The organism is Solidesulfovibrio sp. (genome assembly GCF_029978005.1).
Taxonomy (GTDB): domain Bacteria; phylum Desulfobacterota; class Desulfovibrionia; order Desulfovibrionales; family Desulfovibrionaceae; genus Solidesulfovibrio.
This window is the reverse complement of the sequence record NZ_JARKOZ010000053.1, coordinates 1-46,125: the sequence shown is the minus strand read 5'-3', so window position 1 is coordinate 46,125 and position 46,125 is coordinate 1. Positions and strand designations below refer to the sequence as shown.

At 70.2% G+C, this 46,125-nt stretch carries 37 protein-coding genes; 15 read left to right on the top strand and 22 right to left on the bottom strand.

What is annotated here, in order from left to right:
• The 4 genes from Q1K70_RS06330 to Q1K70_RS06315 all read right to left on the bottom strand — a co-directional run.
• On the bottom strand, window positions 1-988 hold a 988-nt coding region (locus Q1K70_RS06330), incomplete at its 3' end, for a hypothetical protein (RefSeq protein WP_300157007.1).
• Window positions 989-1,262: 274 nt separating this feature from the next.
• Window positions 1,263-2,738: an outer membrane homotrimeric porin gene (locus Q1K70_RS06325; protein WP_300157005.1), complete on the bottom strand. Its 1,476-nt coding sequence runs from the start codon at window positions 2,736-2,738 to the stop codon at window positions 1,263-1,265.
• A 316-nt stretch (window positions 2,739-3,054) separates the two neighbouring features.
• Window positions 3,055-3,813, bottom strand: a complete 759-nt coding sequence (locus Q1K70_RS06320) for an acyl-CoA dehydratase activase (RefSeq protein ID WP_300157003.1) — start codon at window positions 3,811-3,813, stop codon at window positions 3,055-3,057.
• Window positions 3,810-5,087: a double-cubane-cluster-containing anaerobic reductase gene (locus Q1K70_RS06315; RefSeq protein WP_300157001.1), complete on the bottom strand. Its 1,278-nt coding sequence runs from the start codon at window positions 5,085-5,087 to the stop codon at window positions 3,810-3,812. Before Q1K70_RS06315 ends, Q1K70_RS06320 begins: the two co-directional genes overlap by 4 nt.
• 212 nt (window positions 5,088-5,299) lie before the next feature.
• Here Q1K70_RS06315 and Q1K70_RS06310 point away from each other — a divergent pair, with 212 nt between their 5' ends.
• From Q1K70_RS06310 to Q1K70_RS06285, 6 genes are all read left to right on the top strand, one after another.
• On the top strand, window positions 5,300-5,710 hold the full coding sequence (locus tag Q1K70_RS06310; protein WP_300156999.1) for a hypothetical protein: 411 nt from the start codon (window positions 5,300-5,302) through the stop codon (window positions 5,708-5,710).
• A 165-nt stretch (window positions 5,711-5,875) separates the two neighbouring features.
• The gene (locus Q1K70_RS06305; protein ID WP_300156997.1) at window positions 5,876-6,496 is read left to right on the top strand and encodes a hypothetical protein; all 621 of its coding nucleotides are present in this window, start codon (window positions 5,876-5,878) and stop codon (window positions 6,494-6,496) included.
• An 8-nt stretch (window positions 6,497-6,504) separates the two neighbouring features.
• Window positions 6,505-7,536, top strand: a complete 1,032-nt coding sequence (locus Q1K70_RS06300; protein ID WP_300156995.1) for a DUF6599 family protein — start codon at window positions 6,505-6,507, stop codon at window positions 7,534-7,536.
• Window positions 7,533-8,573: a DUF362 domain-containing protein gene (locus Q1K70_RS06295; RefSeq protein WP_300156993.1), complete on the top strand. Its 1,041-nt coding sequence runs from the start codon at window positions 7,533-7,535 to the stop codon at window positions 8,571-8,573. The genes Q1K70_RS06300 and Q1K70_RS06295 overlap by 4 nt, the downstream gene beginning before the upstream one ends.
• A 3-nt stretch (window positions 8,574-8,576) precedes the next feature.
• The gene (locus Q1K70_RS06290; RefSeq protein WP_300156991.1) at window positions 8,577-10,307 is read left to right on the top strand and encodes a 4Fe-4S binding protein; all 1,731 of its coding nucleotides are present in this window, start codon (window positions 8,577-8,579) and stop codon (window positions 10,305-10,307) included.
• A 144-nt stretch (window positions 10,308-10,451) separates the two neighbouring features.
• Window positions 10,452-11,672, top strand: coding sequence for an aldo/keto reductase (locus tag Q1K70_RS06285; RefSeq protein ID WP_300156989.1), 1,221 nt, complete (start codon window positions 10,452-10,454; stop codon window positions 11,670-11,672).
• A gap of 111 nt (window positions 11,673-11,783) precedes the next feature.
• Here Q1K70_RS06285 and Q1K70_RS06280 read toward each other — a convergent pair whose 3' ends face one another.
• The 5 genes from Q1K70_RS06280 to Q1K70_RS06260 all read right to left on the bottom strand — a co-directional run bounded on the left by Q1K70_RS06280 (window position 11,784) and on the right by Q1K70_RS06260 (window position 17,008).
• Entirely contained in the window at window positions 11,784-13,049 is a 1,266-nt protein-coding gene (locus Q1K70_RS06280; RefSeq protein ID WP_300156987.1) for an ABC transporter permease, read from the bottom strand.
• On the bottom strand, window positions 13,024-13,740 hold the full coding sequence (locus tag Q1K70_RS06275) for an ABC transporter ATP-binding protein (RefSeq protein ID WP_300156985.1): 717 nt from the start codon (window positions 13,738-13,740) through the stop codon (window positions 13,024-13,026). The genes Q1K70_RS06280 and Q1K70_RS06275 overlap by 26 nt, the downstream gene beginning before the upstream one ends.
• Window positions 13,737-15,002, bottom strand: a complete 1,266-nt coding sequence (locus tag Q1K70_RS06270; protein WP_300156983.1) for an efflux RND transporter periplasmic adaptor subunit — start codon at window positions 15,000-15,002, stop codon at window positions 13,737-13,739. The genes Q1K70_RS06275 and Q1K70_RS06270 overlap by 4 nt, the downstream gene beginning before the upstream one ends.
• A gap of 100 nt (window positions 15,003-15,102) precedes the next feature.
• Window positions 15,103-15,588 carry a hypothetical protein gene (locus Q1K70_RS06265; protein WP_300156980.1) on the bottom strand — a complete coding sequence of 162 codons (486 nt, stop codon included), beginning with the start codon at window positions 15,586-15,588 and terminating at the stop codon, window positions 15,103-15,105.
• 52 nt (window positions 15,589-15,640) lie between these two features.
• Complete coding sequence (locus Q1K70_RS06260) at window positions 15,641-17,008, bottom strand: phosphomannomutase/phosphoglucomutase (RefSeq protein ID WP_300156979.1); 1,368 nt, start codon at window positions 17,006-17,008, stop codon at window positions 15,641-15,643.
• An 86-nt stretch (window positions 17,009-17,094) separates the two neighbouring features.
• Here Q1K70_RS06260 and hflK point away from each other — a divergent pair, with 86 nt between their 5' ends.
• From hflK to secF, 3 genes are all read left to right on the top strand, one after another.
• Window positions 17,095-18,222, top strand: coding sequence for an FtsH protease activity modulator HflK (gene hflK / locus Q1K70_RS06255; protein WP_300156978.1), 1,128 nt, complete (start codon window positions 17,095-17,097; stop codon window positions 18,220-18,222).
• Window positions 18,219-19,067, top strand: coding sequence for a protease modulator HflC (hflC, locus tag Q1K70_RS06250; RefSeq protein ID WP_300156977.1), 849 nt, complete (start codon window positions 18,219-18,221; stop codon window positions 19,065-19,067). Before hflK ends, hflC begins: the two co-directional genes overlap by 4 nt.
• 155 nt (window positions 19,068-19,222) lie before the next feature.
• Window positions 19,223-20,320, top strand: a complete 1,098-nt coding sequence (secF, locus tag Q1K70_RS06245) for a protein translocase subunit SecF (protein ID WP_300156975.1) — start codon at window positions 19,223-19,225, stop codon at window positions 20,318-20,320.
• A gap of 493 nt (window positions 20,321-20,813) precedes the next feature.
• On the opposite strand, the gene Q1K70_RS06240 is transcribed toward secF, so the two are convergent.
• The 6 genes from Q1K70_RS06240 to Q1K70_RS06215 form a co-directional block, all read right to left on the bottom strand.
• Complete coding sequence (locus Q1K70_RS06240) at window positions 20,814-21,125, bottom strand: hypothetical protein (RefSeq protein WP_300156973.1); 312 nt, start codon at window positions 21,123-21,125, stop codon at window positions 20,814-20,816.
• Between the two features lie 50 nt (window positions 21,126-21,175).
• Complete coding sequence (locus Q1K70_RS06235; protein WP_300156971.1) at window positions 21,176-21,463, bottom strand: hypothetical protein; 288 nt, start codon at window positions 21,461-21,463, stop codon at window positions 21,176-21,178.
• Window positions 21,464-21,670: 207 nt separating this feature from the next.
• Entirely contained in the window at window positions 21,671-22,840 is a 1,170-nt protein-coding gene (locus tag Q1K70_RS06230) for a response regulator (protein ID WP_300156969.1), read from the bottom strand.
• A gap of 173 nt (window positions 22,841-23,013) precedes the next feature.
• Window positions 23,014-23,997: a type I glyceraldehyde-3-phosphate dehydrogenase gene (gap, locus tag Q1K70_RS06225; RefSeq protein WP_300156967.1), complete on the bottom strand. Its 984-nt coding sequence runs from the start codon at window positions 23,995-23,997 to the stop codon at window positions 23,014-23,016.
• Window positions 23,998-24,152: 155 nt separating this feature from the next.
• Entirely contained in the window at window positions 24,153-24,641 is a 489-nt protein-coding gene (locus Q1K70_RS06220) for a hypothetical protein (protein WP_300156965.1), read from the bottom strand.
• A 12-nt stretch (window positions 24,642-24,653) separates the two neighbouring features.
• A complete protein-coding gene (locus Q1K70_RS06215; RefSeq protein WP_300156963.1) occupies window positions 24,654-25,268 on the bottom strand; it encodes a hypothetical protein in 615 nt (204 codons plus the stop codon).
• A 164-nt stretch (window positions 25,269-25,432) separates the two neighbouring features.
• Between Q1K70_RS06215 and Q1K70_RS06210 the strand changes: the two genes are divergently transcribed.
• Window positions 25,433-25,897, top strand: coding sequence for a hypothetical protein (locus Q1K70_RS06210; protein ID WP_300156960.1), 465 nt, complete (start codon window positions 25,433-25,435; stop codon window positions 25,895-25,897).
• A 135-nt stretch (window positions 25,898-26,032) separates the two neighbouring features.
• On the opposite strand, the gene Q1K70_RS06205 is transcribed toward Q1K70_RS06210, so the two are convergent.
• The 3 genes from Q1K70_RS06205 to Q1K70_RS06195 all read right to left on the bottom strand — a co-directional run bounded on the left by Q1K70_RS06205 (window position 26,033) and on the right by Q1K70_RS06195 (window position 35,032).
• A complete protein-coding gene (locus Q1K70_RS06205) occupies window positions 26,033-30,415 on the bottom strand; it encodes a translocation/assembly module TamB domain-containing protein (protein ID WP_300156958.1) in 4,383 nt (1,460 codons plus the stop codon).
• Between the two features lie 46 nt (window positions 30,416-30,461).
• The gene (locus Q1K70_RS06200) at window positions 30,462-32,270 is read right to left on the bottom strand and encodes an autotransporter assembly complex family protein (RefSeq protein ID WP_300156956.1); all 1,809 of its coding nucleotides are present in this window, start codon (window positions 32,268-32,270) and stop codon (window positions 30,462-30,464) included.
• Window positions 32,271-32,365: 95 nt separating this feature from the next.
• Window positions 32,366-35,032 carry an HAD-IC family P-type ATPase gene (locus tag Q1K70_RS06195; RefSeq protein ID WP_300156955.1) on the bottom strand — a complete coding sequence of 889 codons (2,667 nt, stop codon included), beginning with the start codon at window positions 35,030-35,032 and terminating at the stop codon, window positions 32,366-32,368.
• Window positions 35,033-35,236: 204 nt separating this feature from the next.
• On the opposite strand from Q1K70_RS06195, the gene Q1K70_RS06190 reads away from it, so the two are divergent.
• The 3 genes from Q1K70_RS06190 to Q1K70_RS06180 all read left to right on the top strand — a co-directional run bounded on the left by Q1K70_RS06190 (window position 35,237) and on the right by Q1K70_RS06180 (window position 38,607).
• Window positions 35,237-36,340: an HD domain-containing phosphohydrolase gene (locus tag Q1K70_RS06190; protein ID WP_300156953.1), complete on the top strand. Its 1,104-nt coding sequence runs from the start codon at window positions 35,237-35,239 to the stop codon at window positions 36,338-36,340.
• Window positions 36,337-37,467 (top strand): hybrid sensor histidine kinase/response regulator, encoded by a 1,131-nt coding sequence (locus Q1K70_RS06185; protein ID WP_300156951.1) that lies wholly within the window; start codon window positions 36,337-36,339, stop codon window positions 37,465-37,467. The genes Q1K70_RS06190 and Q1K70_RS06185 overlap by 4 nt, the downstream gene beginning before the upstream one ends.
• Window positions 37,468-37,590: 123 nt before the next feature.
• Window positions 37,591-38,607: a methyltransferase gene (locus tag Q1K70_RS06180; RefSeq protein ID WP_300156949.1), complete on the top strand. Its 1,017-nt coding sequence runs from the start codon at window positions 37,591-37,593 to the stop codon at window positions 38,605-38,607.
• Here Q1K70_RS06180 and Q1K70_RS06175 read toward each other — a convergent pair.
• A complete protein-coding gene (locus Q1K70_RS06175; protein WP_300156947.1) occupies window positions 38,604-39,413 on the bottom strand; it encodes a hypothetical protein in 810 nt (269 codons plus the stop codon). The genes Q1K70_RS06180 and Q1K70_RS06175 overlap by 4 nt on opposite strands.
• A 108-nt stretch (window positions 39,414-39,521) precedes the next feature.
• Here Q1K70_RS06175 and Q1K70_RS06170 point away from each other — a divergent pair, with 108 nt between their 5' ends.
• Together Q1K70_RS06170 and Q1K70_RS06165 are read left to right on the top strand one after the other, a co-directional pair.
• On the top strand, window positions 39,522-42,389 hold the full coding sequence (locus Q1K70_RS06170; RefSeq protein ID WP_300156945.1) for an aldehyde ferredoxin oxidoreductase C-terminal domain-containing protein: 2,868 nt from the start codon (window positions 39,522-39,524) through the stop codon (window positions 42,387-42,389).
• Between the two features lie 17 nt (window positions 42,390-42,406).
• A complete protein-coding gene (locus Q1K70_RS06165) occupies window positions 42,407-43,123 on the top strand; it encodes a glycosyltransferase family 2 protein (protein WP_300156943.1) in 717 nt (238 codons plus the stop codon).
• Here the strand turns inward: Q1K70_RS06165 and Q1K70_RS06160 are convergent.
• The 3 genes from Q1K70_RS06160 to alkA form a co-directional block, all read right to left on the bottom strand.
• Window positions 43,111-43,776: a DedA family protein gene (locus tag Q1K70_RS06160; protein ID WP_300156941.1), complete on the bottom strand. Its 666-nt coding sequence runs from the start codon at window positions 43,774-43,776 to the stop codon at window positions 43,111-43,113. The genes Q1K70_RS06165 and Q1K70_RS06160 overlap by 13 nt on opposite strands.
• A 157-nt stretch (window positions 43,777-43,933) precedes the next feature.
• On the bottom strand, window positions 43,934-44,428 hold the full coding sequence (locus Q1K70_RS06155; protein WP_300156939.1) for a methylated-DNA--[protein]-cysteine S-methyltransferase: 495 nt from the start codon (window positions 44,426-44,428) through the stop codon (window positions 43,934-43,936).
• Window positions 44,425-45,882 (bottom strand): DNA-3-methyladenine glycosylase 2, encoded by a 1,458-nt coding sequence (gene alkA / locus Q1K70_RS06150; protein ID WP_300156937.1) that lies wholly within the window; start codon window positions 45,880-45,882, stop codon window positions 44,425-44,427. The genes Q1K70_RS06155 and alkA overlap by 4 nt, the downstream gene beginning before the upstream one ends.
• Window positions 45,883-46,125 lie beyond the last annotated feature (243 nt).

The following is a 46,125-nucleotide window of genomic DNA, read 5'->3' as shown; positions in this document are numbered from 1 at the left end:
TGTCTTCGCCGGTGGACCAGAAGGCGAACACCTGCGGGGTGACGACGTCCAGGCCCGTGTACTCGGCGCCGAAGTCGACCATCCAGCCCTGGCGCTTGGCGGCCTTGTGGTCGTTCATGGCGCCGGCGCCGTAGATCACGTCGGCGTAGAACTTGACCGGATCAAGCGCGGTCACTTCGAACGCGCCGCCGACCCAGTAGTAGGCGTTCTGGTCGTTCTTCCAGTAGCCGATGGTGCCGGGAGTGGTCATGCCCTTGGCGCTGGCGGCGGAGACCAGGGTGTTGGCAAAGTTGTTGCCCCACTCGGCGACGTCGGTGGTGTCCTTGTAGGTGTAGTTGGTGCTGCGGCCGGCCACGGAAACCATGGCCCACGGCGTGGCCTTGAAGCCCTCGAGGGTGACGGGCAGGGCCAGGAAGTAGGCGTCGAGCTCGTCGGCCCGCTGGGTGGTGGTGGTGTCGAAGGTCCGGTTGGTGTCGATCAGACGACCGAAACCGGCCAGGACGCCCAGGGTCGTGTCGATCAGCGGGGCCTTGATGGTCAAGGCCGCCATCTTGTCGCTGAAGACCGGGCTGTTGTAGAACAGGCCGCTCTGGGGCAGGTTGACGTCCTGCAGGCCGGCGGTCACTTCGACGCCGTCGCAGCCGGGAACCATGAACTGCAGGTAGGCCAGATCGACCTGCACGGCGGTGTCAGGGTTGGCGGCGGTGAAGGTGCCGTGGCCCCAGGTGTCTTCCACCTTGATGCCCAGACGGAACTTCACGGCTTCGTTGGCGACGAAGTCGGAACGCAGCCGGAACCGTTCCCAGATCTCGAAGGTGTCTTCGGTCTTGGTGCCGGTCTTGTTCCAGCCGGTGTAGTTGCGGTTTTCAAAGAAGTTGCCGTAAACACGCGCATCACCGGTCATTTTGACCTCGGTGGCGGCATGGGCGGCGCCGAAAAGGCCGAGCACCATGCTGGCCGCCAGGGCCAGAGAACCCAAACGCTTCATAAGTCCTTCCTCCAACTCACGAGCGGCTTGCTAACGGTTGACCATCGACGCACCGCAACCTCCGGTGGCTATCCGGAAGTTATCGTCAATATCCCCTACACCCGGGGATTTTTGGAAACAAGTTACAAAAAAAAAAGAGTGGGTCGCGCGTCGCCACGCACGGCGCGATCTGGGCGGCCTCCCGCCGGGGCGGAGTTGACGGAGAGGCGGGAGAGACACCTCCCAAAAAAAGGGGGCCCGAAGGCCCCCTCGTCGTGGTGTCGCAAATCCGCCTTTAGAACTTGTAGGTCAGGCCGAAGGCGACCTTCCAGGCATTGTTGCCGTTGGAGTCGGCCTGGTGGACCAGGCGGTGACCCCAGACGCTCTCCTGGAATTCGCCGTGCGCCCAGCCGGTCTCCATGACGGCGGCCAGATTCTCGTAGATCATGTACTTCGTGTCAAGGTTGAGGGCCATGACGTACTCGTTGGTGGTCAGGTCCTTGCCCATGGCGAAGTAGGAGCTGTTGTAGTAGGCGCGGGCGTCACGGATGGCGCGGGCGTTGTTGTTGCCGCGCACGTACACGAAGGTCAGGCGGTTGGTCAGCTTCTCGATGAACGAGATGTTGTTCAGCGAGGCGCCGATGCCGTAGTTGCCGACCGGATCGGTGTACATGTTGGAACCCTTGCCCAGCTCCTGGCTGCTGTCGAACAGGAAGCTGTTGCCCGGACCCCACTGGGAACGCATGTAGGGCATGCGCTCGGAGCCGTTGCGGGTGGACTTGTCTTCGCCGGTGGACCAGAAGGCGAACACCTGCGGGGTGAGGACGTCCAGGCCCGTGTACTCGGCGCCGAAGTCGATCATCCAGCCTTCGCGCTTGGCGGCCTTGTGGTCGTTCTGGGCGCCGGCGCCGTAGATCACGTCAGCGTAGAACTTGACCGGATCAAGGGCGGTCACTTCGAACGCGCCGCCGATCCAGTAGTAGGGATTCTGGCTGTTCTTCCAGTACCCTGTGGCGCCGGTGGTCGTCATGTTCCTGGCGCTGGCGGCGGAGACCAGGGTATTGGCGAAGTTGTTGCCCCATTCGGCGACGTCGGTGGTGTCCTTCCAGGTGTAGTCGGCGTTGCGGCCGGCCACGGAGACCATGGCCCACGGGGTGGCCTTGAAGCCTTCGAGGGTGACGGGCAGGGCCAGGAAGTAGGCGTCCAGCTCGTCAGCACGCTGGGTGGTGGTGGTGTCGAAGGTCCGGTTGGTGTCGATCAGACGACCGAAACCGACCAGCACGCCCAGGGTCTTGTCGATAAGCGGAGCCTTGATGGTCAGGGCGGCCATCTTGTCGCTCCAGACCGGGCTGTTGTAGAACAGGCCGCTCTGGGGCAGGTTGACGTCCTGCAGACCGGCGGTCACTTCGACGCCGTCGCAGCCGGGAACCTTGAACTGCAGGTAGGCCAGGTCGACCTGCACGGCAGCGGAGGGGTTGGCGGCGGTGAAGGTGCCGTAGCCCCAGGTATCTTCCACCTTGACGCCGAAACGGAACTTCACGGCCTCGTTGGCCACGAAGTCGGTGCGCAGGCGGAAGCGTTCCCAGATCTCGAAGGTGTCTTCGGTCTTGGTGCCGGTCTTGTTCCAGCCGGTGTAGTTGCGGTTTTCAAAGAAGTTGCCGTAGACACGCGCATCACCGGTCATCTTGACCTCGGTGGCGGCATGGGCGGCGCCGATGAGGCCCACGACCATGCTGGCCGCCAGGGCCAGAGCTCCCAAACGCTTTCTCATCACTTCCTCCAGATCGTTCGGATTCCTTGCGCAATCACCACGACGCGCCGTAGCCCCGGTGGCGAATCCGGGAGGGCGCTGCTTTCTTCTTAATCGGGCCCGGGGCACATTGCAATAAATTAATTGCAGAAAATAAATGTTTTAATTCCGTGACAGTGTTGGGAAATCGTTTCCCGGCAACCATGCAGTTTGAAATGATTTGCTTGTTTGAAGAGCCAGTGGAATCCAAAGGCATTCGTGACATTCGCGCAATGTTTTGGGGGAAAGGGTCTGCGGCGCAGGGCCGAGGCGGGCGGCCTCGGCGGCCCGGCGGACGTCAGGAGGGGGTCTTCGCGAGCCACAGGGCCGCGCCCAAGGCTCCGGTCATGTCCGGCTCGTCGGGAACCAGAGGAGAAAATCCCACGGCCTCGGCCACAAGGCGCACGGCGCAGGGATTTTTCGCCACGCCGCCGACGAAGGCCAGGGGGGCGCGCAGCCCCACCCGGCGCAGCATGGCCACGGTGCGCGCCACGATGGCCTTGTGCAGCCCCAGGGCGATGTCGGCCTGGCCCACGCCCCGGGCCATGAGCGTGGTGGCCTCGGTCTCGGCGAACACCGTGCACATGGAGCTGATCTCCGGCGGGTCGGACCCGCCGAGGGCCAGGGCGGCGAAGTCGGCCACGGACAGGCCGAAGGCCGTGGCCGTGTATTCGAGGAACTTGCCCGTGCCGGCGGCGCAGCGGTCGTTCATTTCGAACCGGCCGACCCGGCCGCCGGGCAGAAGCGCCACCGCCTTGGTGTCCTGGCCGCCGATGTCCAGCAGCGTGGCCGCCTCGGGAAAGAGGCTGGCCGCGCCGATGGCGTGGGCCTTGATCTCGGTGATGGTCCGGGCCTCGGGGAAAAGGGTCAGGGCCAACTGGCGGCCGTAGCCCGTGACGGCCAGCCGGGGCGGCGGGCCGTCCGGGAAGAGCGCGCGGACCTGGGACAGGGGATCGAAGGTCGTGGGCGCGCGGCGGCGGGAGAGAACCTCGCCGCCGCGCACCACGACAACCTCGATGGACCGGGAACCGATGTCCAGGCCGGCGCACTCGGTCACGCCAGGGTCTCCACGAAGGCCTCGATCCGGGTCTTGAGCTGACCCGCGTCCTCCATGCCGTAGTCCGTCTCGATGGCGAGATAGGGCAGGCCGGCGGCCTCCATGGCCTTGCCGACCTTGAGGGCCTCGTGGGCGTAGGGCTGGCAGAAGAGCAGGCCGTAATGGACGACGCCGTCGGCCCCCAGTTCCTTGGCCAGGGCGGCGATGTGCTCCAGGCGCTCGGCATTGGGCGTGAAGCAGGCGCAGTCGATCTTCATGTACCGCTCGGCCAGGGCGTCGAGCATCGCTTCCAGGTCGGCGGGCGTCTCGTCGGTCAGGTCGCGGCTGTTGCGTTCGCCGATGCAGGATTCCTCGCCCACGATGACCGCGCCCGAGCTCTCGATGAGGTAGGGCAGCTTCCAGTTGGGCACGGCCATGGGGCAGCCGGCCAGAAGCAGGCGCGGCGTCCCCTTGGGGGCCACGCCCTCGCCCCTGGCGATGCGCGTCTCCATCTCGTCGCAGAGCTCATTGACCTTGGCCGTGAAGCGGTCCGGGTCGTCGTAGAAGCTGATCTGGTTGACGAGCAGGGCGTCGCGGCCGGAGATGGGGGCCGGGTCGGCGGCGCGCAGCCGGCCCAGACGCTGGAGGGCCCGGCGCTTGGCGTTGACGCGCCTGGTGGCCTCGGCCAGGGCCTCGGCGGTGACGGCCTTGCCCGTGAGTTTTTCCAGCGCCTCCTTGTACCGGCCGATCTCGGACCGGAACAGGGCCAGGTCGCAGGGCCCCTTGCACTGGGGCACTTCCATGACGTGCATGTTGGCCAGTTCGCCGAAGGCCTCGTAGGCCTTCTTCTTGCCGTCGCAGGTGGTCTCGCCGACCACCAGGTCGCAGGACTCGATGTAGGGGCAAAGCCTGGCCAGCTTGAAGCCCACGAAGGACTTGATGAGGTCGCAGGTGTTTCGCGGCACCAGCGTTTCGGCCAGCTCCGTGCCGGCCTTGGCCCCGGCGCAAAGCCCCACCTGCACGCACCCGGCGGCCAGGGTCAGCTCCTCGGGCACGAACACGCAAAACGTCCCCACCACTTTCTTGCCGGCCGCCTTGGCCTCCTGGATTTCCCTGATGCGCAGGCCGTGGACCTCGGAGAGCACGAAGTCCAGGTACTCCGCGCCCTTGAGCCGCCCCTGCTGGGACAGGTAGATGTCGCCGTAAAACTTGCCAAGAACCGCGAGCAGGGCGTCGTGGGCCTCGAGGTCGAGGTCGAGGCGTTCCCACATGGCCGCATGGGCCGCATCCGTCATGGCTTCCTCCGGGCGAAAAAGGGTTTGATGCTTCCTGATAGCCGGCGATCGACCGGGGGTGAAATCGTTAGTTTCAATAATTTCATCATGATAGTATTGTAAGAATCTATAGATGGGAGCGCTAAAGGAATTCCTGGAGCGTCCGAAAAGGCTCGTGAGCAAGGCGCGACCGGCTGGAAGCCGGATCGCAAAGCCGCCAGGGAGGGAGGCGCATGGCCCAGATAGTGCATCTCGACGACCATCGTCGGATGCGGGAGCCGGGGCGGGAGATGGCTACGAACCTGTCGCCGCAGCGGCCGCGTCTGAGCGATCGGGACCTGTGGACCCGTGATTATCGGCAGACGGACAATATTTTATACGCCATCATGAAAATCAAGGAGATCCTCGACTACCATCTCTACTACGACGACGTCTGGCCGTACCTGCTTCTTTCGTTCCTCGAAGCCGTGCACAACACCAGACAGGGGGACGACGAGGCGCTGCCCGGCACCGGCGCTTCGCTCAAGGACTACGTGCTTTCGGCCATCACCCCCGCCAACAAGCGGGACATGTCCATGGTGCTGCTTTTGACCGACCTCATCGAGAAGTCCCCCAACTTCCGGGGCACTTCCTCGTCATCCTGACAGGCCCGGCGGCCGGCCGGACGGTAGGCGTCCGGCCGGCCCGGGGCGGTATGGCCCCGGTGGGCTAGGCACTTTTCCCATACGCCTTGCCAACGGTCTGACAAAATTGTTACTGCGACCGGCATGATCCCCAAAGCCCGGGCAGCGTTCCCGGCGGGAGGCGACATGCCGCGTTTCGTTTCGGTTCTGGCGGGTTCGCTCGTGGCGCTTGTCCTGGCGCTCGGGCTGCATGCGCCGGCGGCGGCGCAGTCGGAAAAGGCGCAGGCCCTGCGCCGGGAAATGGGCTACGCGCCCTACGCGCCGCCCAAGGCCTTCCTCGACGGCTACTTCATCGCCGACGAGACCCGCCCCGCCTTCCTTTTCGGGCCGGTGGCGGATTTCGCCGCCTCGCGCGCCTGCCCCACGGCCTGGCTCATCGAGGAGGACGAGGCGGCGCGCCTCAAGTCCCGCGACCCGGCCAACCCCGTATTCGAGTACTCCCTGGTCCTGGAGCAGGACTGCCCGGACGGCGTGACCCACTTCGTCTTCGTGGACCAGAGCGCCATGAGCCCCAGGCAGTGGATCGAATGGCGGCGGCAGTTCCACAAGAACAAGGCCGAGCCGGAATACGCCGACGCCGTGGCCCGCCTGGAAAAAGCCATAAACGACGGGTTCCCGGTCTCGGGCGAGCTGCGCTTCGTGCTGCGCGGCGGCGTGCTGGACCCGGCCTCGCCCCAGGCCGTCCTGCCCACGGCCCTGTCCTGCCCGCCGCGCTACGATTGCGATGCCGGACAGGCGGTGCGTTAGGAGGGGCCATGGCTTTACGTCGTCTGGGCCCGAGCCGCGCCGAGAGCGCGGCATCCTCCGCGGTGCTGGTCTTGCTTGCCGCCGCCATCGTCTGGCTTGGGGCCGTCCAGTCGCGCCTTTCCCCGGCCGTGGTCGTGGCGACGAGCCCGCCGCCGCCCGCCGCCGCGCCGGTCGCCTCGGCCGACGGGCGCGTCTTCGAGACGGCGGCCTTTCTCGAATCCCTGGCCGGGGCCACGCCGGGCGGACCCGTGGAAAGCTACGACCCCGAGACGCTCTCCGACCGCATCGACGGCAAGGCCGAACTCTACCTGGCGGCCAACTTTCAGGAGATGTCCGTGCGCGGCTTCAGCCTGCCCTCCGGCGCGCACCTGGACGTCTACCTCTACGCCCAGGCCTCGCCCCGGGACGCCTACGCGGTTTTAAGCGCCCAGCGCCGGCCCGGCGCGACGCCAAGCGACGTCTCCCCCGACGCCTACGCCACGCAAAACGCCCTCTATTTCAACAAAGGCAACCATTACGCCGAGCTTTCCGCCGACCGGGCCGACGCGGCCACCCTGGACGCCCTGGCCCAGGCGGCCAGGGACCTGGCGGGGCGGCTGCCGGCGGCGGAGCCGGCCGCGGACGGGGCCGGGGCCGCGCCCGATCCCAAGACCCTGTTTCCGGCCGCCGGCCTGGACGCGGCCAGCCTGCGCCTGGCCGCCTCGGACGCCATGGGCCTGGCCGGGTTCTCCAACGTCTACACGGCCGACTACGCCATGCCCTCGGGCGCGGCCACGGCCTTCCTGGCCCAGCGCGACACGCCCGAGGCGGCCGCGGCCGACGCCAAGGCCTTCGCCGGCTTCCTGGCCGAGAACGGCTACGCCCCCCAGCAGGCCCAGGGCCTGCCCCAGGGCGCGGTCCTGCTCGCCGCGCCGGGCTCGTTCGAAATCATCTGGACAAGCGGCGGCTACGTGGCCGGCGTCCATGACGCCGTCAGCCGCGAGGCTGCCCTGGAGCTGGCCGCCGCACTGGCGGCCGGCCTCAAGGACGCTGTGAAATGAAGGATCATGATCCGGCCCCGGCCGCGCAAAAGGCGCGGCCCGAGGCGCTCTCCCGCCGCGCCTTCCTGTGGCGCCTGGCCGGCGCGGGCGTGGCGGCCGCGGCCGTGGGCGGCATCGGGCTGTCGCTTCGCGACGCCGTCGGCCCGGCCGCCATGGAAAACGCCAGGGCCCTGGCCACGCTCGGCGATTTCGCCGTGCCCGCGCCCATAGCCGGCAAGCCCCGGCTGGCCGAGGTGCACGGCACGGACCGGGCGGCCATGTTTACGGCCGGCGTGGCGGCGCTCGGCGGCATGGCGGCCTTCGTCGCCCGGGGCGACACGGTGCTGCTCAAGGTCAACGCCGCCTTCGCCGCGCCGGCCGTGCTCGGCGCGACCACGAGCCCGGAGCTCCTGGCCGCCGTGGCCACGGCCTGCCGCGAGGCCGGGGCGTCGCGGGTGCTCGTGGCCGACAATCCCATCAACAATCCCGAGAGCTGTTTCGAGGTGGCCGGTCTGGCCGACGCGGCCCGGGCGACCGGGGCGCGGCTCGTGCTGCCGCGCCCGGCCCTTTTTTCCCCGCTGAGCCTGCCGCACGGCCGGCTGCTCAAGGACTGGCCCGTCTTCTCCGGGGCCTTCGCCGGCGTGACCAAGGTCATCACCCTGGCCCCGGTCAAGGACCACCAGCGGGCCGTGGCCTCCATGTCGCTCAAGAACCTCTACGGACTCCTCGGCGGGCGGCGCAACATCTTCCACCAGGACATCAACGGCATCATCGCCGAGCTCGGGGCCATGCTTACGCCCACGTTGTGCGTGCTCGACGGCACGACGGTCATGATGACCAACGGCCCCACGGGCGGGTCGCTCTCCGACCTGCGCCAGGCCGGCGTCATGTACCTTTCGGCCGATCCCGTGGCCACGGACGCGCTGGGCGTCGGCCTCCTCGGCAAGACGCCGGCCGACCTGCCCTACCTGGCCCTGGCCCAGGCCGCCGGCGTCGGCACCACCGACGTGGCGAGCCTCAATCCGGTCACCGTCAACACCGAACCGGCGGCGGGGTAGGTCATGCGCATCGTCGTCGCCAGACGCATCAGCCAGGCGTTCTTCGTCCTGCTCTTTCTGTGGTTTTGCCTCGTGGCCACGGTGGGCGACGCCTTCTGGCAGTTGCGGGGCTGGCCCATCAACTGGATATTGTCCCTTGATCCCCTGACGGCGCTTGGCGTCGTGCTGACCACGCGCACGCTCTACGCGCCGCTTTTGTGGGCGGTGCTCGTGCTGGCCGCGACCTTTTTCCTCGGCCGGTTCTTCTGCGGCTTCGCCTGTCCGCTGGGCGCGCTCAACCAACTGGCCGGCTGGCTGACGCGGCGGCGGCTGCCCACGGCCGCGCGCGTCGCGGACAACGCGCCGGGCAAGGCCCGGGGCGTCAAGTACGTGCTGCTGGCCTTCTTTTTGGGCGCGGCCGCCCTGGGCAGCCTGCAGACCGGGCTCCTCGACCCGCTGCCCCTGGTTTTCCGCAGCGTCAACCTGGCCGTGCTGCCCCTGGTCGACCCCGGCCGGTTCGGCATCCACGGCGAGGGGCGCTTCTACGACGGGGCTTGGGTGTTCGGCCTGATCCTGCTGGCCATCCTGTGCGCCAACGCCTGGCGGCCCCGGTTCTTCTGCCGCTACCTCTGTCCGCTCGGGGCGCTCTTCGGCTTGGCGGTACGTTTCACGCCCTGGCGCATCGGCAAGGCCGACGCGAAGGCCTGCGGCACCTGCCGGCGCTGCGAGGAATACTGCGAGGGCGGCTGCCGGCCCTCGGGCGAGCTTGTCCTTAGCGAATGCGTGCTGTGCATGAACTGCCTGGACGCCTGCCCCACGGGCCGCATCGGCTTTGCCGCCCGGCCCTCGGCCTGCGGCGAGCGGGCTCTGCCCGACCTGTCCCGGCGCGGGGTCCTGGCCGCCCTGGCCGCCGGGGCCCTGGCTGCGCCGCTGTGGCGGGTGGGCGGAGCGAGCGCCCTGGGCCGCGACCCGGCGCTGATTCGCCCGCCGGGCTCCCTGGACGAGGAACGTTTCCTGGCCCGTTGCATCCGCTGCGGCCAGTGCATGCGCGTGTGTCCCTCGGCCGTGATCCAGCCGGCCGTGACCGCGGCCGGCGCGGCCGGGCTGTGGACGCCGACGCTCAATTACCGCCTGGGAAGGGCCGGGTGCCTGCAAAACTGCATCGCCTGCGGGCAGGTCTGCCCCACGGCCGCCATCCGGCCCTTCCCCCTGGACGAAAAGCTCGGGCGCGGGCAGTACGCCGCCGCCGGCCCCCTGCGCCTGGGCACGGCCTTCGTGGACCGCACCCGCTGCCTGCCCTGGGCCATGGGCCGGCCGTGCATCGTCTGCCAGGAGGTCTGCCCGGTGAGCCCCAAGGCCATCACCGTGGGCACCGTGCTCGAGCCCGTGCCGGGCGGGGCCGTGTCCGTGAGCGACGCCAAGGGCGCGGCGCTGACGCTCGCCGGCGCGCCGGTCACGGGCAGAAACCTGGGCAGTGGCGACTATTTCCTGCGCGGGGCGGGCCTGTCCGACGACACGGCCCGGCGCATCGTGTCGCATTCCGGCGCGAACCTCGCCCTGGAAAAGCCCCTGCCGGACCTGGGCCAGGGCAGGCGGGCCGAGATCGTGGTGCGGCTCCAGCAGCCCCACGTGGACCCGACCCGGTGCGTGGGCTGCGGCATGTGCGAGCACGAATGCCCGGTTTCGGGGCTTCGGGCCATACGCGTGACGAGCGAGAACGAATCGCGTTCCGGCCCGGGCCGGATGCTGGCCTGACGAATTTCCGTCGGCCGCCGGCGTCGCGTCCTCGAAAAAGGATGCGCTTTGTCGAGGACGCGACGCCGGCGGCCGACGGGATGTGACGGATACGCACCCTGAAAGGCGCAAGGCCGGCTTGCCGGCGCGCCAAGGAGGACGGCGATGGCGGCGGAAAAAAAGGCCGGGCTCACCCGGCGCGATGTGATGAAGACCCTGGGGCTCGGCGGGCTGGCCGTGGCCGGCATGGGCGTGGCCGGGCAGGCCTATGCCGCCGGTGAGCCGGAAAAGGCCGCCCCGGGCCCCATGCCCCGGCGCAAGCTCGGCAAGACCGGGCTCGAGGTGTCCATCCTCGACCTCGGCGGCATGTTCGACACCATCAACAACCAGCTCCTGCTCAAGCAGGCCCTGGGCTGGGGCGTCAACTTCTGGGACACGGCCGAGGCCTACGGCAACGGCATGTCCGAGGAGGGCTTCGGGCGCTTTTTCTCCCGCAACCCCGAGGCGCGCAAGCAGATCGTCCTGACCACCAAGCTCGTGCCCAAGGGCGGCAAGTTCGACGAGCGCCTGGACGCGGCGCTGTCGCGCCTCAAGACCGACTACGTGGACCTCTTCTACGTCCACGGCATCTCGGGCATCGCCGAGGTGGACGGCCAGATGCGCGACTGGGCGGCGGCCAAGAAGAAGGCCGGCAAGATCAAGTTCTTCGGCTTCAGCACCCACTCGAACATGGAGGACTGCCTGCTCGGCGCGGCCAAGCTCGATTGGATCGACGCCGTGATGATCTCCTACAACTTCCGGCTCATGCACGAGCAGAAGATGCGCGACGCCGTGTCCGCCTGCGTCAAGGCCGGCATCGGTCTGGTGGCCATGAAGACCCAGGGCGGCGGCCCGGTCAAGACCGACTCCCAGGCCGAGCTGGACATGGCCGGCCGCTTCCTGGAGAAGGGCTTCACCGACAAGCAGGCCAAGCTCAAGGCCATCTGGCAGAACCCGGACATCGCCTCGGTCTGCTCCCAGATGCCCAACCTCACCATCCTCTCGGCCAACGTGGCCGCCGCCCGCGACGCCACGAGCCTGGCCCGGGAGGACTTCGAGGCCCTTCGCGTCTTTGCCGACGCCACCCACGGCGACTACTGCGCCGGCTGCGCCGACATCTGCGGCACGGCCATGGGCGGGGCCGTGCCCGTGGCCGACGTGATGCGGGCCATGATGTACCACCGCGACTACGGCGAGACGGCCATCGCCCGGGAGCTTTTCGCCAGCCTCCCCGAGGCCCTGCGCCGTGACCCCGGTTCCCTGGATTTCTCCAAGGCCGAGGCGGCCTGCCCGCGCCGGCTCGCCATCGCCTCCATCGTCGACGACGCCGCCAGGCTGCTGGCCTGACGCTCCCTCCGGGGAGTCGCGTCGCCTTCCCCCGGTTCCCGCCGCGCCCGCTCACGTTCCCCCGAGCGGGCGCGGCCTTTTTTCAGCCGGGGACGGCCCTGTTTCCCGTGGCTAGTCCCCGCCGCCGCGCAGGGCCTCGATGGGGTCCATGGCCGCGGCCTTGCGGGCGGGCTTGAGGCCGAAGACCAGGGCGATGGACAGGGCGGCGACAAGCGAGAGCACGAAGACCTTGGGCGACAGGCGCAACTGCAAAAGCCCCAGGCGCGAAAGCGACTCGCCCAGGGCCACCCCGAGCCCCACCCCGCAAAACGCCCCGGCCACGGTCAGGTACAGGGCCTCGGACAGGAACTGGGCGGCGATGGCCGCGCCGCTCGCGCCCACGGCCTTGCGCAGGCCGATTTCCGTCTTGCGCTCGCTGACGCTCAAAAACATCAGGTTGGCCAGCACGAAGCCGCCGACCACGATGGCCACTCCGGCCGTGACGCCCAGAAACGCCACCAGCCCGCCGGTGAAGGCCGTGAGGAATTTGAGTATCTCGCTGGCCGAGAGGATGGTGAAGTCGTCGGGCTCGGTAGGGCCGAGCTTGTGCAGGTGGCGCAGCAGGGCGCGCAGGTTGTCCTTGTGGACGTCGATGAGGTCCGGGTCGTGGAACTTGACGCGAAGCCCCCGGAAGTACTTGCGGTCCAGGTTGAAGCGCTGGGTCAGGGTGGTGATGGGCATGATGATGCGGTCGTCGATGGTCACGTCCGAGCCGCCGCCGGAAAGCCCGCGGTAGGCCAGCCGGCCGACGATCTGCACGGGCAGGTTCTTGACCAGTATGGTGCGGCCAAGGGGCGAGGCGTCGCCGAAAAGCTGTCTGGCCGGCTCGTCGCCGATAAGCGCCACCTTGGCCCCGTGCGCCACGTCCTCCTCGGACAGGTCGCGGCCCTCGGCCAGGGGCCAGTTCCAGGTACTGGCGTAGTTCTCCGTGGCCCCGACCACCACCGGCGATTCGTGGTTCTGGTTGCCGTACCTGAGGGTGATGTTGCGGATCGAGCGCATGGGCAGCACGGCGTAGGCCCCGGGCAGGGACCGGGCCACGGCCCGGGCGTCGGCCCAGGTCAGGGTGTAGACGCGCTGGCCCACGGGCCTGTTCTCGATGTCGCCGCCAAGGACCATGACCGCGTCCGGGCCGAAGAATTCGACGATCTCCAGGGCCTTGCGCCGGGCTCCGTCCACCGAGGCCACGATGACCGTCAGCGCCGCCACGCCCATGGCCACGGCGGCCACGACGAAAAGGCTCCGGGCCTTGTGGGCGCAAAGGGCCAGCACGGCCATGCGCTGGATGCGCCAGAGGGTGCGCAGGGCGCGGCTAGGATTTCGCCACGCGGCCGTCATGGACGAGGATCTGCCGGCGCGCGTAGGCGGCCGTGGACTGGTCGTGGGTGACGACGATGACCGTTTTGCCGGCCTCGCGGTTGACCGTGGCGAGCAGCCCCATGATCTCGGCGCTGGTGGCCGAGTCGAGCTGGCCCGTGGGCTCGTCGGCCAGGATCAGGTCCGGGTCGTTGATGAGCGCCCGGGCCAGGGCCACGCGCTGCTGCTGGCCGCCCGAAAGCTGGGAGGGCTTGTGCCCGGCCTGGGCGGTCAGACCCACCTGGGCCAGCAGCTCCTCGCCGCGCCGGCGCAGGACCGAGCCCGGCATGTCGCTGTAAAGGCCCGGGAGCAGCACGTTGTCCAGCGCCGTGGCGTAGGGCACCAGGTAGAAGCTCTGGAAGACGAAGCCGATGGCCCGGTTGCGAAGCCGCGACAGGTCGTCGTCGGAAAGCTCCCCCGTATCGCGCCCGGCCAGGCGGTAGCTGCCCGAGGTCGGCCGGTCGAGCAGGCCCAGGATGTGGAGCAGGGTGGATTTGCCCGAGCCAGACGGCCCCATGACGGCGGCGAACTCCCCGGCGGCGATGGAGAGCGTGACCCCGGCGAGCACGGCATGGGTCGTTTCGGCCATGACGTAGGTCCGGCCGACGTCGGCCAGTTCGATCAGCGCCTGCCCCGGGGCGGGGCGACCTGCGGCTTCCTTATGCGCCGTCATCGGCTGGACGGCCTGTTGGGCTTGGGGGCGTTGATGACCGGCGCGGCCAGCCCCGGCAGCACGATCTGCGTGGCCACCGGCTCGCCCGGGGAAAGCCCCTCGATCACTTCGGTCTCGTTGAGCCCCTCCAGGCCGAGCCTGGGCCGCACCTCGCGCACGGTCCCGTCCCCGGCCACGGCGAAGACCACCTGCCGGTCGCCGATCCACTTGAGGGCGGCGTTGGGGATGACGAGCACGTCCTTTTTCTCCTGGACCACGATCTGGCACTGGGTGGTCATCTCCGGCCGCAGCCGGGCGGATTCCCTGGGGTCGAGGCGCACCAGCGCCTGGTAGTAGACGATGTTGTCGCGGATTTCCGGCTGGGGGTAGATCTGGTCCACGCTGCCCTTGAACACGGCCCCGGGCTGGGCGTCCACCCGGAACTCCACGGGCAGACCCGGCCGCACCTGCCCCACGTCCGTCTCGTCCACGTAGATCCACATCTCGAGCCTTGTCGGGTCGAGCACGGTGATGAGGTTGGCCACCTGCAGCCCGGCCACCACGGTCTCGCCGGCCTGGGAGGCGACCAGGGCCACCACGCCGTCAATGGGGCTGACGATGCGGGTGTAGGAGATCTTGGTCTTGGCCGACTCGATGACCGCCTCGGCCTCTTCCTTGGCCTTCTGGGCCTTGAAGCGCTCCTTTTCGAATTCGGTCTGCACCCGCACCAGGGAGGCCTGGCGGGCCAGGACCTCGTTTTGGCCGACCAGGGCGTCACGGCGGGCGGCGTCGAGGACGTCCTTGGCGATGAGCGACTTGCCGTAGAGCTCTTCCTGGCGCTTGAGGTTGCTTGCGGCGTATTCGCTCTTGGCCTTGGACAGGCGTTCCTCGGCCTCGGCCTCGGCGATGCGCTTGGGGTAAACGGCTTCGACCTGCGCCAGTTCGGCCGTGGCCCGGGCGAGCTTGGCCTCGGCCTCGTCGAGCTGGGCCCGCAGTTCCCGGTCGTCGATGACGGCGATGAGCTGGCCCGTGCGGACCTCGTCGCCGACCTTGACGTTCATTTCCTTGATGGTGCCCGTGGCGCGCGCGCCGATCTTGACGATGGCTCCGACCTGGGCCTTGATGATGCCCGTGGCTTCCAGGACCTTGCGGACCTCGCCGATCCTGGCTTCCGCCGTGGCCAGCACGCGGGGCGGTTCGACGGTCTTATGGAATTGCGTCCAGGCGTAAAGCCCGGCCCCGGCGGCGACGGCCAGGAGGAGAAGCCACTTCAGTCTGCGCATGCGGTCGTATCCGGGGGACGGTTTTCCCGTCCTATATCCCGGAACGCGGGAGGGGGCAAATCGGGGCGCGGTCAGGCGGTCCGCCTGGCGCGTCGGCAGGTTAAAACGGCGAAATCTGCTTCCAGAACGGCTTCTTGTCCTTGGGCGGGCCGGGCTTGGCGCGGTTTTTTTCCACCTTGCACTCGACCATGGCGAAGGTCTCGGTCTTGCCGTCGGCGCAGCCCACGAACATCTTCACGTGGTAGCTGTTGTCGTTGAAAAGCAGGAAGTACTCGAGCAGCGTCTTGTCGCCCGGGGCCGGGGCGGTGGCGTCGGGGCGGCCGTACTTGGCCACGAACTCGGCCGTGCCCCGGGCCGCGTCGCACTGCTCGAGGACCGGCTTGGAGGGGCTTAAGGAAAAGCTGTCCTTGTAGATGCAGCTGTTGTCCAGGATGTTCTTGCCGCCGGGGTTGGTCGGCTGGACGATGTAGAGCGTCTTGGAGAGCAACTCGCCCAGGGCCGGGTTGGGATGGTAGGTCTGGGCCAGGGCCGGGCCGGCGCTGCAAAGCACGGCCAGACAGGCGAACGTGGCGGCAAGCGTGTGCATTCTCTTTCTCCTTGCGCGTGCGGTCCAACCGGGCCTGGCGGACGGAAACGGCTTACGCCGAAAGCTCCGCAATCCAGCCGGCCACCGGCTCCTCGATCATGCGGCGGATTTCCGCAAGGCGCTCCGGCGTCTCGGCCTCGAAGCGCAGCACCAGCACGGGCTGGGTGTTGGAGGCGCGCAGCAGCCCCCAGCCGTCGGGGAAGGTCAGCCGCACTCCGTCCACGTCGAGGACGTCATGGCGGCCCTTGAAAAAATTGCGCGCCCGCTCCACCACCGCGAACTTCACGGCGTCCGGGCAGTCCATGCGGATTTCCGGGGTGTTGACCGTGGCCGGCCAGTCGGCCAGCATCTCGCCCAGCGGCGTGCCCGAGGCGGCCACGATCTCGGCCAGCCGGGCGGCGGCGTAGATGCCGTCGTCGAAGCCGAAGTAGCGGTCGGCGAAGAACATGTGGCCGCTCATCTCGCCAGCGAGGATCGCGCCGGTCTCGCGCATGCGGGATTTGATGAGCGAATGCCCCGTGGCCGCCATGACGGGCTCGCCGCCGTGGGCGGCGATGTCCTTGTAGAGCAGGTGGCTGCACTTGACCTCGCCGATGACCGTGGCTCCGGGATGCGTCGCCAGGACCGAGCGGGCGTAGATGGCCAGGACCTGATCGCCGTACATGAGCCGGCCCGAGGCGTCCACGACGCCGATGCGGTCGGCGTCGCCGTCGAGGCCCACGCCGAAGTCCGCGCCCTCGGCCACGACCCGGGCGGCCAGGGCGGCCACGTTCTCCAGCACCACCGGATCGGGATGGTGGTTGGGGAACCGGCCGTCGGGCTCGCAGTAAAGCGGCACGACCTGCGCCCCGCACTGGCGCAGCGCCTCGGCGCAGATGAGCCCGCCGGCCCCGTTGCCGCCGTCCACCACGACCTTGACCGCGCGCGGCACCACCATCTGGTCGGCCAGGTGCTCCACGTAGGAGGGCTTGATGTCGTGCTCGCACACGATGCCCGTGCCCGAGGCGAAATCGCCTGCGGCCATGATGTCGTAGAGTTCGCGGATGGCGCCGGTGTGGATGGTGGTCTCGCCGCACCAGACCTTGAAGCCGTTGAATTCCGGCGGATTGTGGCTGGCCGTGACCATGACCCCGGCCTTTCGGGCCAGGGCCTTGACGCCGTAGTAGAAAACGGGCGTGGGCACCATGCCCAGGCACACCACGTCGATGCCGCAGGAGGCCAGGCCCACAGCCAGGCGCGCCTGGTACTCGGGGGAGCTTAAGCGGCAGTCGTGGCCGACCACGGCCTGGGAATATCCCTGGCGCAGAAAATACGTCCCGGCCGCCCGGCCGAGCCGCTCCACCCAGTCGGGATCGAAGTCGACGTCCACCACGCCCCGGATGTCGTAGGCCCGGAAAACGCCCGGCGATACTGGCTTCATGCATCGTTCTCCAAAGAGGATTTGGTTCCGGCGGCCGGCGGGCGCTTCCCTTGACCTTCCCCCGCATCTCTCCTATGCCGCCTGAAATGAACTGGGATTGGGAAAAGCTCTCGGAGCAAAAACGCCGTCAGGGGTCGCCGCTTCCGGACCCCGGCCGCGTCGGCGAGGACCTGGGCAAGAAACTGACATCCCTCAAGGGCCGGCTGCCGGGCGGGCCGAAAATCGTGCTCCTGGCCGTGGTCCTCGTGTGGCTGGCCAGCGGCATCTACATCGTGGAACCCGACGAGGCCGGCGTGGTCCAACGCTTCGGAGCCTACGCCTATTCCACCGGTCCGGGGCCGCATTACCACTTACCGTTTCCCGTCGAAACCGTAAAGACCCCGAAGGTTTCCCAGGTGCGCCGGGTGGAGATCGGCTTCCGCTCCGTGACCAGCCGCGACGGGGCCTCCATGCAGAACCGACCCGTGCCCGAGGAATCCCTCATGCTTACGGGCGACGAGAACATCGTGGACGCCCAATTCATCGTCCAGTACCAGATCGGCAACCCCGTGGACTACCTCTTTCGCATCGACCACCCCGACGAGACGGTCAAAAGCGCCGCCGAGGCCGCCTTGCGCGAGGTCATGGGCGACGCCAAGATCGATTCCGTGCTGACCTCGGGCAAGCTCAAGGTGCAGACCGACACCAAGGTCCTGCTCCAGGAGATGCTCAACCGCTACGACAGCGGCGTCGACGTGCTGGCCGTGCAGCTCCAGGACGTGCACCCGCCCAAGGAGGTCGTGGACGCCTTCAAGGACGTGGCCAGCGCCCGCGAGGACAAAAGCCGCCTCATCAACGAGGCCGACGCCTACGCCAACGACATCCTGCCCAAGGCCCGGGGCCGGGCCGCGGCCATTTTAAACGAGGCCACGGCCTACCGCGAACAGACCATCCGCCGGGCCAAGGGCGGCGCGGACCGCTTCTCGGCCCTGCGCGCCGAGTACGACAAGGCCAAGGACGTCACCCGGGAGCGGCTCTATATCGAGGCCATGGAGAACCTGTTTTCGAGCCCCGATCTCGAAAAGACCATCCTCGACGACGCGGCGGCGCGCCAGGCCGTGCCCTACCTGCCGCTTTCCCAGCTTCCCCCCGCGCCGGGCGCGGCCGATCCCGCCGCCGCCCGTCCCGAGCCGGCCAAGGCCGAACCGGCCAAGGCCAAGGGAGGCCGGTCATGAAAAGTTCCGTCATCATCGCCGCCGCCGTGGCCTTCCTGGGCCTGGTGACCGCCGCCCAGACCGTGTACGTGGTGGACCAGACCGAAAAGGCCATCGTGCTCCAGCTCGGCAAGCCGACCGGCGACGCCAAGGGCCCGGGCCTGCACGCCAAGATTCCGTTCATCCAGAACGTCGTCTACTTCGACGCCAGGCTGCTCGCCTACGACGCCAAGACGGCCGAGATCCTCACCCTGGACAAGAAGAACCTGGTGGTGGACAACTACGCCCGCTGGCGCATCGTCGACCCACTGCTGTTCTACCGCACCCTGCGCACGGTGGGCCGGGCCCACGCCAGGCTCGACGACATCATCTACGCCGAGTTGCGCGTGGCCCTCGGCCAGTATACCCTCCAGGACGTGGTCTCCCAGAAGCGCGCCGCCATCATGGGCGAGGTGACGCAGAAGTCCACACAGATACTCAAGCCCTACGGCATCGAGGTGGTGGACGTGCGCATCAAGCGCACCGACCTGCCGCCGGAAAACGCCCAGGCCATCTACGGCCGCATGCGGGCCGAACGCGAGCGGCAGGCCAAGCTCTACCGGTCCGAGGGCTGGGAGGAGATGGAGAAGATCAAGTCCGGGGCGGACAAGGATCGGGCCGTGCTCCTGGCCGAGGCCGAAAGGCAGGCCGAGGTGCTGCGCGGCGCGGGCGACGCCGAGGCGGCGGTCGTCTGGGCCGAGGCCGTGTCCAAGGCGCCGGAGTTCTTCTCCTTCACCCGCAGCCTCGAAGCCTACCAGAAGGCCCTCGGACACAAGTCGCGGCTGGTGCTCACGCCCCAGAGCCCGTTTCTCAAGTATTTCCGATAGGCCGCCCCCGTCGCCGCGGACGGGGGCCGGTCCTCCGGCCTTGACAAGGCCCGCGCCTTTGGCGGAAGGTGCGGGGCCATTTCCGCGCGGCGGCGACCTGCCCCGCCAGTCGTACGGCGCGATGCCGCCGCCGCACCAACCCAGAGGGGGAGACGATGGTCCTCGAGCTGATCAAGCCCGGCACCAACATCAATTTTCTCAAGTACCGCAAGCTGGCCTACCTGCTGTCCGGGGCTCTCGTCCTGGCCGGGCTCATTTCCCTGGCCGTCAAGGGCGGGCCGCGCTTCGGCGTGGACTTCTCCGGCGGCCTGTCCATCCAGGTCCGCTTCGCCAAGGTCATCGACGTCAAGACGATCGCCAGCGCCGTGGACGAGGTGGGCCTGCAAAACGTGGTCGTCCAGCGCTACGGCCAGGACGACGCCAACGAGTTCCTCATCCGGGCCTCGGACCACGAGGTCAACCAGGAGACCGTGCGCGCCGGGGTGGAGGCGGCCCTGGCCAAGAACCTGCCGGATTCCGGCTATTCCGTGCAGCGGCTGGAAATGGTCGGCCCCAAGGTCGGGGCGGACCTGCGCGGCAAGGCCCTCGAAGCCATCTTCTATTCGGTGCTGCTTATCGCCATCTACATCTCGGGCCGGTTCGAGCATCGCTGGATGGCGGCGGCCATCATGGCGGCCGGGCTTTCCGGCGGCATCTACCTGCTCAAGCTCGCGGGCGCGTCCACGGTCTGGATGATCGTGGCGGCCATGGTCATCACCCTGGTCCTGTGCTTCGTCATGCGGCTCAAGTACGCTCTCGGCGCGGTGGTGGCAGACCTGCACGACATCCTGGTCACGGTGGCCATCTTTTCCCTGCTCGACAAGGAATTCGACCTGACCATCGTGGCCGCGCTGCTGACCATCCTCGGCTACTCCCTCAATGACACCATCATCATTTATGACCGCATCCGGGAGCACCTGCGCGGGGCGGGCAAGCAGAACATGCCCTTCGCGGACCTCATCAACCAGAGCGTCAACGAAACCCTCTCGCGCACCATCCTGACCGCCGGCACCACGCTCATCACCGTGACCTGCCTGTATTTTCTCGGCGGCCCGGTCATCCACGACTTCGCCCTGGCCATGCTCATCGGCATCCTGGCCGGCACCTATTCCTCGATCTTCGTGGCCAGTCCCATCCTGCTCGACCTGGGCTCGGGCCTGACTCCCCGTCCCAAGGCTCCGGCCGTGCCCGGCCAGGCCGCGGCCAAGGCCTAGCGCCCCGGGGTCCGCTGCAACGACGAAGGCCGTCTCCGCGAGGAGACGGCCTTTTCTTTGGCGCGACCAGGGCGGGCCATGGCCCGGAAGGCAGGCGCAGGCGCGGGGCCGGGGGCGTCGCAGCCTGGGCCGGGAGGGCAAAGGGCGCGGCACTGGTCGCGACGACGTTTTCCAGGGCCGGGGCGGCAAGGAGCGGGAGAAGGCCGGCGGCGAACAGCGCCGGGGTCGGGCGCGGGAGGAAGGCAGGCCGCATCGCGGTGGCGCCGGATTCCGTCAGGGAGGCACGGCGTCATCCGACGGCCGGTTGCAGGGGGCGTGCGGCGGCTTTTTCATTCTATCCGCTGGCCTGGTCGGGCCGGGCGTTTCCCCTCCGAAGGGAGCCGGAGCGGCGAACCCCGTCGCCATGGACCGGCGACCGTCGAAAGACCGGACCGGAGGCCCGTCGGCCGGCGCGGCGGCCGACGGGCAGCGAGAGAGGAGGCGCGCGGCGGGCCTATTGGGACAGGCTCGTATGGTGCGCGGTCTTGTACTGGGCCAGTTCCTGGTCGTAGCGCTGGAAGTCCGCCAGCGCCGCCTCCTTGGCCTGGCGGTAGTGGTCCGCGGCCTCGGCGTTGCCGTCGCGGCGGGCTTCCTCCTCGGCCTGGGAGTAGCGCAGGTAGGCGTTCTGGTTGGTTTTGACCTTGTCGGCCAGCATCTGGCCGGGGTCCTGGGTGATCTTGGCGCTGCATCCGACGATGCCGCCCGCCAGGAGCAGGGCGGCCAGGCAGGCGACGAGGCCTGCGCGTAGGGAAAGGGCGTGTTGCATGGCGTACTTCGGGTAGCCCGGTCGCGCGCCGCCCGATAAGGCCGGCGGCGCTAGAGCCGGATGTTGACGATGCCGCCCTGGGCGACCTCCAAAACGCCGGCCGGGACCGTTTGGATCACGCCGGCCGGCACGGGCTCCACATGGCCGCCGAGGGGCACTTCCACATGCCCGGCCGGGGGCGTCTGCACGGCTCCCGCCGGCGAAGGCGTCACCGAGCCGGGAGGGAGGGCCTCGAAGCGGCCTGGGGGCAGCGCTTCGAAACGCCCGGGGGGCAGGGCCTCAATATGGCCGGAGGGAGACGCTTCGACGTGTCCGGCTGGTGTGACGGCGTCGGACATGGCTCTTCCTCCTCGGACGCGTTGCGTCCTTGTCCGTTCTTATGCCGCATTTCAGGCGGCGAGGCAATCCTTGGCGGCATTACGGAACTGTCGCCAAGGCCTCGCGCCTTGTTCCGGATAACATAGGGCAGGATCGCAGCAAGTAAAGGACAAAGGATTCCGGGGTATTGCTTTTCGGCCAGGACGGCCGGACCGCCACGGAGGGCGTCAGGCAGCGCGGGCGGCCTTGCGCGGCCGCACCAGGGTCTCGGCCGCCAGGCCGGCCAGGTAGAGCATGCCGCGCAGCACCAGGGGATAGCGGGGGGCCTCGGCGTCCCGGGCCGCCTCCTCCATGGGAGCGATGTCCCCGGGCCGGGGCGCGCCGGAGAGGCGGCGGTGGATGTTGCGCGCTTCCTCGTTGCGGTCGTTTAGGGCCACGCTCTTGCTGGCGGCCCGCCGGGCCAGGTCCGGCCGGCGCAGGAAATGGTAGGCTTTGGAGAGGCCCAGGTAGATGTCGGCGTTTTTCGGGGCCAGCTCCAGGGCGTGGCGGAAGAGCGCGATGGAGGCGGTGTAGTGCCGTTCGCGCACGAGTTCGTTGCCAAGGGCCAGGAAGGGGTTGAACCCGGCCTCGTCGTCGCGAAGGAGCGTCACGAACTGGTCGCGCAGCTCCACGAACCGGTTGGCCCTGGCGCAGGCCGAGGCCGCCTCCTTCATGTAGTGGCGGTACTGGCGGGTGCTGCCCTTGGTCTTCCAGGCCCGGGCCAGGCCGAGATAGGCCTCCACGAACAGGGCGTTGACGGACAGCGCCTTGTGGAAGGCCAGGATGGCCCGCTCCACGTCCCGGGCGGCCAGGGCGGCCATGCCCTCCTCAAAGAAGCGCGGCGCGTCGTCGGGCCGGCGGGTCACGGCCTCGTAGGCCTCCAGGGCTCCGTCCGCGTCGCCGGCGGCTTCCTGCCGCGCCGCCCGGGCCAGGGCCGCCTTTTCGGCGGCAACGAACCGGGCCATGTGGGAGGCCATGGACAGGTGCTTGCGGAAGGTGTCCTCGGAATAGGGGCGCAGGCACAGGCCGGCCGCGCCGAGCTTCACGGCCGAGAGCACGTCGTCGCGGCGCACGTCGGTCATGGCCAGGATGACCGGGATATGGGCCAGGGCGGGATCGGCGCGCAGGGCGGCCACGAAGGTCCGGCCGTCCATGTCGGGCAGGGCGGCGTCGCAGAAGATGACATCCGCCTCGCCCCGCCGGGCCAGGGCCAGGGCCTCGGTTCCGGTCGCGGCGTGACGCGCGGCGAACATGCGGGCGCGCTTGAAGAAGTCGCGGTCGATGCGGGCATGGCCTTCGCTGGCGGTGACGATGAGCGGCGAGCGGAAAAGCGTCTGCGGCGTCTCTGGAGCGGTCATGGCCGAATCCTCGTCCTGGTTTGGCGGGGCCGGACTGGCCCCTGCCTACACCCTATCGACCGGACGGCCGGATGCTTTAGAGGGGAACGGCCTGCCGGGCCTCCAAAAAACAAGCCGCCCGCCGGGCGCAAGGCACGGCGGGCGGCGATAGAGACGCGGGCAGGGGCGGCGGCCTAGAGGGCGGCCACCTTCTTGATCAGGCGCACGAGCTGGTTGGTGAAGCCGGCCTCGTTGTCGTACCAGGCCAGGATCTTGGCCATGGTGCCGTCCAGGACCTGTGAGGCCTTGGCGTCCACCACGCCGCCGTGGGTGTCGCCCACGAAGTCGATGGAAACCAGCGGCTCGTCGGTGAACCCCAGGTTGTCGCCCGAGGCGGCCCGCAGCACCTCCAGCATGCCGGCGGTGTCCGTGGATTTTTCCAGCTCGCAGGTGAAGTCCACCACCGAGACGTTGGGCGTGGGCACGCGGATGGACATGCCGTCCAGGCGGCCGGTCAGCGCCGGGATGACCTTGGTCACGGCCCGGGCCGCGCCCGTGGTGGTGGGGATCATGGACAGGGCGCAGGCCCGGGCGCGCCGCCAGTCCTTGTGGGAGCCGTCCAGGATGCGCTGGCTCATGGTGTAGGAGTGGATGGTGGTCATCAGGCCATGCTTGATGCCGAAGGCGTCGTTTAGGGCCTTGGCGATGGGGGCCAGGCAGTTGGTGGTGCAGGAGGCGTTGGAGATGATCTTGTGCCCGGCGCTAAGCTCGTGGTCGTTGACGCCCATGACGATGGTGACGTCCTCGTTTTTCCCGGGCGCGCTGATGATGACCTTCTTCGCGCCGGCGGCCATGTGCTTCTCGCAGGACTCGCGGTCCACGAACTTGCCCGTGGTCTCGACCACGTAGTCGCAGCCGGACTCGTTCCAGCGCCATTCGCCGCCGCCGTGGCGGGTGATCTTCACGGGCTTGCCGTTTATGAGCAGGCCCTCGTCCGTGGGCACGGCCGTGCCGGCGAAGCGGCCGTGCACGGAGTCGTACTTGAGCAGGTGGGCAAGCTGGGCGTTGTCGGCCCGGGCGTTGATGGCCGTCAGGGTGATCTCGGGGTCGTCGGCCGCAAGCCTGGTCAGGTACCGGCCGATGCGGCCGAATCCGTTGATGCCGATGGTCACCGCCATATGCGCGTCCTCCTGGGATGGTTCGTGTCGTGTCCGGACGCGCAGGCAGATGCCCAGGCGGGCGACGCGTCCGCAAGCGGCCAAAATGATAGGCCGGATCACGGTTTTGTGTCAATGAAGCGGCGTGAAAAGACACGGTCGGACCGCGCCGGCGGTCAGGGCCGGGAACGGTCGGAAACAACGGCCGGACGGGGCCAGGCGTCGACCGGCCGGACCGCCGCGGCCAGGGCGACCAGGGCCAGGTCGCACCAGGCCAGGCCGGAAAGGGGGCGCGAGGAGTAGAAGTTCCAGGCCGCCTCGGCCGTGGTCCCGGCATAGACGGGAAAAGGGCCGAGCAGCGGCCAGAAAAGGACCGCCGGCTTGACCAGGTCGCAGGCGAAATGCAGCCCCCAGAAGAAGGCGGCCACCCACGGCCAGCTCGCCGGCAGGGCAAGGCGGCGGCAGGCCCAGGCGAAGGCGGCAAGGAACAGCGCCGCGCCGATCAGGCTGTGGGCGATGCCGTGCCCGGGCAGGCCGAAGAAGAGCTTGAGGGGCTTGTCGATCCAGTCCGGTCCGAAGGCGGCGACGAGACAAAACGACAGGCCCGCCCGGCGAAAAAGAAAACGATTGCCGAGCGAGCCCGCCGCGAGGTGGCCGAAAACCATGGCGTCGCCTTGCTATTTCGGCAAAAGCCAGGTCTCGTCGATCTCGAAGAGCGGAAAGGCCGGCTGGGGTTCGGGCACGCCGCGCACCATGCTCTCGTAGCAGTCGCGCTCCTGGTTGAGGGCCCCGTTGTCCGTGATGCGGATCACGTTGCCGGCCGGATCCTCGCCGCTGCCCTTTTCGAAGTGCTCGAGCAGCAGGTCCGTGCCGCCGGTCTTGCTCGTGCCGAAAAGCCAGCGCAGGCCCTTGTACTTGCCGTCCTTGCCGCCGGGCTGGGGCGTGGGCACGCCGTAGCGGGCGGTGAGTTCCTTGGCCAGCTTGTTGAAAAGGGCCAGGGAGCCGTCCTTGTACTTGAGGCGCACCCGCTCCACCCGGTTGGTGGTGGCGCAGCCGCCGAGGATCACGTAGCCGGCGTCGAAGCCTTTGGTGGGCTTGAGGTTGACCCGGATGAGCCACGGGCGGTCCCACAGCGGGGCCATGCGGGAGAGGTCCAGGCGGTCGCGCAGGCTGTCGGCGTCCGCGCCGAGGGCGATGCCGGCGATTTCCGACGGGGCCTTGGCGGCGGCGGCCGGGCCGGCCAGGGCAAGGACGAGGATCAGGACGAGCAGGGCCGTGAGACGGCTGTGCATGGGGCGCTCCTTTGGCGGGGTTGTACGAGCCGCCTCCCACAAAGCCCGGGGGCGGGCTCCTTGTCAAGGGGCCGGGCTTGCCGGTCGCCGCGCCATGGCGTAGAAGGCGCGCATGTCCGCCGGGCGCGCCCGTCGCCCGCTTCCATCCCAAGGAGAACGCCGTCATGTCCAAAAAGGCTCTGCTGCTCGCCGTCCTGTTCGTGTTCGTGATCTTCCGGGGTCCGGCCCTGGCCGCCGCTCCCGCCGCCGGCACGGGCACCTTCGCCCATGCCTGGACCAGTTACACGGAGAAGGAGAAGCACGCCTTCCTGTTCGGGCTGGCCACGGCCGCTCGGGCCATCTGCAGCGACCTGAGCTCGTTCCAGAAGGACGCCAAGCCCCAGGACGTCGAGAACCGTTTCCGCGACTGCTTCAACACCTACGCCGGCATGGACCCCGACCGGGTCGTCGCGGCCATGAACGCCCTGTACGCGGATTCGAAAAACGCCATGATCCCCATCGACGGAGCCTACCGCATCGCACTCATGCAGGTGCGCGGCGACAAGGTGGACGAGATCATCGTCCAGTCCCGCAAGTACGGCGAGGGCCTCAAGAAGCAGCTCGAGCAGCAGCGCAAGTCCGGTCAATAGTCCGTCTGCGGGGCGCGCGCCCCGTTTGCGCCGGGGGAAGGGCCCGTCTTCCCCCGGCCGCGCCCCGCCCGTCCGCAACCCGTTCAAAAGCCGCCCGCCCTTTGAGCACGCCGCCGACTCCCCGGGAGAGGCCGGCTAGTAGTCCCACTTCCAGTTGACGCCCACGCCCTGCTTGTTGTTGGCCCCGACCCGGCTGTCGATGGTGATGTTGGGGGTGACCTGCACCTCCACGGACACGGCCCCGGTCTGCGCGCCCATGCCCTGTTCCACGCCCACGGTCACGCCCTTGACGATCTCCTTGCCGGCTTTAAGCACCGTGGAGCCGATGCCGCCCTTGCCCCCGCCCGAGACCAGGGTGAGCTGGTCGAGGCCCAGGATGCGCCGCGTGCGGGCCAGGATGCTCGTCGGCGTGCCGCCGGCGTAGAGGGAGGCCGCGGCCTGGGCCAGTTGGGCCGCCTGGATCGGGGACAGGGTCGAGGCGCTTTGCCCGAACAGGATGCGCGAGAGGATTTCGTCGTGGGGCAGCGTCGGCTGGGAGACCAGGCTGATGGAGGGATTGGTCGCGTCGCCGGTGATGGCCACGCCGGCCGTGATGTCGTTGGCGGTATGCTGGGCCAGGATGTCGAAGGTGGGGGCCGGCGGCGTCTCGCCGTGGAAGACGATCTCGCCCTTGCTGATTTCGAGGTTGCTGCCGAAAAGCTCCACCTGGCCTTTCTCCACGAAATAGCGGCCCACCACCCGGGGCGCGGCGGCCGTGCCCGTGACCTTGACCTCGCCGGCCCAGCGCGATTCGAGCCCGAGCCCCCGCACGTACACGGCCTGTCCCAGGGCCACGGTCAAATCCAGGTCGATGTGGCGCGCCGCCGCCGGCGGGGCGGCCTTGCCCTTTTTCTTCGGCGCGCTCGGGTCGTTGACCAGGGTGACGGGGATGACCGTGACCTCGGGCGGCAGGGAAGTGGGCAGGTTGATGTCCGCCGGCCCCAGGACGATCTTCCCGGCGGCCCGCATGCGCGACAGGGTGCCGGTGACGCCAAGCGTGCCGTCGGCCGTGGCCGTGGCCAGGTCCAGGCCGGCCACGCGCAGGCGTGTGAGTTTCAGCGCCAGGTCCACCGGACCGTTGACCAGATCGGACACGCCGACCTGGCCGGTGAGCGTGAAGCTGCCGCCCCGGCCGTCCTGGCCCGAGCCCTGGGTCACGGTCAGCACGCCGCTCGATGCGTCGGCGCGAAGCAGCACGTTGTGCAGCACCAGCCCCGCGTCGGCGTTTTCCAGCTTCTTGGCGGCCAGGGCCAAAGAGCCCGAAAGCGACGGCGCGGCGAGCGTGCCGCCAAGGCGCAGGTCGGCCGTCAGCCGGCCGTCGATGCGGGTGTTCGCCTGGGCCAGCAGCGCGGCCATCTGGGTCAGGTCGCTGTCCGCGGCGACGCGGCCGGAAAGCGCGCCGCCCGAGGGCAGGTCGCAGGCGAAGGGCGACAGGGAAAGTCGCAACGGCACGGAGGCCTCCACGGTCACGGCCTCCTTTTTGCCCGTGGGCGAGACGCCGGCCTTGAGCGTCGCCTTGCCGCCGCCGGCGGCGAGCTCGGCCCGCACGGCCAGGGTCGTGAGGTTTTTGGCCTTCTCGGCGGCCAGGCTCAGGCCGTCCAGACGGGCCTCGGCCGTGAGCTCGGGCTTGGCCAGGGAGCCGGAAAGCGTGGCCGTGGCCGTGCCCGTGCCGCCCATGCCCGGCGCGCCGAAGGCGGCGAGCAGCGGCAGGGGAAAGGAGCCCACCGTGGCCTTGCCCGAGACTCCGCGCGGGCCGAGGCTGGCCGAGGCCTCCAGGCGGGCCTTGTCGAAGGCCAGGGACAGGCCGGTGAGGCTGGTCGTGTCGGGGCCGAAACCCAGGGCGGCCGGCGCGGTCAGGTTGAAGCGGCGTCCGTCGAGGCTGCCGGAAAGGGCGGAGACCGTGACCGTGCGACCCTTGCCCGAGGCGGCCAGCGACGCCTTGGCCGCGGCCTCCAGCGGCTTGCCGCCGGGGATGGTTCCCTTGGCCTCGGCGCTGGCCGTCAGGGCCCGGCCGTCGCCCGAGGCGGTCAGGGACAGGCTCGAGAGCGCCACGCCCCCGGCCGCGAGGCCGGAGCCGGCGACGGAGGCCTTGCCGCGCGGATTGCCCGTGACGTCGCCGAGGTTGGCCGCCACGGTGAGGCGAGCGGCCGTGAGCCCCGGCAGGGCGAGATTGGTCGCCCCCACGTCGGCGGTCAGGCTCTGGCCGTCGCGGCCGGCCTCGGCCGTGGCGGTCAGGCGCAACGCGCCGGCCAGACGCTGGCCCGTGAACCGGCCAAGGCCGGCCAGGTTGGCGGCGTTGCCCGAGAGTTTGCCGGTCACGCGGCCGCTGCCCAGGGAAATCGCGGCCTCGCCGGAAAAGGCGGCGTCGGGCGCGGCCAGGCGCAGGTCCTTGACGGTCAGGCGGTCGCCGGACAGGGCGAAGGCCGTCTCCAGCCTGGCCGTCTCGCCCTCGCGGCGGGCGGTGAGGGCGAGACGGCCCGAGGGCGCGCCGAAGGCGTCGTCGGCCGCGCCTTCCAGGGTCGCCCCGGCCAGGGCCAGTTCGCCGACGGCCAGCTTCTGGGCGTTGCCCTTGACCGTCAGACGTGGCGCGACGGCCTTGCCCGAAAATTCCACATCCAGGTCCACGGCCCCGGCGCAGCGCTGGCCCAGGGCGTGTTCGAGAACGGACAGGTCCGGGGCCTTGAGGGCGGCCTTGGCGGACAGGATTCCGGCGGCATTGATGGTCCCGGTTCCGGTCAGGCTCGCGCCCTTGCCGTCGAAGGTCAGGTCGCGCGCCCGCAGGCCGTCGGCCGAGAAATCCACGGCGGCGGTCAGGCGGGGAGCGGGGCCGGCCAGGGCGGCCAGCACGGCGCTCAAGGCGTCGTCGGCCGGCGCAGCCGGGCCGGCCAGGCGGGAGAGCTCCGCCCGCAAGGCGGCCTGGCCCCGGCCGGCGGCGTCGGCGGTCACGGCGGCCGAAAGCGAGAACCCGCCGGACAGGCGCAGCCCGGCCCGGGAGGCCGCGCCGGCCACGTCGGCCACGCTCACGGCGGCGTCGCCCGAGGCGCGCCCGCCGGCCAGGCGCACGTCGGTCAGGGCGATCTTGCCGCCCTGGCCGACGATGGAAAGGGATTTGGCGGTGAGCACGCCCTGGCGGTCCACGGCGGCCTCCAGGGACAGGCGCAGGGCGTCGCCAAGCAGCGTCGTGCCGTCGGGGCCGGAAAGGCCGGCGACGTCGCCCGAGAGCGTGAGGCTTGCGCCGGGGAAATCGCCCGCGGCCGGGGCGGAAAGGCCGGCCGTGGCCGTGACGTCGGCCGAGGCCAGCCGCGCCGGGCCGGCCGCGAAATCGGCGGCGCGAAGTCGCAGGGACAGCGCCGGCTGCTCCAGGCTGCCCGAGACATTGGCCTCGGCCGTGACCGCGCCGGACAGGGACGGGTCGAGCAGCGACGCCTGGGGCACGCGCACGGTGGCCGCGGCGGCAAGCGCCTTGCCGTCCGGGGGCAGGTGGGCCGTGGCCGTGACGACGCCGGCGGCCGTGGTCAGGGTGGCGTCGTCCAGGAAGAACTCCCCGGACAGGATGCCGAAGCGGCCGGCCAGGCGGCAGGCCGGGCTTTCGCCCGCCACGGCGGCCAGGGGGGCGGGCAGAAGCCCGGCCGGCGGCACCAGACCCGCGTCCAGGGAAAAGGAGGCCGTGGCCGCCTTGTCCAGGGGCACGGCCAGTCCGATGGCGGCGTGGAGGAATTTCTTGCCGGACAGCTCGCCCGAAAGCCGTCCCTTCCAGGCGGACAGGGGACCGTCGCCGGCCAGCTGCACGGTGAGCGCCCCGCCCCCCCCGGGGCCGGACAGGGCCGAGGACAGCAGTCCCCCCGGGGCGTCGGAGAGCGTGGCTTTGGCCGAGAGCTTCCAGGCGGCGTAGTCGAGCGCCCCGCCCAGGCGCAGGGCCAGGGGCTTCTCGCCGTCCAGGCGCGTGGCCTCGAGCGCCAGGGCCACCACGCCGTTGCCGGATTCGGCCAGCCGGCCCGTGACGGCGATGACCGCGTCCTGCCCGGCCACGGGCGCGTCGAGGATCAGGCGGTTGACGGCCAGGCGGTCGACGAGGAGGGCCGGCAGGCGCGGAAAGCGCGGCGGCCATTCCACGGCCTGGGGCGGCCCGGCGGACGGGGGGATCTCCGGGGCGCGGCGCAGGCGCACCACGTCGGCCGTGGCCTCGTCGATCAGCACCCGGCCGCGCAGCAGGGCCGAGGGCGACCAGGCGAGGCGGGCGTCGCTGACCACCAGCCAGATGCCGTCCTGGTCGGCCAGGGCGAAGCGGCCCAGGCGCAGGGAAAAGGGCAGCACGCCGGAGACGTCGCGGATGGTGGCGGTCATGCCCGAGGCGGCGTGGATGGCCTGCTCGGCGAGAAAGGCCGCGCCGCGAAGCCCGGCCGGGGTGAGGAGGGCGGCCAGGACCAGCAGCACGAGGCCGGCCAGGCCGGCCAGACACAACGCGGCCAGCCGCGCCAAGCGGCGCGCCGGCCGGGGACGCGGCCGCCCGGGGGGGGAGGCCGGCCTAGAAGGATTGTCCGATGCTGAAGTAGAATTGGGCAATGTCGTCGATGTCCTTGCGCGGCGTCACGGGCGTGGCCACGTCCAGGCGCACCGGCCCCACGGGCGTGTACACGCGCACTCCCAGGCCCGCGCCGAGCAGCAGGGGCTGGTTGTACGGCGGCAGCGGGTTTTCGTAGGCCGTGCCGCCGTCGAGGAAGGGGACGATGCCGATGAGTTCGGTGATGCGCAGGCGCAGTTCCGAGGAGAAGGTGAAGACCGAGCCGCCGCCCACGGGCGTCTTGCCCCGAAGCGGCCCCACGGTCTGGTAGGGATAGCCCCTGATGGAGCCGGCGCCGCCGGCGTAGTAGCGCAGGTCCGGGGACACGTCGTCGCGGTCGGCCCCGACGTTGGCGCCGCCGCTCACCCGGGTGGCCAGGACCACGCCCGGCTTGTCCATGATTTTCAGGTAGTTGGCCAGGGAGAATTCCGGACGTACGAAGTTGGGGCCGCCGGCCAGGGTGCCCCAGTAGGGCGCGGCCGAGGCGCTGGCCAGCAGGCCCTTCTGGGGGTCGAGCACGTCGTTTCGCGTGTCGTAGCCCGCTTCCACGGGCACGAACACGAAGCCGTAGCGCTTGTCGTCCTCCCAGGGGCGCGACTGGTCCTTGATGATGCGCGAGGCCCGGTAGCCGAGGCCGGCGGCGGCCGAGAAGGCGTCCGAAAACTGGCGGCGCACCGAGCCCGTGGCCTGGACGTTCTGGCCCTCGTAGGCCTTCTTGTTCTCGTTGGCCACCTTGGCGCTGGCTTTGAAGAGTTCCTTGGGCGTGATGAAGTCCGGCTTCTCGAAGGAGGCCTGGCCGACCTGCTCGATGGCCGAGGCCCCGGCGGACAGGGAGAGCTTTTCGCCGCCGCCGAAGAGGTTGCGGTGCTCCCAGCCGAGGTTGGCTCCGGGTCCCTCGTCGGTCCGGTAGTCCACGCCGCCCTTGACGGTGCGGTGCTTGCGCTCGGCCACGGTCACGACCATGGCCACGCGGCCGTCCGGACCGGGCTCGGGCGCGGGCTCGACCTGGACCAGGGTAAAGAGGTCCAGGGACACGAGCTTCTTGCGGTACTTCTCCACCAGGTCGGCGTCGTAGGGCGCGCCCTCGGTCCAGGGCGTGAGCCCGGCCAGGTAGCCTTCCTTGACCGAGGTCAGGCCGGAAAAGCGCGGCGGGCCAAAGGCCGCCTTGGGGCCGGCGTCGACCTCCCAGGCCACGGTCACGTCGTGGCCGTCGAAGTCGGCCGTGACCTTGCGGTCCGCCACCTTGGCGTAGGGATGGCCCTGGCGGCGCAGGAGGGTCGTGATCTGGGCCTCGGCGTCCACCACGGCCTTGGCGGAAAAGGGCGACGGCACGGTGAGGCCGATGGCCTCGGGCGTGGGCAGGGCGGCGTCCTTTGGGGAAAGGGTCACGCGGCGCAGAGTGAAGCGCGGCCCGGGCGTAATGGCGTAGGTCAGCACGGCCGGGGTCGCGGCCTGGTCCACCGAGGCGGCGATGGCGGCGGCGAAGTAGCCGTCGGACTGGAAGACCTTGGCGAAGGCGGCTTTGTCCTCCTCGGCCCGGCGCTCCAGGAGCAGGATCGAGTCCGGCGGCGACTTGATCAGGGTTTCGGCCTTGGACACCTGCTTGAGCAGCTCCAGTGTGTCCGGGGCCACGTCGCCGGTGTAGCGCACGACGTAGGAAAGCCCCGCCGGCGTCTGGGACGCGGCGGTGCGGGTCGCGGCCGGGGCCGTCCCGGGCCAGGCCAGGGCGACCGTCAAGGCGGCGGCAAGCACGGCGCGATGCAGGATGTGCATGAAAAGCCCGACACGACGTTTCCGGTAAGGCAACGTCCTCCCCTGAGAAACCTGCCTAGCATGATGCGTGCCGGCCAAGCAACAGTCCCGGCGCGTCAGGCGCGTCGGAAAAGCATCTTTTCCGCTTCCATGACGACAAAGCCGGCCACGGCCGCGCCGGCGACGCGCAGCCAGGACAAGGGGCCGATGGCGGCCGCGTCGAACACGTCGCGAAGGGGCGGGGCGTAGGTGAAGGCCAGTTGCAGGGCGAGCGCCCCGGCCATGCCCCAAAGGACGTAGGGATTGCCGGCAAGCGGCAGGGACAGGGCCGGCCGGGTCAGGGAGCGGCAGCTCAGGAGATAGGTCGCGCCCATGGCCACGAAGACGTTGACGGCCGTGGTGCGGGCCATGGCCTCGTCGCCGCCTGCGGCCAGCTCCCATTCGTAGAGCCCGAAGGAGGCCCCCAGCAGCAGCAGGCCCATGAGCGCCACCCGTCGGACCAGGGCCAGGCCGAGGACGGGCCGGCGCGGGTCGCGGGGGGCGCGTTCCATGATGCCGGGCTCGCGGGGCTCGAAGGCCAGCATGAGGCCGAGGCTGCCGGCCGTGGTCATGTTGATCCAGAGGATCTGCCCGGGCGAGATGGGCAGGGGCACGGCGAAGAGCACGGCGCAAAGGACCACCAGCCCCTCGCCCAGGTTGGTGGGCAGGGTCCAGACCAGGAACTTGACCAGGTTGTCGAACACGCCGCGCCCTTCCTCCACGGCGGCGGCGATGGTGGCGAAGTTGTCGTCGGCCAGCACCATGTCTGCCGCCTCCTTGGCCGCCTCGGTCCCGCCCCGGCCCATGGCCACGCCGATGTCGGCCTGCCTGAGGGCGGGCGCGTCGTTGACGCCGTCGCCGGTCATGGCCGTCACGTGCCCCAGCGACTGGAGAGCCCGCACGAGGCGCAGCTTCTGCTCGGGCGAGACCCGGGCGAAGACCTGGGTCCGGGCGGCCAGCTCCGGCAGGGATGCGTCCGGCGCGGCGTCGATGTCCGCCCCGGTCATGGCCGCGACCACGCCCCCGTCGCCAAGGCCGAGGTTTTCCGCGATGGCCGCGGCCGTGGCGACGTGGTCGCCGGTGATCATCTTGACCATGACCCCGGCCCGGCGGCAGGCGGCCACGGCGGCCACGGCCGCGGGGCGCGGCGGGTCGATCATGGCGGCCAGGCCCAGGAACGTGAGCCCGGATGCGAGCAGGCCCTCGCCAAGGGCTTCGGTCCCGGCGGGAAGCCGCCGTTCGGCCACGGCCAGGACGCGAAGGCCCCGCCCGGCCATGACCTCGGCGGCGCGGCGCACGGCCGGCGCGTCCAGGGGAAGTGCCCCGGCATCGCCGCAGCGGGCCAGCACCGCCTCGGTCGCGCCCTTGAGGTAGAGCACCCGGCCCGGATCGTCCGGCAGGGCGTGGAGGGTGGCCATGAACATGCGCTCGGAATCGAAGGGCTCCTCGGCCAGCCGGGGATGGGCGGCCCGGGCCGCGCCGACGTCGAGGCCGGCCCGGCCGGCGGCCACGAGCAGGGCCGCCTCGGTGGGGTCGCCGGCGAACGCCTCGCCGCCGTCGGCGGGGAAGGCGTCGTTGCAAAGCGCCGCGCCGAGAAGCAGCCCGGTGAGGGCCTGCCGCGCCCCGGCGTCCGGGGCCGGGCCGCCCTCGGCGACGAAGGCCTCGCCCTCCAGGCGGAAGCGCTTCCCGACGGGGGCGAGTTCCGTCACGGTCATGCGGTTTTGCGTCAGGGTGCCGGTCTTGTCCGAGCACACGATCGTGGTCGAGCCCAGGGTCTCCACGGCCGGCAGGCGGCGGATGACGGCCTTTCGCGCCGCCATGCGCGAGACGCCCATGGCCAGGATGACGGTGACCGCGGCGGGCAGGCCTTCGGGGATGGCCCCCACGGCCAGGGCCACGGCGGCCATGAACATGGCTTGCGGCGGCTGGCCGCGAGCCACTCCCACGGCGAAACAGACGCCGGCCAGGACGAGGATGGCCACGAGCAGCGCCGAGGAGAACCGGGCGATGGCCCGGGTCAGCGGCGTGGCCAGCACGTCCGCCCCGGCCGTCAGCGCGGCGATGCGCCCGATCTCGGCCCGCGCGCCGGTGGCGACCACGACGCCGGCGCCGAGCCCCTGGGCGACTACGGTGGCGGCGAAGGCCAGGCAGGTCCGCTCGGCCAGGGGCGCGTCGGCGGCCACGGGCGCGACGGCCTTGTCCGCGGGCGCGGATTCGCCGGTCAGGGCCGATTCGTCGGCGCGAAGCGACTGGGCGAAGGTCAGGCGCAGGTCCGCCGGGACCTTGTCCCCGGCCCGCAGCCGCACCACGTCCCCGGGCACGAGCTCCTCGGCCGCGACGACGGCGAACTCCCCGCCGCGCAGGACCTCGGCCGTGGCCACCATGGTCCGGGACAGGGCGGCCAGGGCCGAGACGGCCTTGGCTTCCTGGGAGTAGCCGAGCGCCGCGTTGACCGCGACCACGGCGCAGATCACGCCCGCATCCAGGGCGTGCCCCAGGAGAAACGAGGCCGCGGCGGCTGCGAGCAGGATGACCACCAGGGGCTGGAGGAACTGGGCGGCCAGGCGGCGCAGGGGGCCGGGGCCGGACGGCAGGGTCAGGGCGTTTTTGCCGAAACGGCCCTGACGGTCCTTGGCTTCGGCCGGGGAGAGCCCGCGCTCGGGATCGACGCCAAGGACGGCGAGGACTTCCGGAGCGGGCAGGGCGTGGGGGGACGGCACGGACGGGGGCGGTGCATCGGGCATGCGGAACCTTTTCGTTGCGGTGTGGCTGGCGTTGCGGAAAATCCGTGTTATCACATCCCAGGTTCCCCCGCGGAATTCAAGCCCCCGGGCGATCGCCGGGGCGACTTGACCCCCGGGGAACCGTTATCCTACTATCGTATTCTGAAGGGCGCGACGCGCGACGCGCGACGACGAACGGACAACCGCTGCCAAGGCTGGTGGAATTTGGACAGGCCCAAACGTATTCTGGCCATCGACGACGAGCGCATCAACCTGCGGGTGATCGGCGGGTTGCTGCGCAACCTCGGACATGAGCCGGTCTTGACCGAATCCTTCGCCGAGGCGCGCGGACTGCTCGACGAGAGCATCGACCTGGTGCTGCTCGACGTCATGATGCCCGAAACCGACGGTTTCACCGTGGCCCGCAGCATCCGCGGGATGCCGGGCGTCTCCGACGTGCCCATCATCATGGTCACGGCGCTGACCAGCAAGCAGGACCGGCTCAAGGCCGTGGAGGCCGGGGCCAACGACTTCATCTCCAAGCCCATCGACCTCACGGAGCTGCGGGTGCGCATGGGCTCGCTGCTCAAGATGAAGGAGTCCCAGGACGAGGTGAAGCGGTACCAGGCCGAACTCGAGGAGATGGTGGCCGTGCGCACCTCGGCCCTCAAGATGGCCCTGGAAAACGTCAAGGAATCCCAGCGCACCATCCTGGCCGCCCACCTGGAGACCATCCACCGGCTGGCCGCGGCGGCGGAATTCAAGGACGAGGAAACCGCCGACCATATCCAGCGCATGAGCCGCTACTGCGCGCTTCTGGCCTACAAGCTCGGCCTGCCGGAAGCCGAGGTGGACCTGGTGCTGCAGGCCAGCCCCATGCACGACATCGGCAAGATCGGCATCCCGGACAGCATCCTGTTAAAGCCCGCCAAGCTCACCCCGGACGAATGGGAAGTGATGCAAAAGCATACCATCTACGGGGCCAGGATCCTTGGCGAATCGAATTTCGAGTTGCTGCGCGTGGGCGAGATCATCGCCATGTCGCACCACGAGAAATGGGACGGCTCAGGCTATCCCCGGGGGCTTCGCGGCGAGGACATCCCGCTTTACGGCCGCATCTGCGCCGTGGCCGACGTCTTCGACGCCCTCACCAGCAAGCGGCCCTACAAGGAAGCCTTTTCCAACGAGAAATCCCTGGAGATCATGAGGGCCGGCTGGGGCAGCCATTTCGACCCGGGCATCCTCGACGTCTTCCTCCAGGATTTCGAGAGCGTCGAGGCCATCCAGCGGGAGTTCGAGCTGGACTGGAACTCCGACAAGAAAGCATGACCGAAGATTCCAGCCGGCCGTCCGTGCTCGTGGTGGACGATGTGCCGGCCAACATCAGGGTGTTGGTGGATTTTTTGCGCGAGGGTCACGACCTGCACGTGGCCACGAGCGGCGCGGACGCCCTGACCCTGGCCGAGCGGCTGCGCCCCGACATCATCCTTCTCGACGTGATCATGCCGGACATGGACGGCTACGAGGTCTGCCGCCGGCTCAAGGCCGACCCGGCCCTGGCCGAAATTCCCGTCATCTTCGTCACCGCCTGCTTCGCCCCCGAGGACGAGGCCCTGGGCCTTTCCCTCGGCGCGGTGGACTACATCGTCAAGCCGGTCAGCCGGGCCGTGGTCCGGGCCCGGGTGAAAAACCACCTGGAGCTGCGCCGGGCCCGGGAATCCCTGGCCCGCCAGAACGAGGCACTCACCGAGGCGGCCAAGCTGCGCGAGGACGTGGACCAGATCATGCGCCACGACCTCAAGGCCCCGCTGACCGGCATCATCGGCCTGCCGCCATTGATCATCGAGGAGGGGGGGCTGTCCGACCGGCAGGCCATGTTCCTGCGGCTCGTGGAGGAAAACGGCTTCAAGATGCTGTCCATGATCAACCTGTCCCTGGATCTGTTCAAGATGGAGCGGGGGACTTACGTGCTGCGGCCCGAATCCATGGACGCGGCGGCGGTGGTGCGGCGGCTCTTCGTGGAGCTGGCCACCTTGGCCGGCTACAAGCGCAACGCCCTGCACCTCGCCGTGGACGGCCGGCCCGACGACGGAACGAGCCCGGTCGCGCTTCGCGCGGAAAAGCTCCTTTTCTACACCATGCTGGCCAACTGCCTCAAAAACGCCCTGGAGGCCTCGCCCGAGGGCGCGACGGTGACCGTGGACCTGCGCCCGGGCGACCCGACCCTGGTCGTGGTGGCCAACCGGGGCGTGGTGCCGCCGGAAATACGCTCCCGGTTCTTCGAGAAGTTCGCCACCGCGGGCAAACCCGGCGGCACGGGCCTTGGCGCCTATTCCACCCGCCTGATCGTCGAGGCCCACGGCGGCTTCGCCCGCATGGAGACCTCCGACGCGGCCGACGCCACCACCGTCACCCTGGCCCTGCCCCAGCCCGAAGCGGCGGGAGCGGCCGCCTAGGCGCGCGGACGCGACGCGATTTCCCCCATCTTGCCCGGCGTCGCCGGACGTGCCATGAAACCCTGAAAGCGCGGCCGCATTCGCCCCCTCCCTGCGGGGCGGCTCGGCCGGCGGGAGGACCCCATGGACGCGACCGACGGTCCCGGACGGCTGCTCGAGATTTCCGGCTCCTACTGGCAGGGCTGCGCCCTGCAGGCGGCGGCCATGCTCGACGTGTTCACCCCTCTTTGCCGCGAGCCCCTGGACGCGGCCGAACTGACGGCGCGCCTCGGCTGCGACGCCAGGGCCCTGGCCATGCTCCTCGACGCCCTGGCCGCCATGGGCCTGCTGACCCGGGAGGCCGGGCGCTGCGTTCCCACACCCTGCGCCCGGGCGTTTCTCGACCGGGAATCGCCGCGCTGCGTGGCCCATGTCCTGCGCCATCACCACCGCATCATGGGTTCCTGGGCCCGGCTGCCCGAGGCCGTGCGCACGGGGCGGCCGCTTGGCGAGCACATGACCGACCACGGCGATCCCGGGGCCAGGGAGGATTTCCTCCTGGCCATGGACGGCATCGCCACGGCCATCGCGCCCGGGCTGGCGGCCACGGTCGACCTGGCCGGCCGGCGGCGCTTCCTGGACGTGGGCGGCGGGCCGGGCACCTACGCCTCCCATTTCTGCCTGGCCAACCCCGAGCTTACGGCCACGGTCTTCGACCTGCCGGGCAGCCGGGAATACGCCCGGGCCAAGGCGGCGCGCCTTGGCGTGGCGGACCGGGTGGACTTCCACGCCGGCGACTACCTGCGCGACCCCATGCCCGCCGGCTACGACGTGGCCTGGCTGTCCCAGATCCTCCATGCCGAGGACCCGGCCGGCTGCCGTACCGTCATCGCCAAGGCCGTGGCCTCGGTGGTCCCGGGCGGGCTCGTCTTCGTGCACGAATTCATGCTCGACGACGCCAGGGACGGGCCGCTTTTCGCCACGCTTTTTTCGCTCAACATGCTGCTCGGCACGCCGCGCGGCCAGGCCTACGCCGAGGGCGAGATACGGGAGATGCTCGAAGAGGCCGGAGTACGCGAGGTGAAGCGGCTCGATTTTACCGGCCCCAACGGTTCGCGCATTCTCTGCGGCCGGGTTCCGGCAGAGGCGGCGGCGGGCTAGGCCGTCACGTTCACGAGGGAGCCTTTGGGCAGGAGGGGGGCGTCGCTGGCCAGGAGCGCCTGGCCCAATCCGGCCGACGCGCCGTACTGGTCCGTGAGATAGGCGTCGGCCGCGTCCAGGGCCATGCCGAGCCCCTGGCGGTTGACCCCGGTTTCCTGGAGGCTTTGCGTCATGAGGTCGGACACGGCCTCGGCCGTGTCCTTGCCGAACTTGTCGGCCACGTCGGCGATGGTCGCGGACAGGGTGTTCTGGATGTCGCTCGTCGCGCCGCCCGTGCCGTCCGAGGCGTAGAACAGCTCGTCGTGGCCGTTCTGGAAGTAGCCGTTGACCGCGTCGTTGAGCGCGCCGTTGAACTTGGCGATGGCCGCGTCGCCCGAGGAGACGCCGAAGTTGCGGTCGATGAATTTGAGCGAGGAGACGAGCGCATTGCCCAGGGCGTCCTCGCCGCCCGAGCCGTCGCCCACGCCCTTGACGATGATGCCCATGACCGCCGTGGCGGCGGCGTCGCCGTGCTTTTCGCGCACGTAGTCGATGGTTTCCGCCAAGGACTGCTGGAGGTCCCCGGCCGCGCCGCCGGCGGCCAGGGCCCCGGCGTTGCTGGCCGTCTGGGCCGCCTGGAGCTTTTCCAGGATGTCGGCGGCGAACACGTCCGAGGTGCTGCTCGAGAGGTTGAGCGAGGGGGCGGCGGTGGTTGTGTCGTCGGCCTGGGAGTAGCGGCCGAGCTTGAGCCCGTGGCCGTCGGCCTGGGCTTGGGGCAGAAGCGTCGCGAGCGCGTCGGTGGATTGTCCGAGGGAACCGATCTGCATGTCCGTCTCATCGGCCGAAACGCGCCGAGGTTTAGGCCGGCGCGGCGCGTTGCCTCGTTTTGGCGCATCTGCTACTTCCGCACCTTGCCCGACGCGACAAGGAGCCCCATGCCCCCACGCCCCGTTCCCGCCGTTTTGCGCGTCGATCTCGCCGCCGCCGCCGTGCGCCGCGAGGCCGCCCCGCCGCTGCTCCTTTCGCGCCAGCGCGGCGGCCGGGCCCTGGCCACGGCCCTTTGCGACGCGCCGGCGCGCCTTGCCTGGGACGACCCCGGCGCGCCGCTGTGCCTGGCGGCCGGGGCCCTTGCCGGTTGCGACCTGCCGGGCTGCGGCCACCTCTCCCTGGCCTTTTTCTCGCCGCGCACGGGCGGCCCGGCCGTCGCCTCCCTGGGCGGCGGCCTGGGCCACGCCCTGGCCCGGGCCGGCCTCGCGGCCGTGGTCGTTACCGGACGCGCCCCGGAGCCCGTCGGCCTGTGCCTGGAAGACGGCGAGGCCCGCCTGGTCCCGGCCGGGGAATTGGCCGAACTGCCCGTCCCGGCCCTTTTCGACGCCCTGTCTTCCTTTGACGCGGCCCTGGTCTGCGGGCCGGCCGCCCGGGCCGGCGCGGGTCTGGCCACGGTCGTGGCCGACCGCTGGCACGACGCCGGACCGACCGGGGCAGGATTGGCCCTGGCCGCGAAAAACCTCGTTTACGTGGCCGTTTTCGGCACGGGCGGCGTGGCCGTCGCCGACCCCGAGGGCCTCGCGCGGGCCCGGGCCGCCATGGACCGCCTCATCGCCGCCTCGCCGGCCCTGGCCGGCCCCTGCGGCTTCGGCAGTCACGGCACGGCCGCCCTGGTCGACCTGACCCACGGCCGGCGCATGCAGCCGACCAACGATTTCCGGGCCACCTTTTTCCCGGCCACGGCCCTGGTCAACGCCCCGGCCCTCGGCAAAGGCCAGGGCGTCCGCGGCGTTTCCTGCCCGGGCTGCCCCGTGCCCTGCCGCCGGCTGGACGCGGCCGGGCGGCTCTTGCCCGACGCGGACGCGCTCTCCCATTTCACGGCCCTGCTGGGGCTGGCCGATCCGAAACTTGCCGTGGAGGCTCGCTGGTTCTGCCTGGACCAGGGCCTGGACCCGGCCGGTGCGGCCGCCTGCCTCGCCGCCTGGGGCACGGGCCGGGCCATCGCCCCGGACGCCGCCCTGGTGCGCGAAGGGCTTGCCGCCCTGGCCGCCGGCGACGCCTTGGGCCGGGAGATCGAGGCCTGCTTGCGTCTGGCCGTCAAGGGCGTGCCGCTTCCGGCCTTCGATCCGCGCGGGGCTTGCGGCCTGTCCCTGTCCCTGGCCGTGGGGACGGGCGGCCCCGATCCCTGGCGCGGCGGCTGTCTGGCCCACGAACTGCTGCGAAAGCCCGTGGCCACGGACCGTTTCACTTTCGAGGGCAAGGCCCGGGCCGTGGCGCTCGGCGAAAACGCCCTGGCCGCCGCCCAGAGCCTTGGCGGCTGTGCCTTCCTTTCCCTGGCCGTGACCCTGGAGGAATGGGCGCTGGCCCTTTGCGCCGTCACGGGCGAGGCCGTCTCGGCCGGCGACCTGGCCGCCTTGGGCGAGGGGGCGGTGCGCCGCGAGCGGGCGCAACAGAGGCTCCAGGGCCTGGACGCATCGGCCGACGACCTGCCGGAATGCTTCTTCGCCCACCCGGGCACGGCCGGCGACGGCATCGTCGTGCCGCCGCTGGATCGCCGGGCCTTTCTGGCCGCCCGGGACAAGTACCGCCGCCTGCGCGGGGAGGGGGCCGCCGTCGTCGCGCCGGCCGCCGCGCCGGCTCCGGTGGACGCCCTGACCGGGCGTTTCGCCGAGCGCCTGGCCCGGGCGGGGCTGTGCGCCCCGGGGCAGGCGGCCATCGTCTGCCTGGACGAGGGGGCGAGCTTTTCCCGGCAGGACTTTCCCCTCAACGCCTTCCTGGCCGAGACGGCCGCGCGTCTGGGCGTGGCCTGCCTCATGCTCGTCCCCCCGGCCGAGCCCTACCGCGCCGTCCTCGAATACCTGGCCGCCCGCGAGGCCCCGGCCATCCGGCCCCGGGACTGCGAGACGCGCACCTTCTTCCACGACATCCCCGTGGTGGAGGCTCCCCGGCCCGAGGCCGCCGCCGCCGCCCTGTCCCGGCGCAAGGGAGCCTACCTGCCGGGCTTCGGCATCCTGGCCCACGGCGCGCTCTCGCCCGAGCAGGCCTTCGTCACCGTCTCCTCCGTGGCCTTTGCCGGGTTCGTCAAATTTTTCGCCGACCATCTGGCCGCCCACCGCGCCGGCTCCCCGGACGCCGCCCGCCTGGCCGCCTTCGAGGCCGCCGTGCGCGCCCTGCCGCCCGCGCCCGCGGCCGTGCCGCCCCTGGCCGAGGGGCCGTTTCCCGACAGCGGCACGGCCCTTGCCGCCATGACCCAGGCCGGCCGGGCCACCGTGGACCTGGGACTGGTCGATTCCGTTTTCGGCAACATTTCCTGCAATCTGGACGGCGTGCTGGCCATAAGCCAGACCGGAAGCGCCCTGGACGCCCTGGAAGGGGCCATCGACCTGTGCCCGCTCGATGGCTCGTCCTGCGCCGGGCTCACCGCCTCGAGCGAACTCTCGGCCCACGCCGCCCTCATCGCCCGGGACCCGCGCCGGGCCATTCTCCACGGCCACCCCAAGTTCGCGGTCATCATGTCCATGGACTGCGCCGACAGCGATTTCTGCCCCAGGCGCGATTCCTGCCACGTGGACTGCGACCGTTCCCGCTTCGTGGACGACATACCCATCGTGCCGGGCGAGGTGGGCTGTGGCCCGCGCGGCCTGGTCCACACCATGCCCCCGGCCCTGGCCGGGCGGCGCGGCGTGGTGGTGCTCGGCCATGGCGTGTTCACCATGGGCCGCCACGATTTCCGCGACGCCCTGGCCGACCTGTGCGCCATTGAAACCCGTTGCCGCGCCTGTTATTTCGAGGCGCTCGGCCTCGAACAAGCCTGAAGAACCGGAGTCTCCGCATGCACGTCACGCCGTCCGATCCGACGCTTCGCGTCAGCGTCGTCATCCCCGTCTACAACGAAATGCAGACCCTGCCGACGGTGCTGGCCAAGGTGCTGGCCCGGCCGGAAACCTGGGAAGTGGTGCTGGTGGACGACGCTTCCACCGACGGCAGCCGGTCCTATTTGCAGGGGCTGGACGGCACGGACCGCATCCGCGTGCTGCTGCACGAGCAAAACCAGGGCAAGGGCGCGGCGCTTCGCACCGGCTTCGCCGCCGCCATGGGCGACGTGGTGCTCGTCCAGGACGCGGACCTGGAATACGATCCCGACGACTACCCGGTCCTGCTCGCCCCCATCTACGCGGGCAAGGCCGACGTGGTCTTCGGCTCGCGCTTTTTGGGCGGGCCGCATAGGGTGCTCTACTTCTGGCACTCCGTGGCCAATAAGACCCTGACGCTGCTTTCCAACATGCTCAACGACATCAACCTTTCCGACATGGAAGTCTGCTACAAGGTCTTTCGCACGGAGATCCTGCGCAAGATCCGCATCCAGAGCGACCGCTTCGGCGTGGAGCCGGAACTGACGGCCAAGGTGGCTCGGCTGCGGGCGCGCATCTACGAGGTGCCGGTATCCTATTACGGCCGCACCTATGAGGAAGGCAAAAAGATCGGCTGGCGTGACGGCCTGGCCGCCTTCTGGTGGATCGCCCGCTTCGGCCTCTTTCACCGCGGCTGATCGTTGTCGCGCCGCGAGGCGAGGGCGGCCGCCAGGGCCCGGACGCCGGCGATGACAAAAGGAAAGAGCGCCGCCGTCAGCAGCACGGCTGTGAAATGCTTGGCGAACCAGGGGATGCGCCCCAGGTAGTAGCCGCCGCAGACGTAGAGCAGCGTCCAGGGAACCTTGCCGCAGAAATTGTAGAAGGCGAAGCGCCGCCCGGGCATGCCGGCCAGCCCCGCCGCCAGGGGAACCACGGAACGCAGCATGGGCACGTAGCGCGCCAGGACGATGGTCATGGGGCCGTATTTGTCGAAGGCCCGGCGCGCCGCTTCGATCTGTTCGCTTTTGAGCGCCCGCGGCAGCCGCCGGGAACCCAGCGGCCGGCGCAGCCAGCGGCCCCAGGCGTAGTTGAGCTGGTCGCCGAGAAAGGCCGCCGCCGTGCCGCCCAGAAAAAGCGGCCAGAAGGACAGGGTCCCCCGGGCCGCCAGGGCCGCCGCCGCGAACAGCAGCGTGCCGCTCGGCAGAAAGCCCGTCACCACGAATCCCGTCTCCACGAACACCACCAGGAAGATGACCGCGTAGGTCCAGGTCCCCAGCCCGTCCGTCAGCCGGTCCAGCACGAGATCGAGCCGCAGCAAAAGTTGCCAAGCGTCGCCGAGCATGTCCATCATGGCAAGCTATCGCGGCCGCGTCCTGGCGTAAAGCGGCCGCTCGCGCGGCGTCGCGTAAAAGCGCGCTCGTATTTTTCAGAAAAGCGCAACGCCTGCGCATGTTGTCCGGGGAAGATGCCTGCCGCGCATTGCACGGCCGAGACCCGGGGAGGCCCGGTCAGCCGGCGCGCGGCGGCAGGGCCTTTTCCAGCGCCAGCAGGGCGCGTTTGCGGTCCAGGCCCCCGGCGTAGCCGGTCAGCCCGCCGCTTGCGCCCACGACCCGGTGGCAGGGAACGATGATCGAAAGGGGATTGCGCCCCACGGCCGCGCCCACGGCCCTGGCGCTGCCCGGTCGACCCAGGCGCGCCGCCAGTTCGCCGTAGGAGACGGTCTCGCCGTACGGAATCGCGAGCAGGGCCTGCCAGACCGCCCGCTGCCAGGGCGTGCCACGGGGCGCAAGCGGAAGGGCGAAGGTCCGGCGCTGCCCGGCGGCATAGGCGTCGAGCTGGCGCGCCGCTTCCGCCAGCACAGCGTCGGGCGGCGCGGCGTCGGGGAAAGCCAGTTTCCAGGGAAAATGTTTCTGGCCCGTGAACCAGGCCCCGAGCATCCCGCCGTCCTCGGCCGCGAGCAGCATCGGGCCGAAGGCGCTTTCATACCGAAGGTGCGTCATCATGCGTCTCCTCCATGGAGCGTCCGCCACAGGTGCATGACGGCATAGGCCCGCCACGGCCGCCAGGCCTCGGCCAGGTCGAGGATGCGGCGCGGGTCGTTCTCGGCGAGGGCCTTTTTCACGCCCCCGTCCGAATGGGGAAAGGCGTCCGGCCAGCCGAGCACGCGCATGGCCACGTACTGGGTCGTCCATTCGCCCACGCCCGGCAGGGCCCGCAGGGCGTCGAGGCTCGCCCCGAGGTCGGCCGTGGGGGCGAGGACCAACCCGCCGTCGCGTACGGCCCTGGCCAAAGCGATGATGGCCCGGGCCCGGGAGGCGATGACGCCAAGGGAAGCCACGGCGTCCTGGCTGAGCTCCGCCACGGTCGCCGGCTCGGGAAAAAGCGTCGTCAGCCCGTCGTGGGGCGTGGCCACGGGCTCGCCGAAAGCGGCCGCGAAACGCCCGGCCAGGGTGCGCGCGGCCGCGACCGTCACCTGCTGGCCGAGTATGGCCCGCACCGCCGTCTCGAAGCCGTCCGCCGCGCCGGGCAGGCGTACTCCCTCGTGGCCGGACGCCAGTTCCCCAAGCCCCTTGGCCACGGCCTCGGGATCGCAACCCAGGTCGAAAAGATGCGACGCCCGGGCCAGCACCATGGGCAGCACAGGCAGCAGGCCGGCCGCAACTTCGAGGCGAAGCGCGTTTTTCCCCTCCGCCGTGGTCGCCGCCAGCCAGCCGTCGTGCGCCCGGTCCCTGCGGCGCAGTCGCAACGTGCGGCGATACCAGCCCGCCTCCGTCGTCTCGACGCCGGCCACGGCCCGGGGGCCGAGAAAGCCGAGCAGGCCCTGCCAATCATACGGCGGCCGAAATCCCAGCTCCAGGACCGCCACATCCGGCGACGTCGCCGTTTCCCCCCGCTCCCGGCGCAGGGCCGAAGGCGAAAGGCGATACCGGCTGGCGAAAAGCGCGTTGAATCGCCGCAGGCTGGAAAAACCGCTGGCGTACGCCACGTCCGTCACGGACATGGCCGTGTCCGTCAGCAAGGCCTTGGCCAGAAGCAAGCGCCGGGTCTGGGCGTAGGCCACGGGCGCGACCCCGTAGCGCTCCCGGAACACGCGCCGCAAGTGCCGCGCGCTCACCCCGAGCCGTTCGCCAAGCGCCGCAAGGCCGCCGTCCTCCAGAGCCCCTTCGGCGATCAGCACGGCGGCCGCGTCGGCCAGACGCGCTCCCGCCTCCACCGGCGACAACCCCGGCGCGCGCTCGGGACGGCAAAGCAGACACGGCCGGAACCCCGCCGCCTCGGCCGCCGCCGCGCTGGGAAAAAACCTGCAATGCTCGGGCCTCGGCAACCTGGCCGTGCAGACGGGGCGACAGTAGATGCCCGTCGACGTCACGCCGGTGTAGAACCGGCCGTCGAACCGGGTGTCCCTGGCCGCCCACGCCCTGTAGCATTCGTCGGGATGCAGCAACATGCCGGACATGCTAGCCCCGCCCTGGCGGAGGCGCTAGCCGTTTTCGGCCATGGCGTCGCCCTGGATGGACGCATCGGGGCTTTGCCCCGAACCCCACCGGGGGGCATGATGCCCCCCGGACCCCCTCGGCGGCGTAGGCGGGCGGAGTTGGCTGCGGTCACCGGGAGGCCGGTCGCGTAGCGGACGGATGATGGGGGCGGAATTTCGCCTGCCGATGCCGCCGCTGAGGCGGCAGGCTCGGCAGGCGAAATT

Excerpts from the sequence above, each read along its gene's own strand:
- Q1K70_RS06325 (WP_300157005.1), bottom strand. The coding sequence starts at position 2,738 with ATGAGAAAGCGTTTGGGAGCTCTGGCCCTGGCGGCCAGCATGGTCGTG.
- Q1K70_RS06315 (WP_300157001.1), bottom strand. The coding sequence starts at position 5,087 with ATGACGGATGCGGCCCATGCGGCCATGTGGGAACGCCTCGACCTCGAC.
- Q1K70_RS06310 (WP_300156999.1), top strand. The coding sequence starts at position 5,300 with ATGGCCCAGATAGTGCATCTCGACGACCATCGTCGGATGCGGGAGCCG.
- Q1K70_RS06305 (WP_300156997.1), top strand. The coding sequence starts at position 5,876 with ATGCCGCGTTTCGTTTCGGTTCTGGCGGGTTCGCTCGTGGCGCTTGTC.
- Q1K70_RS06300 (WP_300156995.1), top strand. The coding sequence starts at position 6,505 with ATGGCTTTACGTCGTCTGGGCCCGAGCCGCGCCGAGAGCGCGGCATCC.
- Q1K70_RS06295 (WP_300156993.1), top strand. The coding sequence starts at position 7,533 with ATGAAGGATCATGATCCGGCCCCGGCCGCGCAAAAGGCGCGGCCCGAG.
- Q1K70_RS06290 (WP_300156991.1), top strand. The coding sequence starts at position 8,577 with ATGCGCATCGTCGTCGCCAGACGCATCAGCCAGGCGTTCTTCGTCCTG.
- Q1K70_RS06285 (WP_300156989.1), top strand. The coding sequence starts at position 10,452 with ATGGCGGCGGAAAAAAAGGCCGGGCTCACCCGGCGCGATGTGATGAAG.
- Q1K70_RS06280 (WP_300156987.1), bottom strand. The coding sequence starts at position 13,049 with ATGACGGCCGCGTGGCGAAATCCTAGCCGCGCCCTGCGCACCCTCTGG.
- Q1K70_RS06275 (WP_300156985.1), bottom strand. The coding sequence starts at position 13,740 with ATGACGGCGCATAAGGAAGCCGCAGGTCGCCCCGCCCCGGGGCAGGCG.
- Q1K70_RS06270 (WP_300156983.1), bottom strand. The coding sequence starts at position 15,002 with ATGCGCAGACTGAAGTGGCTTCTCCTCCTGGCCGTCGCCGCCGGGGCC.
- Q1K70_RS06265 (WP_300156980.1), bottom strand. The coding sequence starts at position 15,588 with ATGCACACGCTTGCCGCCACGTTCGCCTGTCTGGCCGTGCTTTGCAGC.
- Q1K70_RS06260 (WP_300156979.1), bottom strand. The coding sequence starts at position 17,008 with ATGAAGCCAGTATCGCCGGGCGTTTTCCGGGCCTACGACATCCGGGGC.
- hflK (WP_300156978.1), top strand. The coding sequence starts at position 17,095 with ATGAACTGGGATTGGGAAAAGCTCTCGGAGCAAAAACGCCGTCAGGGG.
- hflC (WP_300156977.1), top strand. The coding sequence starts at position 18,219 with ATGAAAAGTTCCGTCATCATCGCCGCCGCCGTGGCCTTCCTGGGCCTG.
- secF (WP_300156975.1), top strand. The coding sequence starts at position 19,223 with ATGGTCCTCGAGCTGATCAAGCCCGGCACCAACATCAATTTTCTCAAG.
- Q1K70_RS06240 (WP_300156973.1), bottom strand. The coding sequence starts at position 21,125 with ATGCAACACGCCCTTTCCCTACGCGCAGGCCTCGTCGCCTGCCTGGCC.
- Q1K70_RS06235 (WP_300156971.1), bottom strand. The coding sequence starts at position 21,463 with ATGTCCGACGCCGTCACACCAGCCGGACACGTCGAAGCGTCTCCCTCC.
- Q1K70_RS06230 (WP_300156969.1), bottom strand. The coding sequence starts at position 22,840 with ATGACCGCTCCAGAGACGCCGCAGACGCTTTTCCGCTCGCCGCTCATC.
- gap (WP_300156967.1), bottom strand. The coding sequence starts at position 23,997 with ATGGCGGTGACCATCGGCATCAACGGATTCGGCCGCATCGGCCGGTAC.
- Q1K70_RS06220 (WP_300156965.1), bottom strand. The coding sequence starts at position 24,641 with ATGGTTTTCGGCCACCTCGCGGCGGGCTCGCTCGGCAATCGTTTTCTT.
- Q1K70_RS06215 (WP_300156963.1), bottom strand. The coding sequence starts at position 25,268 with ATGCACAGCCGTCTCACGGCCCTGCTCGTCCTGATCCTCGTCCTTGCC.
- Q1K70_RS06210 (WP_300156960.1), top strand. The coding sequence starts at position 25,433 with ATGTCCAAAAAGGCTCTGCTGCTCGCCGTCCTGTTCGTGTTCGTGATC.
- Q1K70_RS06200 (WP_300156956.1), bottom strand. The coding sequence starts at position 32,270 with ATGCACATCCTGCATCGCGCCGTGCTTGCCGCCGCCTTGACGGTCGCC.
- Q1K70_RS06195 (WP_300156955.1), bottom strand. The coding sequence starts at position 35,032 with ATGCCCGATGCACCGCCCCCGTCCGTGCCGTCCCCCCACGCCCTGCCC.
- Q1K70_RS06185 (WP_300156951.1), top strand. The coding sequence starts at position 36,337 with ATGACCGAAGATTCCAGCCGGCCGTCCGTGCTCGTGGTGGACGATGTG.
- Q1K70_RS06180 (WP_300156949.1), top strand. The coding sequence starts at position 37,591 with ATGGACGCGACCGACGGTCCCGGACGGCTGCTCGAGATTTCCGGCTCC.
- Q1K70_RS06175 (WP_300156947.1), bottom strand. The coding sequence starts at position 39,413 with ATGCAGATCGGTTCCCTCGGACAATCCACCGACGCGCTCGCGACGCTT.
- Q1K70_RS06170 (WP_300156945.1), top strand. The coding sequence starts at position 39,522 with ATGCCCCCACGCCCCGTTCCCGCCGTTTTGCGCGTCGATCTCGCCGCC.
- Q1K70_RS06165 (WP_300156943.1), top strand. The coding sequence starts at position 42,407 with ATGCACGTCACGCCGTCCGATCCGACGCTTCGCGTCAGCGTCGTCATC.
- Q1K70_RS06160 (WP_300156941.1), bottom strand. The coding sequence starts at position 43,776 with ATGATGGACATGCTCGGCGACGCTTGGCAACTTTTGCTGCGGCTCGAT.
- Q1K70_RS06155 (WP_300156939.1), bottom strand. The coding sequence starts at position 44,428 with ATGATGACGCACCTTCGGTATGAAAGCGCCTTCGGCCCGATGCTGCTC.
- alkA (WP_300156937.1), bottom strand. The coding sequence starts at position 45,882 with ATGTCCGGCATGTTGCTGCATCCCGACGAATGCTACAGGGCGTGGGCG.